Consider the following 57,671-nt stretch of genomic DNA (forward strand, 5'->3'; position numbering starts at 1 on the left):
CTCGACGGCCAGCTCATGGTCGTCCTCGACGTCGATCGCGTTCTCGAAATCGTGCCGAAAACAACCCTCGCAGCGTAACGCCGCGCGTCAAGCAAGGAGGCCAACATGAAAACCTGTCTTGTCGTCGATGATTCCAGCGTGGTGCGAAAGATCGCGCGCCGCATCCTGGAAGAAATGGATTTTCAGATCGTCGAAGCCGAGGACGGCGAGCAGGCGCTCGAAGCCTGCAAGGGCGCTATGCCCACCGCAGTCCTGCTCGACTGGAACATGCCGGTGATGGACGGCTACGAATTCCTCGGTCATCTGCGGCGCTTGCCCGGCGGCGACGTGCCCAAGGTGGTGTTCTGCACCACGGAGAACGGCATGGATCATATTTCGCGCGCGCTGCATGCCGGCGCCAACGAATACATCATGAAGCCGTTCGACAAGGACATCGTCGCCGCGAAGTTCCAGGAAGTCGGCCTGGTCGAGCTGAGCGACCAGAGCTTGATCTGAATCTTATCCGCTTGCCCTTGAGAGGCTACCCGTGACCCCGCCAGACTATGAGTATCTGCGTAAGCTCTTGAAGGATCATTCCGGTCTCGATCTGTCCGCAGACAAGCAGTATCTGATCGAAAGCCGTCTGCTTCCGCTATCGCGCAAATGCGGCGTGGCGGGCATCGGCGAACTTGTGCAGAAAATGAAGGGCGGGTCGTCATCGATCATCGCCCAGGTGGTCGAAGCCATGACCACCAACGAGACCTTCTTCTTCCGCGACAAGATTCCGTTCGAGCATTTCCGCGATACGATCGTGCCGGAGATGTTGAAGGCGCGTGCCGGCCGCAAGAGCATCCGGATATGGTGCGCCGCCGGCTCGACCGGCCAGGAGCCGTATTCGCTCGCGATGTCGCTGAAGGAAATGGGCCCGGCGCTTGCCGGCTGGCGCACCGAGATCATCGCCACCGACCTGTCGCAGGAAGTGCTGGAGAAATCGAAATCGGGAATCTACAGCCAGTTCGAGGTCCAGCGCGGTCTTCCGATTCAACTGCTCGTCAAATATTTCAAGCAGAACGGCGAATTGTGGCAGATCAGTCCGGAGCTGCGCGGCATGGTGCAGCATCGCCAGCTCAATCTGCTGCACGACTTCTCCCTGCTCGGCAATTTCGACGTCATCTTCTGCCGCAACGTGCTGATCTATTTCGATCAGGAAACCAAGATCAACATCTTCGGCCGTCTCGCCAAGGCGATGGAGCCGGACGGCTTCCTGGTGCTGGGCGCGGCGGAAACGGTCGTCGGCCTGACCGACGTGTTCAAGCCGTTCCCGGACAAGCGCGGCCTCTATCGGCCGAGCGGTGCACGGGCGGCATCCCCGCAGGCCGGCGCGTCGATGCCTAAAATCGCCGCGATGGCGGGACGGTGAGCGATGACGGAAGACGGCAAGGGCGCGGAGCGGGTCACGTTCAGCCGGGGCTATGACGTCTGCCTCATGGCGATCGACGGCACCTGGCGGCGGGACTGCCAGCTCAACGCGATCTCGGACACCGACGCCACGCTGACGGTGGAAGGCTCCATTCAAGGCCTCAATCTCAAGGAGTTCTTCCTGCTCTTGTCCTCGACCGGCCTCGCCTACCGCCGTTGCGAGCTTGTTCGCGTCAACGGCACGGAAATGGACATTCGCTTCCTGCGCGGCAAGCACGGCAAGAAGAAATCGGGTGCTTCGTCAAAGGCCGAAGCGGAAGCCTAAGGTGCGATCGGTTCCCACCGGCCGATTAGATCGGCAGCAGGCGGTTGTCCGGCCCGAACAAGCAAGGCCGTGGCTCATATTGTTGAGCGCTACGTCGAGCTTCTCCATCGTCGTGGCGGCATCCGGGTCCGAGCGCCGATGGCATGCCGGACACCAGGCAGCGATCGCAGCAGGTGGTTAATGGCGCGGGAAAGCCGGGGAGAAAATTTGCGGGAACATCCGAGGCTCCAGCAGGACGGCGCCGTGCCGTCCTTATGCCCCGACGACCGCAAGCGTCGGCAGGCTGGCGGCGTATGGATCGTCCGCGCCGGAGCCGAGCAGGGAGCGCAGGGCGATGCCAAGATTGACCTCGCAGGCCTGCACCGCGGCGGCCGCCTTCATGTAGCGAGGCGACACGTCGTCGAGGACGATGACGCCGGTGGAACTTTCCGGGCCGCCGGCTGAGGTATTCCTGGCGATCATCTCTTCAATCCGCCGCAGGCTGCTCTGGACATGCTCAATCAGGCCGGCGAGGTCCGAAACCACGGCGTGGCGGGCGTCATTCGGGTCGTGGGACGCCGGTGCGCCGCCGTCGCCAGCTGCGTTCAGCATGAGTGCACTCCTTAGTTACGTTTTTAGGCGTGCGTTGCTACTTGTGCGTTAAGCCGTGGTCCCGTACAAATACGGTCCGGTATGGTGTTGAATACCGTTATCCGAGTGTGAGTCACATTCAACCACGCATGGACGATGGAACATGGCTGAAAAGGCCCCCTCCCGCGGGGAGATCTTCGTAGTCGATGACGACCCTGCCGTTCGCGACACGCTTTCGATGGTTCTGACGGCAGGCGGTTATCAGGTCATCTGTTTTGCCGACGGCGCCGCGCTGCTGGCGATTGCACGAACGCGAACGCCAGCCTGCATCCTGCTCGATGTGCATATCCCCGGTAAGTCCGGTCTCGATATTCTGAAAGAGCTGCATGGCGAGGACTATCCTGCGCCGATCTTCATGATCTCAGGGCAGGGCGACATCGCCATGGCGGTCAGCGCCATCAAGAACGGCGCGCTGGACTTCATCGAGAAGCCGTTCCGTGGCAGCGAAATCGTGGCAAGGCTCGATGAGGCGATCGAGGCCTACGCCCGCCGGCAGGCGCAGAACGCGCCGTCGCGGATTGCGACCATGCATTTCCCGGGGCGGGAACCGCTCACGCGGCGCGAGCGCGAGGTGCTGGAGCAGTTCACCGCCGGCGCTTCCAACAAGGAAGCAGGGCGGCATCTCGGGATCAGCCCGCGCACGATCGAGGATCACCGCGCCAATATCATGAAGAAGCTCGGCGCGCGGAATGCCGCCGATCTGGTCCGCATCGTGATGACCACCCAGCGTCAGGGCCAGATCTGATCGCGGGCGCAGTGGCCTGATCGCAGACAAACCGGTGCACCCGGCGCAGATCTGCGGTGGCCGCGTTCAATCGGTGAGCGCTTTCCGGATCATGATCGCCATGTCGGATTTCCGATAGGGCTTGGCGAGCAGCATCACGCCTTCATCGAGCCGGCCGTGGTGAATGATGGCGTTCTCGGTATAGCCCGACGTGAACAGCACCTTCAACTCGGGCTTTACCTTCAATATCTCGTCGGCCAGCTGGCGGCCGTTCATGCCGGGCATGATCACGTCGGTGAACAGAAGGTCGAAGGCGTGGCCGGCGTGGACGAGCGCGAGAGCTTCGGTCGCGTTCGCCGCATCCAGCGTGACGTAACCGAGGGAGTGCAGCTGCGCCAGCACATAGTCGCGCACCAGCTTGTCGTCTTCCACCACCAGGATGGTCTCGTGGCCGCCCTCGACCGTCGGCGCCAGCGTCGCCTCGGTTGCCGGCAAGGTGCCCATGGCGGGCGGCAGGTACATCTTGATCGTCGTGCCGTGGCCCTCTTCGCTGTAGATCATGATGTGGCCCGCCGATTGCTTGACGAAGCCGTACACCATGCTGAGTCCAAGGCCGGTGCCCTTGCCCGGGCCCTTGGAGGTGAAGAACGGATTGAACACCTTGTCGAGCACCGCGGCGGGGATGCCGGTGCCGGTATCGCTCACCGCGATCATGGCGTAGCGGCCCGGCCGGACGTCGCTGTGCATCCTCGCATAATTCTCGTCGAGCACGACGAAGCCGGTTTCGATGATCAGTTTGCCGCCATCTGGCATGGCGTCGCGGGCGTTGAGGGCCAGGTTGAGGATCGCGGTGGCGAGCTGATTGGGATCGACGATCGCCGGGCACGTCTCGTCCTCGAACACGGATTCGATCTCGACATGCTCGCCGAGCGTTCGCTGCAGCAGTTTCGCGGTGTCGATGATCAGCGTGTTGACGTCGGTTACCTTCGGCTCGAGCGGCTGCTTGCGCGCGAAGGCGAGCAGGTGCTGGGTGAGATCGGCGCCGCGCGATGCCGCCTCGTCGATCATTCGCGTGATGGCGGCAAGCTGCGGCTCACCCTTGACGGCATCGGCGAGAATTTCGATCGTTCCCGTGATCACCGTCAGGATGTTGTTGAAGTCGTGCGCGATACCGCCGGTGAGCTGCCCCATCGCCTCCATCTTCTCGGCCTGCCGGATCCTGTCCTCGGCGGCGATCTTGTCGGTGAGATCGCGGACGAATGCGTTGAATACGAAGCCGCCGCGCGTCCTCAGCGCGGCGATGCTCAGCTCCACCGTGATCTCCTTCCCGTCCCTCCGCCTGATCTGAAGTTCGCGCCGGGGCTGACGGACCGCCTCGCCGCCGGAAAGCAGGAAGGCTTCCAGGGCTTTCTTGAGGGGGCCTTGCCCGTCCCGCCGGCCCATCAGGTCGAACACATTCTTCCCGAATGCTTCATCGCGCGGCCAGCCGAAGATATTTTCGGCCTGCGCATTCCAGTCCCGGATGAAGCCCTGCTCATCGACCTGGACGAAGGCGTCGAGCGCGGTGTCGACGATGCCACGGGCAAGTTGCTCGCTTTCGCGCAGCGCCTCCTGTGCCAGCCGGCTCTCGGTCATGTCGCGGCCGACGAAGAAGAAGCGCCTGACTGGCTCGGACCATGTTCCGAGCCATGACAGCCATACCTCTCGGCCGTCCTTGTGAATGCAGCGCGTGTCGGAAAGCTTCGGACGCTCGCCGCGCCGCGCCGCGCGCATTTCCCGCCGCGAGTTCTCGAGATGGTCGGGATGGATGAAGTCCTCCCCGCTGCGGCCGATCATTTCCTCCGGCCGGTAGCCCAATATCGCCTTGCAGCTCGGGCTGATCTGAACCAGGTTCCCGCGGGAATCCATCACCATGATCAGATCCTGCGAGGTCTCGAAAATGCGGCGAAGCTCTTCGGTCTGTTGCCGCAGCACCTGCCGGGTCTCGTTGGCTTCGGTGATGTCGCGCGCCACGTTCGAGATGCCGATGATCGCTCCCGAGGGCGACTTGATCGGGGAAATGCTGAGCGAAACTTCGAGCCGCCTGCCGTCCTTTCGCAGGCGCACCGTTTCGCTGTGCTCGATGCTTTCACCCCAGCTGATCCGGCGCAACGCGTCCTGCAACTCCGGCAGCCGGTCCTTGGGTACGAGCAGGGTGATGTTCTTGCCCGCGGCTTCCGCCGCGCTGTAGCCGAACAGCCGCTCCGCTGCCGAGTTCCAGCCGGTGATGGTGCCGTCGAGCGACGTCGTGATGATGGCATCGTTGGACGATTCGACCGCAGCGCTGAATAGTCGCTCGCGCTCGGCATGATGGTCGCGCGCGGCCACGGTGCGGCGATGCTCCTGCACCTCGCGTTCGAGAGCGGCGGTCTTCGCATTCACTTCGTCGATCGCCTGCGCAAACGCGCGCGCAAGTACGCCGGTCTCCCCGCGTGCTTCGACCGGAATGGAGATCCTCTTGTTACTGGCCACGCCCTGCACGGCTTCGGTCAACTGGACGATCGGGCGGGTCAGCGATCTCGCGACCAGCAGGGCCAGCACGACCGCGCCCGACATCGCGATGCCGCCGACCAGAAGGGAAGCATTTCTGATGCTCGTGGCCGGCGCCATGATGACGGAGTTGGGCGCCGTTTGAATGACGCCAGCCCATTCGACCCCCGCCAGAAGCGCGGGCGCGAAGGCTATTCCACCCGGCTGTCCGGCTTGATCGGGCACGATATCAGCGCTGGCTTGCATTGCCCCGGCCTGCGACGCCAGATGCGGGAAGTCGGCTTTCCAGTTGTTCGGCTTGCCGAGCAACGCGCCGAACTCGCGCGAGCGATCGGGATGAATGAGGTAGTCGCCGTCCTTGTTGACGACGTATATGGTCTCGCCAGGCAATACCGACGACCTGATGCGGTCGAACGCACGCCGCATGTCGAGATTGATCATGAAAAGGCCGAACCGTTTGCCGTCGTCTGCAAATATCGGCGTCGCGATGCGAAGCGTCGGCCTGTGCACCTCCTCGATCAGTCCGTTCCGGCGACCCAGATCGAGCGACGAGACGTAGATTTGTCCGGGGCTTAGCCGGATCGTTGCCGGGAAGTAGCTGCGACTGTCTCTCTTCAGCAATCCCTCTTCGGGTACAATCCGAACCGTATCATTCGGTCCCGCGCGATCGACGCGGACAAGCTCCCGGCCATTATCGTCAACGCCTATGATCCGAAGCATCGCATAGGCGGGCTTGGCTTCGAGTTCGGCTGCGAAATCCGAGGCAAGGCGGTCGCGCCAGGTCTTTTCGGAGACACCATCGACCGGATCTATACCGCCGGATCTGCGGGCGCGGATCAATCCGTGCAGCGCCGCTGCGGAACGAAAGCTCGCAACATCGCCGGTTGCGCTGGCCGCGTAGTATTCGAGGTCGGTGGCAAGTTGCCGTGATTGCGTCTCGATGCGGTCGCGGGCGCGCAGCAGGAGCGCCTGTTCCAGGTTGCGATAGCTCAGCCATCCGACCGCGGAAACCGCGATCGCGACCAACGCAATCATCGCGATGGCAAGCCTCGTTGTGAGCGTCATGTCGGTGCCCGCTCGCCCTCCCGCGCCGGCCGGCAAATCCGTCGGACTAAACCGATGCTATGGCGCATTACGGGGAGGAAGCAACACCGCTGCGCGGCGGCAAGTCACGTTCGGCGGCCTCCAGGCAGCCCGTGACGGCAGCCAGGAGGTCGGCGGGCCGGAACGGCTTCTGCAGACTGGAGACCGCGCCAAGCTTGGTCGCCATGGTCAGGAAGTCCGGGGCCGTGTCCGATTCCGAGGCGACCGGCCGGCCGGAGATGACGATGATCGGCATTTGCGGCTGGTGCTGACGAACCATCCGCATGGTTTCAAATCCGTCCATTCCCGGCATAAAAATGTCGAGGAACAGCAGATCGAAATCTCCGGTCTGACACAGGGCGAGACCTTTTCGGCCGTCATTCGCCGTGACCACGCTGTGGCCGGCACGCTCCAGCAGCAGGCGGATGGTCATCTGGACCGCCGCATCGTCATCCACGACCAATATTCGTGCCAAAGTAAAAGTTCTCCGGGCCCCGCTGGAATCAAGTGCACGGCGATCGAGTCTTGCCGAATCCCCGCATTGCTGCAACTGGTTCCCCTGCGGCGGCGTTCCGGCCGCACCGTCAGAAAGTCCCTATAAAATGCCCTTATGCGCATGATGTCAGGCAGACACAGGCCAGGCGCAGCGAGCGTGATTCGTCGGTGCGAACGACGCAGCGAGGCCGCTTGCCGTCAGTTGCTGAGATATTCCGGATAACGCGAGCGAATCTGGGCGAGTTCGCTGAGCGTGCCCGACAAGTGGGTGCGCAGATGCTTCTGCGCCTCTTCGGGTTCGCCGGCACCGATCGCCTTCGTAATCAGCTTGTGATGCCGCACGATATCCTGCGCCTTGCCGGGTGAGGGCAGGTGCATCCGGCGCAAGCGATCGATATGTCCGCTGCGGCTGCGCACCAGCGACCAGATGTCCTGCTTGTCGGTGGCGGCATAGAGCTGGGCGTGGAACTCGTTATCGGCGGCCATGAATTTTTCGAAGTCGCCGGCCTTGGCGAATTGCTGCTGGCGGGCGATCGTCGCGTTGAGTTCGGCGGCGAAAGCTTGGTCATGACGCAGCGCCAGCATGCGGACGATTTCGAGCTCGACGGCCTGGCGCAGGAAATGCGCCTGCTGCGCCAGCCGCACGTCGACCCGGCTGACCACGGTCGCATATTGCGGAAAGACGTCGACCAGTCCTTCCTCCTCGAGCTTCATCAGCGCATCCCGGATCGGCGTCGAACTGACGCCGAATTGTCCGGCCAGCGCGGCGCGCGACAACGGCGACCCCGGCGGCAATTCCAGCGAAATGATCATGCCGCGCAGGCGCTCGAACACCTGCGGCGCCGCCTGACGGTCGCGATCGAGCCGGTCGGCGGAGCGCGGGGTAACGCGGCGGGGAGCGACTTGCGGTGGTGCCATTCGAGCCGGTCGTTCCAGAAGGGGCTTGCCTCAGATACACTAATACATTAGTGCATCTCCCCCAAGAGCGTCAACGATAGACCGGAGGAGATGCACAATGAAAAACAGGGTGTGGAGCGCCTGCGCGGGCGCCGCGATGGTTCTCGCCATGGTGCTGCCGGGCGCGGCGGCGCTGGCCCAGCAGAAATCAGAGATTTCGCTGTCGCGGCAGCCGGGCATTTTCTACATGCCCTCGCACATCATGGAAAAGCACAAGCTGATCGAGAAGCACGCAGCCTCTCTCGGCGTGCCCGGCGTGACCACGAAATGGATCAACCTGAGCGGCGGCGGCGCCCAGACCGATGCGCTGCTCGCCGGCAGCGTCGATATCCTCAATACCGGAACCGGCAATCTGCTGCTGCTGTGGGACCGCACCCGCGGCGGCGTCAAGGGCATCGTCGCCACTTCGGCGCAGCCGATGACGCTGATCAGCCGCGATCCGCACATCAAGTCGATCAAGGATTTCGGCCCGAACGACAAGATCGCGGTGCCGACGGTCAAGGTCTCGACGCAGGCGATCGTGCTGCAGATCGCAGCCGCCGAAGCCTTCGGCGCCGACCAGTGGTCGAAGCTCGACGCCAATACGGTGCAGCTCGGCCATCCCGATGCCTATGTCGCCATGACCAATGCGCAGCACGAGGTCCGCAATCACTTCGCCATCCCGCCGTTCACCTTCCTCGAACTGAAGAACGTGCCCGGCGCGCATGTGGTGCTGTCCTCGCCGGACGTGATGGGCGGTCCGCTCAGCCAGGCGCAGTTCTTCACCACGACCAAATTCGCCGACGCCAATCCGAAGATCGTGCAGGCCGTGCGTGATGCCACCAAGGAAGCGCAGGATTTAATCCGCAGCGACACCAAGGCCGCGGTCGAGATCTACAAGGAGGTCACCGGCGACAAGACCAGCGCCGAGGATCTGCTGGCATGGCTGAAGGAGCCGGGCATGATGGAGTGGAACCTGCAGCCGCAGGGCACCATGAAGTTCGCCGCCCATCTGTCCAAGGTCGGGACGCTCAAGACCATGCCCAAAGCATGGACCGACTATTACCTGCCGGTCGCGCACGACCTGAAGGGCAATTGATCGCCATGACCGCGCTTCTCGATGTCAGTGACGTAACGCTGCGCTACAAGACCTCGAGCGCGGTCGTGACCGCGACCGAGCGGGTCAGCTTCACGGTCGATCGTTCCGACCGCTTCGTGCTGCTCGGCCCCTCCGGTTGCGGCAAGTCGACGCTGTTGAAGGCGGTCGGCGGCTACATGAAGCCGAGCGAAGGCAAGATGCGCATTGGCGGCCGCGAAATATCCGAGCCTGGCGCCGACCGGATGATGATCTTTCAGGAGTTCGATCAGCTATTGCCGTGGAAGACGGTGCTGGAAAACGTGATGTTTCCGCTGCTGATGACGCGCCGGCTGCCGCGCAAGGAAGCCGAGGCGCGGGCGCGCGCCTATATCGAGAAGGTCAGTTTGACCCGCGTCGTTGACTCCTATCCGCACACGCTGTCCGGCGGCATGAAGCAGCGTGTGGCAATCGCGCGCGGCATGGCGATGGAGCCGGATATTCTCTTGATGGACGAGCCGTTCGCCGCGCTTGACGCGTTGACGCGGCGCACTTGCCAGGACGAATTGCTGCAGCTCTGGGCGGAAACCAAATTCACCGTCCTGTTCGTCACCCATTCGATCGCGGAAGCAATCAAGATCGGCAATCGCATTTTGCTGCTGTCGCCGCATCCGGGCCGGGTCAAGGCCGAGGTCATCGATGTCGATCGGGTATCCAGCGAGGACGGCAGCGCCGCGCGGCTGGAAAAGCAGATCCACGATCTCTTGTTCGCCGACGCCGTGACGGCACATTGAGGGAGCACGCGATGGGTGAGGCAAAAATCCTGCTGCGCGATGCCGCTGATTTGGCGGCGGTTGTGCCGTCGGAAGTCGAGCGCAAGCTGACGGTGCTGGAGCTGTTGTGGAACGACGGCTTCGTTCGCAAATCCGTGATCATCATCTTCCTTGCCGCGGCCTGGGAGATCTACGGCATCGTCCTCGACAATCCGCTGCTGTTTCCGACCTTCCACGACACTATTCTGACGATGTTCGACAAGGTGCGCGACGGCACCATTCCCTTGCGCGCCTGGGCGTCGCTAAAAGTGCTGTTCATGGGCTATGCCGCCGGCATCATTCTCGCGGCGATCTTCACGATTCTCGCGATCTCGACCCGGATCGGCACCGACTTTCTCGAAACCATCACGGCGATGTTCAATCCCTTGCCCGCGATTGCGCTGCTGCCGCTGGCGTTGATCTGGTTCGGGCTTGGCAATGGCAGCCTGGTTTTCGTGCTGATCCACTCGGTGCTGTGGCCGGTCGCGCTCAACACCCATTCCGGCTTCAAGAGCGTGTCGAATACGCTGCGCATGGTCGGCCGCAATTACGGCCTGCGCGGCCTGCCTTATGTCGCGCGCATTCTGATCCCGGCCGCCTTCGGCTCGATCCTGACCGGCCTGAAAATTGGCTGGGCGTTCGCCTGGCGCACGCTGATCGCCGCCGAACTCGTGTTCGGCGTGTCGTCGGGACAGGGCGGTCTCGGCTGGTTCATCTTCGAGAACCGCAATCTGCTCGATATTCCCGCCGTGTTCGCTGGCCTGTTGACCGTGATCGTGATTGGTCTGATCGTGGAGAACCTGATCTTCCGCACCATCGAGCGCAACACCGTCCAGAAATGGGGCACCCAGTCATGAGCAGCAAGAAGAACCCCGCCGACCTCCGCAGCGCTCGCTGGTTTGCGCCCGACGATCTCCGCGCCTTCGGCCATCGCTCGCGCGCGATGCAAATGGGTTATGCGCCGGAAGAGTGGAAGGGGCGGCCTGTCATCGCGATCCTCAATACCTGGTCGGATGCGCAGCCCTGTCACATGCACTTCAAGAGCCGCGTCGACGACGTCAAGCGCGGCATCCTGATGGCGGGCGGCTTTCCGATGGAATTACCGGCGCTGTCGCTGTCGGAATCGTTTCTGAAGCCGACCACCATGCTCTATCGCAACATGCTGGCGATGGACGCCGAGGAATTGCTGCGCGGCCATCCCGTCGACGGCGTCGTGCTGATGGGCGGCTGCGACAAGACCACGCCAGGCCTTTTGTTGGGCGCGACCAGCATGGGGCTGCCGACGATCTATCTGCCGGCGGGGCCGATGCTGCGCGGCAACTGGAAGGGCAAGACGCTGGGCTCCGGCTCGGACGCCTGGAAATACTGGGACGAGCGGCGCGCCGGCAAGATTTCCGACAAGGACTGGGTCGATGTCGAAGCCGGCATCGCCCGCAGCTACGGCACCTGCATGACCATGGGCACGGCGTCGACCATGACGGCGATCGCGGAATCGATCGGCATGACTTTGCCCGGCGCCTCCTCGATTCCCGCCGCCGATGCCGGCCACATCCGCATGGCGTCCGAATGCGGCCGACGGATTGTCGAAATGGTGTGGGAAGACTTGACGCCGGAGAAGATCCAGACCCGCAAAGCGTTCGAGAACGCGATCACGGTCGCGATGGCGATGGGCTGCTCAACCAATGCGATCATCCATCTGATCGCGCAGGCGCGCCGCGCAGGCCAGGATATCGTGCTCGACGATTTCGAGAAGGCGAGCCGCAAGGTGCCCGTGATCGCCAATGTGCGGCCGAGCGGCGATAAATATCTGATGGAGGATTTCTTCTATGCCGGCGGCCTGCCCGGCTTGATGAGCCGCATCAGGGAGCATCTGCATCTCGACGTCATGACTGTCACCGGCCAGACGCTCGGTGACAACATCGCCCGCGCCGAGGTCTATAATGACGACGTCATCCGCACCGTGATGGATCCGATCTACAGGGAGGGCGCGCTGGCCGTACTCAAGGGCAATCTCGCGCCCGATGGCTGCGTGATCAAGCCCAGCGCCTGCGAGCCGCGCTTTCTCAAGCACACCGGGCCGGCGCTGGTGTTCGACGATTATCCCTCGATGAAGAAGGCGATCGACGATCCCAATCTGGATGTCACCGCCGATCACGTCCTGATTCTGCGCAACGCCGGCCCGCAGGGCGGCCCCGGCATGCCGGAATGGGGCATGTTGCCGATCCCGACCAAACTGGTGAAGCAGGGCGTACGCGACATGGTGCGATTGTCGGACGCGCGCATGAGCGGCACCAGCTACGGCGCCTGCATCCTGCACGTCTCGCCGGAATCCTATGTCGGCGGGCCGCTTGCGCTGGTGCGCACCGGCGACAAGATCACGCTCGACGTCAACGCGCGCACCATCAACCTCGATGTACCGGAGGCGGAGTTGGCCAAACGCCGCGCCGAATGGAAGGCGCCGGAGCCGCGCTACGAGCGCGGCTATGGCTGGATGTTCACCCGCCACATCAAGCAGGCTAACGAAGGCTGCGATTTCGATTTCCTGGAGACCGGGTTTGGAGCGCCGGTCAGCGAGCCGTCGATTTACTAACCGCCGTCATTGCGAGCGCAGCGAAGCAATCCATCTCACCGCGCAAAGAAAGAATGGATTGCTTCGTCGGTTCACTCCCTTGCACAAACATTTTACGTTTGTTGCAGGCAATGACGCGGATAGACGAAGAGCCGAGACCAAACAAAAAGCATCACAGGGGAGGACGACCAATGACCATGACTCGACGCAACCTGCTCGCTGGCGCAGGAGCCGCTGCCGCTTCCGCGCTTGTCGCGCGCACCGCCGGCGCGCAATCGTTCCCGTTCACGCCGAACCAGCGCTACCCCGATCCGGCGGTGCAGATCCTCGATCCGAGCTTTGCAAAATACCGGATCTATTCCTCGACCGTCGAGCAGGTCGCGACCGGCATGCGCTGGGCCGAAGGCCCGGCCTACTTTCCCGAGGGTGGCTATCTCCTGTTCTCCGACATTCCCAACAACCGCATCATGAAGTTCGACGAGAAGACCAACCAGACCTCGGTCTTCCGCGCCAATGCCAACTACGCCAACGGCAACGCCCGCGACCGCCAGGGCCGGCTCGTCACCTGCGAACATTCGGTCACCCGCCGCATCACCCGGACTGAAAAGGACGGCAAGATCACCGTGCTGGCCGACAAGTTCGAGGGCAAGCGGCTGAACGCGCCGAACGACATCGTGGTGAAGTCCGACGACACCATCTGGTTCACCGATCCCTTGTTCGGCATCAATGGCGAGTGGGAAGGCAAGAAGGAAAAGCCCGAGCAGGCCACCACCAACGTCTACCGCCTGACCAAGGACGGCAAGCTCGCGGCCGTCATTACCGATATCGTCAATCCCAACGGGCTGGCGTTCTCGCCCGACGAGAAGAAGCTCTATGTCGTGGAGTGGAAGGGCACGCCGAACCGCAGCATCTGGAGCTTTGACGTCAATGACGACGGCACGGTCGGCAACAAGACCAAGCTGATCGATGCCGCCGACCAGGGCGCACTCGACGGTTTCCGCGTCGACCGTGACGGCAATCTGTGGTGCGGCTGGGGCTCCAACGGCGCGCTGCAATCCGAGCCGACCGAGGCCGGCGGCCGAAAGGTGTTCCAGCTCAAGGGCAAGTCGGAAGATCTCGACGGCGTCATGGTGTTCAGTGCGGCCGGCAAGCCGCTCGCCCATATCCGCCTGCCGGAACGCTGCGCCAATCTCACCTTCGGCGGCCCGAAGAACAACCGCCTCTATATGACGAGCTGCCACTCGGTCTACGCGCTGTATGTGGAGTCGCACGGGGCGGTTTGAACAAGCAACATCGTCGTTCCGGGACGCAGCGCTTCATGCGCCTCGGAATGACGAACAACTGGGATGCATGAAATGACAAAACTGAGCGACGCCACCCGCAACAAACTCAAGACCGTCTCCACCGCCACCGTCGCCACCGCGCTGTTCAAGCGCGGCTTCCGCATCCAGATGATTCAGGACGTGCATCCGCTCGGCCCGAACCAACCGGTGCTGGTCGGCGAAGCCTTCACGCTGCGCTACATGCCGGCGCGCGAGGACCTCAACAAGATCGACGTGTTCCGCGACCGCGGCCATCCGCAGCGCAAGGCGGTTGAGGATTGCCCGCCCGGCGCGGTGCTGGTGATGGACAGCCGCAAGGACGCCCGGGCCGCATCCGCCGGTGCCATCCTGGTGACGCGGCTGATGCAGCGCGGCTGCGCCGGCGTGATCACCGATGGCGGCTTTCGCGATTCGTCTGAGATCGCCAATCTCGGCTTTCCTGCCTATCACCATCGCCCGAGCGCGCCGACCAATCTCACGCTGCATCAGGCGATCGAGATCAACGTGCCGATCGGCTGCGGCGACGCGCCGGTGTTTCCCGGCGACGTCATTCTCGGCGACAGCGATGGCGTGATCGTGATCCCCGCGCATCTGGCGGACGAGATCGCCGACGAGGCGGTCGAGATGACCGCATTCGAGGATTTTGTTACCGAGGAGGTGCGCAAGGGCCGCAGCATCTTGGGACTCTATCCCGCGACCGACGAGCAAACGCTGAAGGATTTTGCTGTTTGGCGCAAGGCCAACGGACGATAGTCTTCTATTCCGGGACGCGGTATCCAAAACGACGTAACAGTGGAGAAACCAGCCATGCTCATGTTCAACAATCTGATCGACGGCGAATGGTTGTCCGATGGTGCTCGCGCGCCGAACGTCAATCCATCCGATACCAAGGACATCGTCGGCGAAGCCGTGCGCGGCACGCGTGCGCAAGCCGAGGCTGCGATTGCGGCTGCCAAAGCGGCGTTTCCGGCATGGTCGCGATCGACGCCGCAAGCGCGCTACGACATCCTGAAAAAGGCGTCGGACGAAATCCTGGCCCGCAAGGACGAACTGGGCCGGCTGTTGTCGCGCGAGGAAGGCAAGACGCTGCCGGAAGGCGTCGGCGAAGTCGCGCGCGCCGGCCAGATCTTTGCGTTCTTTGCCGGCGAATGCCTGCGGATGGCCGGTGAGAAACTCGCCTCCGTGCGCCCCGGCATCGACATCGAGATTACGCGCGAAGCGCTGGGCGTTGTCGGCCTGATCACGCCGTGGAATTTCCCGATCGCCATTCCGGCCTGGAAGATCGCCCCGGCATTGGCCTATGGCAATACCGTGGTGATCAAGCCCGCTGATCTTGTTCCGGGCTCGACCTGGGCGCTGGTCGATATCCTGCATCGCGCGGGCCTGCCCAAGGGCGTGCTCAACCTCGTGATCGGGCGCGGCTCGGAGGTCGGCGCGGTCCTGCTGGAGCATCCCGATGTTGCCGCGATCAGCTTCACCGGCTCGGTGGCCACCGGCCAGAAGGTGGCGGCGGCCTGCATCGCCTCGCGGCCGATGAAGAAGTTTCAGCTCGAGATGGGCGGTAAGAATCCGCTGGTCGTGCTCGACGACGCGGATCTGAAGGTCGCCGTGGAATGCGCCGCCAACAGCGCGTTCTTTTCCACCGGCCAGCGCTGCACCGCCGCCTCGCGGCTGATCGTCACCGCCGGCATTCACGACAAATTCGTCGAGGCCCTAACCGAGCGGATGCGCGGCCTGAAGGTCGATGACGCGGTGAAGGCCGGTACCGATATCGGCCCCGTTGTCGATCAGAGCCAGCTCGATCAGGATCTCAAATATATCAGCATCGGCAAGGACGAAGGCGCCAAGCTCGCCTTTGGCGGCGAGCGGCTCAACCGCGAGGCGCCTGGCTTCTACCTGCAGCCGGCGTTGTTCACCGATGTGAGCAACAAGATGCGGATCGCGCGCGAGGAGATCTTTGGGCCGGTGGCCGCCGTCATCCGGGTCAAGGATTATGCCGAAGCGCTGGCGACCGCGAATGACACCGATTTCGGCCTGTCATCTGGCATCTGCACCACCAGCCTGAAGTACGCCAGCGACTACAAGCGCAATTCCGAAGCCGGCATGGTGATGGTCAATCTGCCGATCGCCGGCGTCGATTACCACGTGCCGTTCGGTGGCCGAAAAGGCTCCAGCTTCGGCGCCCGCGAGCAGGGCCGCTATGCCGCCGAATTTTATACGACGGTGAAGACGGCCTACACGATGCCGTGAGGTGATGATTCAGGTGTTGTCGCTATGGGCGCGTGGCCAGCCACGCGCCGCCATGCCTAAATGAAGTCCCGTCTGATCGTACTCAGATAATCCTCAGTCCATTGGATTCAATTCAAACCTTCGCGCTCTCCGCCAGCCCCACCGCCCACAGCGCGAACGCATAGGCGATCGCGACTTCATCGAGCCGGTTGAAGCGGCCGGATGCGCCGCCATGGCCCGCGCCCATGTTGGTGCGCAGCAGCACCGGGCCGCCGCCCGACATCGTCGGGCGCAGCCGCGCGATCCATTTCGCCGGCTCCCAATAGGTGACGCGCGGATCGGTCAGGCCGCCCATTGCCAGGATCGCCGGATAGTCCTTCGCCGCGAGATTGTCGTACGGCGAGTAGGAAAAAATGGTGCGAAAATCCTTTTCGCTCTCGATCGGGTTACCCCATTCCGGCCATTCCGGCGGCGTCAGCGGCAGCGTGTCGTCGAGCATCGTGTTCAACACGTCGACGAACGGCACCTCGGCGACGATGCCCGCGAACAGCTCGCCTGATCGGTTGGCGACCGCGCCCATCAGCATGCCGCCGGCGCTGCCGCCATGGCCGACGATGCGTTTTGCGCGCGTATACTTTGCCTCGATCAGCGCGCGCCCGGCGGCCGCGAAATCGTCGAACGAGTTCGTCTTCTTCTCGCGTTTGCCATCGAGATACCAGCCCCAGCCCTTGTCCGCGCCGCCTCTGATATGGGCGATAGCGTAGACAAAACCGCGGTCGACCAGCGACAGCCGGTTGGCCGAAAACGAAGCCGGCATCGCCATGCCGTAGGAGCCGTAGCCGTAAAGCAGGAGCGGCGCGCTGCCGTCGCGCACCAGGTCTTTCCGATGAAGGATCGAGACCGGCACCTGCGCGCCGTCATGCGAGGTGGCCATGATGCGCGTGGTGACGTAGTCGGCCGGGTTGTGGCCGGACGGAATTTCCTGCCGCTTGCGCAAGATCCGCGCCCGCGTCGCCATGTCGTAATCATAGACCTCCGCCGGCGTCGTCATCGACGAATAGGAGAACCGCAGGTTCGTGGTCTCGAACTCGTAGCTGCCCATGGTGTCCAGCGAGTAGGCGGCCTCGTCGAAAGCAATGGCGTGCTCTTCGCCGTTAGCGAGGTCACGGATGATGATCGCGGGCAGCGCGTTAGCGCGCTCCAGCCGCACCAAGTGGCCGGCATAGAGCTCGACATCGAGCACATAGACGCCCTCGCGATACGGAATCAGGTCGTGCCAGTTGGCGCGTTCGGGCGCGGCGAGCGGCGCGGCGACGACCTTGAAGTCGATGGCGTTGTCCGCATTGGTGAGAATGAACAATTCATCGCCGCGGTCGGCGATCGAATATTGCACGCCTTCCTCGCGCGCAGCGACGAGGCGCGGCGGCGCATCTGGATTGGCGAGATCGATCAGCCGTTGCTCTGATGTCTCATGGTCGCCGCCGGCGATCACGCAGAAGCGGCCGGAGGAGCTTTCATGCAGATGAGTGAACCAGCCGGAATCCTGCTCTTCATAAACAAGCGTGTCGTCAGCCTGCGTCGTGCCGAGCTTATGGCGCCACACCTGCATCGGGCGGTGGTTGTCGTCGAGCTTCACATAGAAGAAGCTCGCGCAGTCCATGCTCCAGACGATGCCGCCGTCGGTCTCCTCGACCAGGTCGTCGCGGTCGATGCCTGTGGCCCAGTCGCGCACGCGGATCGAAAAATATTCCGAGCCCTTGGTGTCGGCGCTCCATGCCTGCAATTGATGGTCATGCGAATGCCGCGCGCTGCCGAACTTGAAATATTCATGATCCTTGGCCAGCGCATCGCCGTCGAGCACGATCTGCACGTCGCCGCCATCGCGCGGCGTGCGGCCGAACAGCTCGTGCTGTCCGCCCTCGCGGAATTTTCGCAAATAGGCAAACGGGCCGTCCGGCGCCGGCACGCTGGAATCGTCTTCCTTGATCCGCCCGCGCATTTCCGCCACGAGTTTCTTCTGCAACGGTGCGGTGTGGCCGAGCAGGCTCTCCGTGTAGTCGTTTTCGGCTTCGAGGTATTTTCTGATGTCCGGATCGAGTATCGAAGGATCGCGCAGCACTTCCTGCCACCGGGCGTCTTTCAGCCAGGCGTAATCGTCCGTCACCGTGATGCCGTGCGTGGTGAAGGTGTGCGGGCGCTTCGGCGCTACGGGGGGCGACAGGGCAGGTCTTTTGGCGGCGGCTTGGGTCACGCGGTTCCTCGTGAGGCTTAATGATTGAGCCTTATATCGGGGCGAATGTGGCGGATTACCAGATGCGCCGTACGGAGACCTGTAGGGTGGGCAAAGCGACAGCGTGCCCACCATCCATCGTCGAATCGTAACGCGAATGGTGAACACGCTGCGCTTTGCCGACCCTGCGATTCGGCTGGAGCGGCTCAAGGCGCAATTCGACGCTTGAAGCGGGCGGCTGCCCTTTACGAAGACTTAACCGGTTCGTTGCCACAACCCATGGGTGCGCAAACTGCGAGCCATGCCTGTATGCGACTGTTGCTGACACCGGTGATGTGGACAGCCGCTCTGGCTGTCGTCGGCATCTTTGCCCATGGCGAACTTGTTCGCGACTGGCGTGTTCCGCGCTCGGGCCAGTCAGTCAATTCGGTCATGGCCGTCACCTACAGCATCGACATGGCCGATGTGAACAAGCTCGAAGCCGAGAGCAAGCGGAAATATGGCGAGGGTATTCGGATTTCGCTGGAAGTCGGTCGCGAAACCCTCGACGTCACGAAGGACGAAAAGGTTCTCGAAACGCACGAGCAGATCAAGTCGTTTGAGGGCGTGTATGGAATGTTTGTGGTCGGCCGAAACAATCGGGTGACCACAAGGTTTCCGTTCAGCATCGCAGTTCGGCAGGAGCCCTCGTCGCTCAATCGGTCAGTCCGCGATTGGTTCAAGAACCGTTTCAAGAGCGTGCCGCAGCGGTGGTTCGAGTTCGACGATAGCGAATGGACGATAGATCGCTGTGCTGCGTTGCCCGACGGCCTCGGCCTCGGAAAGGCCGGGCGTGCGCTGCTTCTGCGTGAGGGCACGGCCTGCGTGGTGACCTGGAAAGGACAGCAACCGGGGTCGATGCTCATCAGCGTCAGTCTGGCAAAGGGGGATCCGTGGATGCGGCCATTTACCCGTCGGCTCTGCCGCTCCATCACGGAAGCGGCGCTCGAACGATTTACGCCCGGCGAGCCAGGCAGTCCGAAATACGCGGCGTGCATCCTGGTTGACCGGCCCGCTCACGTCAGCGCCCAAAAATCGCTATCCGTCAGCGTGTACGATGTCGGGGTGGGTAACGCACTCGCGCGTATCGAGTAACGCCGGTCTGAACGCTACGCCGCGAAAAAGCATCGCTCGACGCGCGGCGACCGGCACTAGCTATTCCTTAACCTCGCACCCGCGCCGCCGCCGAACATCGGGATCCGGTTGACTGCCAGCACCACCGCAAACGTGATCACCAGCATCGCGATGCCGAGCACCGAAATCGCGGCCAGGTCGCCGCTTTCGTTGAGGTCGTAGATCAAAACCGACAGCACCTTGGTCTGCGAGGTGAACAGCACGATCGCGGCGGATAATTCCCGCATCACGCCGATGAAGATGAAGCACCAGGTCGCGATCACGCCAGTGCGCAGCAGTGGCGCGGTGATCTGGCGCAGCGCCTGCAGCCGCGTCGCGCCGAGGATGCGGCTGGCGTCTTCCAGCTCGGGATGAATGGTCGCGAACGCTGCCTGCAATTGCTGATAGGCGGACGGGAGGTTGATAGTGAGGAACGCCAGCAGCAGGATCCATAGCGTGCCGTAGAGCACGAAGGGCGGCCGCGTGTAGCTCAGGAATAATCCGACGCCGAGGACGATGCCGGGCACGGCGACCGGGGCGGTTGCTAGAAAGCCGAGCAGGCGATGGCTCGCGATCACGCGGCGGGTCGTGACATAGGCGACCACGAGCGCGAGGATCGTGCCGACGGTCGCCGTCGATGCGCCGAGGATCACCGTGTTCTTGAGCGCGAGCTGGGTCGACGACAATTCGGTGAACACGAAGACGATGTTGTGCAGGGTGGCCGTCGATGGCGTCACCAGCGTGGTCGCGTTCGGCGAGAACGCGGCGTTGAGCAACGCGAAATAGGGCAGGAACACCGGGTTCAGCAGCACGAGGAGGCAGAACGCCAGCGCCGCCCAGCGCCATCCTCCCATCTCGATCGGACGCGGCGCGCCGTATTTGCCGCCGACCACGGAAAAGCCGCGGCGGCCGAGCAGGAATTTTTGGCCCTGCAGCAGCAACATCGTCAGCAGCAACAGCGGCACGGCGGCTGCTGCTGCCAGTTCGAGCTTTGGCGGGTACTGGAACAGGCTCCAGATTTTCGTCGTCATGGTGTGGAAGCCGGCCGGAAGCGCCAGGATCGCGGGCGAGCCGAACAGCGTCATCGCCTGCAGGAAGGCGATCAGCGCGCCGGCGACCAGCGCGGGCAGGGCGAGCGGAATCGTGACGCGCCGCGCCGTGGTCCACGCCTTGCCGCCGAGAATGGCGGAGGCGTCTTCCAGTTCGCCCGGCATGTTGTCGAGCGCGTTGGCGACCAGCACGAACACGAACGGAAAGGTGTAGCAGGAGATCACGAAGATCAGGCCGGTCAGCGAGTAGATGTCGAACAGGGGATCTTCGGCGCCGGTGAGGTAGCGGTAGAGCTGGTTCAGCATGCCGCTGTTCGGCGCCGCCAACAGTTCCCAGGCGACCGCGCCGAGAAACGGCGGCGTCACGAAGGAAGCCGTCAGCAGTGCGCGGATGGTCTGCCGCCCCGGCATGTCGGTGCGCGACACCAGCCAGCCGATCGGGGCGGCGACGAGGCAGCAGATCACCGCCGAGGTGGTGGCGATGATCGCGGTCGTCAGCAGCGGATCGAGGAAGGCGGGATCGGTGAACAGCGTGACGAAATTCTGCAGCGTCGGCCGCCGCGCCTTGTCGGTGAAGGCGAACACGACGAGCCACGACAGCGGCAGCACAATCAGCACGATCATGAAGGCCGCGAACAGCCACAGCACAGGCCGCGTGACGTCGATGCGGCGTTTGGGGGTGTCGGTGGTGGTGATGGTCATATGATCCACGAGTCAGATGTTTCCCTCATCCTGAGGAGCCGCGCAGCGGCATCTCGAAGGATGAATGGCACCAGCGGGGCCTCATGGTTCGAGACGGCGCTCCGCGCCTCCTCACCATGAGGAGATAGGTCAAACCCTGAACAGCCGCGCATAACGCGTCTTGATTTCCTCAGCCATCTTCTCCACGCCCTCCGCATCCTCCTTCATCAGCTTGATGTCGGAGATCTTCCGCCGTCCCGGCTTCGACTGCACCTGCGCGTGGACCGAATATTGCGCGGTGAAGTCGACGAAGAATTGCTGCGTCTCGCGCGTATGCAGCCAGGCCTGGAACAGTTTTGCGGCATTGGGATGCGGCGCGGTCTTGAAGATGCCGGTCGGCCCGGAAATCGTCGGCGTGCCCTCGGTCGGATATACCGGCTCGACCGGCTGGCCGGCTTCCTTCAAAAGCACGATGCCGTATTCGTTGCCGTCGGCCATCACCGCGCGCTCGCCGAGTGACAGCTTCTTCGGCGGATCGGTCGACGACTGCACCTGCATCACGCGTTGCCTGGCCAGCTTCTCCATGTATTCCCAGCCGAGCTCGCGCACCATCTGGAAGGTCGCGGTCATGATGGTGCCGCTATAGGCCGGGTGTCCCTTCACCATCTTGCCCGCCCATTTGGGGTCGAGCAGATCGGCAAAGCTCTTCGGCGCGTCCTCGGGCTTCACAAGGTTGGTGTTGTAGGCGATCGACGACAGCCACACGCGTGAGGTCGCGAACATGCCGTCGGGATCGCGATAGCTTTCCGGAAAATGTTTTGCGACATCCTCTGGCACGAGCGGCATCAGCCAGCCGTTCTTCTTCCAGCTGATGAAGTGCGAGGCGTCGGAAGAGTTGACGATATCGGCGGCGCGAATGTTGCTGGCAAATTCCTGGTCGATCCGCTGAAACAGCCGCTCCGAGCCCGAACGCTCGATCTGAATGGTGATGCCGGGAAAGGCGGCCTCGAATGCCTTGCCGAGCTTTTCGCCGACCGGCAGGTCCATCGAGGAATAATAGATCAGCTTGCCTTCCTTCTTCGCCGCTTCCACCAGCGCCGGTGTGACCGCGACCGGCTCCGGCGCCTGCGCGCGGGCGGGGGAGGCGAACACGGTTCCTGCGGCAAGCGCGACTGAGCCTTGCAGGACGTCGCGTCTGGAAAGTCTCCGTCCCTTCATCGCGTCTTCCCCTGTCGTTTCTTGTTATCGGCTGAGCGCCCGGCAGCGCTCGGGTGGGAGTGTCAGCCAGATCTCGCTGCCTTTGGGCACATTGGTTTCGGTCGGCGCGGTAGCGCGCAAACTTGTGCCGTCGGCAACTTCCAGCATGTAGTCGCGCGCCACGCCGAGGTAGACTTGCCGCGTGACGACCGCCTTGATCGCATTCTCCGGTGACGCCGGTGCCTGCGTCGCCAGACCGATATCGTGCTGCCGGATCGCGACCACTGCGCCCTGTCCCGGCGTCAGCGGCGCGCCGACGACCTTCAAGGTCGCGCCCGCGAAGGCGACATGGTTGGCGTCGCGCGCGGTGCCCTTGATGACGTTGCTGGCGCCGATGAAGCGCGCGACGAATTCGGATTCTGGCCGCGCGTAAATGTCTTCGGGCGTGCCGAGCTGATCGATCCGGCCGCCGTTCATGACAGCGATCATGTCAGCCGTGGTCATGGCCTCGGACTGGTCGTGGGTGACATAGACGGTGGTGTAGCGATATTCGTCATGCAGGCGGCGAATTTCGAACCGCATCTCCTCGCGCAGATTGGCGTCGAGATTGGAGAGCGGCTCGTCGAGCAACAGCGTCTCCGGCTCGACGATCAGCGCGCGCGCCAGCGCCACGCGCTGCTGCTGCCCGCCGGAGAGTTCGCCGGGATAGCGCTGCGCCAGCGCCTCGAGTTTTGTCGTAGCCAGGATCGCCGCAAGCTTCTTGGCAATGGTGTCGCGGTCGAGTTTGCGCAGGCGCAGGCCATAGACGATGTTCTCCGTCACCGTCATGTGCGGCCACAGCGCGTAGCTCTGAAAGATCATTGACATGTTGCGCTGTTCGGGCGGCAGCGTGCGCGTTTTCGACGACACCAGCCGTTCCCCGACATGGATCTCGCCGTCGGAAGGCTCCAGAAAACCCGCGATCAGCCGCAGCGTCGTGGTCTTGCCGCAGCCGGACGGGCCGAGCAGGCAGACCAGTTGCCCGTGATCGATTTTCAGCGAGACGTTATCGACCACCGCAAGCGAACCAAATCGCTTGGTCAGGCCGCGCAAATCAACGGACGCCAATCGCCTCACTCCCACTCTTCGTTCGTGCACGGATCAGCGCCCGGCTTGTATGCCAGTATACGCACTAATGCGTGTCGGGAAAGAGCAGGATGGGCGGAGCGAAGCGATACCCATCATTTAGATGCGGCTGAGCGGCACGCGAGACGCGGCCTCTCTCACCATGTGAAATGCTGGCGACGAGTCCCGTGGTCGAAGGGAATGTCGACGCTTACGCCCCGACGTTCTCGCCGAGATATTCGATCGCGGCTTCGGTTCCGCCCCTGCCGTGGGGAATGCCGAGCGCGGTGAGGCCGACTTCGACCACGCCGAGCGTGCCCAAAATCATCGGCGCATTCACATGGCCCATATGGGCGATGCGAAAAGCCTGGCCCGACAATTCGCCGATCCCGGTGCCGAGCACCACGCCGCATTTCTCCTTGCAGTAGCGCTGCAGCGCGGCGGGATCGTGCCCGTTCATGGTCACCGTCGTCACCGTGTTCGAGCGCTCATTGGCCTCCGCGATGTTGAAGCCGAGCACCTGGCCCTCGCTCCACACCGCCACCGCGCGGCGCACCGCCTCGGCGAGCAGACGATGGCGCTCAAACGCGTTTTCGAGTCCTTCCGTCTGCAGCATGTCGATCGCCTTGCGCAGCGCGAACAGCAAATGCACCGGGGCGGTGCCGGCATATTTGCGGTAATGCTCGCTGCCTTCGCGCTCGGTCCAGTCCCAATAGGGCGTTCGCAGATTGGCCTTCTTGTGCACCTCCCAGGCGCGCCCGTTGGCGGCGACGAAGCCGAGGCCGGGCGGCGTCATCAGGCCCTTCTGCGAGCCGGACATCGCGACATCGACGCCCCATTTGTCCATCTCGAACGGCATGCAGCCGAGCGAGGCCACCGTGTCGACCATGAACAGCGCAGGATGTCCCGTCGACTTGATCGCCTTGCCGATCGCCTCGATATCGTTATAGGCGCCCGACGCCGTATCGACCTGCACGGCGACGATCGCCTTGATGGTGTGGTCCTTGTCCTGCCTCAACCGCGCCTCGACTTCGTCCGCACGGACCGCGCGGCGCCAGTCGCCCTTGAGCACCTCGACCTCGGCGCCCATCGCGGCCGCGGCCTGGCCCCAACCGATCGCAAAGCGTCCGCTCTCCAGCACCAGCAGCTTGTCGCCGCGCGACAGCACGTTGGAAAGCGTGGCCTCCCAGGCGCCATGGCCGTTGGCGATGTAGATGTAGGATTTGCCCTTGGTGGCGAACAGTTTTGAGAGATCGGCGAGCAGGCTTTCGGTCAGTTCCACCATCTGGCTGGAGTAAATGTCGAGCGCCGGGCGATGCATCGCCTGCAGCACCTCGTCGGGCATGGTGGTGGGTCCCGGAATGGCCAGAAACTCCCGGCCCGCGCGAACGGTCATTGTTGGTTTTCCTTATGGGTAAGCACGCGGAATCGAGGCGTGAGGTTTGGCTGAGATAATATTCGATCGGAACCGTCATTGCGAGCGCAGCGAAGCAATCCAGAGTAGCAAAAAAGATCAAATTGCTCTGATTGCTCCGCGCCCCGCGATGGCCACGCCGGCTATTTCCCTACCGCATCCGCGACCGCGCGCCAGATCTGGTCCTTCAATGCGGTCGCCGGCGGGCTTGGGATCGTCACCGCGGGTCCCTCGCGCTTCTTGCAGGCTTCCACCAGCCGCAGCACCCAGATTTCGCCGTCGGTGTAATAGAGGTCGCCGCCGCCATTGCGCCCTGCGAGTGTCGGCCCGATGCCGGTGACCTGGTATTTCGCCTCCACCATGCCGGCGTTTTCCAGGTCAACCGCGAGCAATGCGCGCTCGGCGTCGAGATCGGGGCTGATGTGATGCGTGACCGCGCCGGTATATCGGCTGACGCCGACGCCGCGATCTTCCGTCGCCGCGCCGAGCCAGACCGGACGCTTCTCCTCGCCGCTCTCCAGCACCTTCCAGTAGCGCACATGATTGCGGCGATCGGCGCTGGTCCCGATCGGCTTTTCAAAGGCGAGATCTTCGCGGCGGCCGAGGTAATAGAGATTGCTCACCGGCGCCTCCTTGTAGGGACGGTCGAGCAGCACGCTGCCGATGATCTCGATCGAGGATTTCAGCGTGATCTGGTCGGCCGGATACCAGCCGGCCGCATGCATCGCGCAGACGACGTCGCCGAGGTCGCCGATCATGCCGACATTCATGGGATCGCCGGGAATGCCCTGCGCCGTGCGCGTCACCATCGGCATCTCGGCGAGCCCGCGCTGATGCTCGTAATGCGTCCAGAAACCCGGCAGCACCAGATAGGCGAGCAGGCCGTAGCCGCCGAGGATGACGGCCGCGAGCATCAAGGCGCGACGCCATCCGCCGCGCCGTTGCCGCCGCAATCGCTTTTCGATGCGTTGATCAGGCACCGTGGCTGCGCCTCCCTCTCTTCGCTCTTCGCGGGGCCGCGACGAGCGAAGCTCGCGCTGAGAGCGTTGGGGTGAGGGGCTCTCTCCGCGCGTTCGATGTCAATTGATGGACCTGCATCCCCGCACCCGGATCGCGCCGGACGATGCTTCGCATCGCTCGTGGCGATCCGACCTCTCCCCGCAAGCGGGGCGAGGTTGAAGAACGTCGCTACCGTCGCGTCTCTCTGCAGCCCGCAGCTTCGGCCTCCTCGACCGAGCAGAACCAGCGCGTGCCTTTTGAGATCTTCATCTCGATCTTCGCATACCAGCGGCTGGTCGGCTGATGATAGATGCACTCGCCGGAGCGGTTGACGTTGCCCTTGATGGTGCAATCGGGCGAGGGCGCGACCGGGCCGGACGCCGAAGCCAGCAGAACCGCCCTGGCATTTTCCGGCGGGGTGACGGCGCCGAGAATGGCGGTCTTCTTGTTGCGGATGCGCCAGTCCCACGGTGCGATGAACGCGCCCTGCCACATCCCGACCTTGGCTTCGCGCGCGGCCTTTTCGTCCGGCTCGTAATCGCGCGAGATCCGCGTCAGCGCCAGCGCCCAGCCGTTCGACACCAGCCATTTCTGGATGTCCTCGCCGTCGGCCTGGCAGCGCGCCACGGTGCGGCCGCGGCGATCGACGGCACCCCTGGTCTGGCAGGTCCAGCTCTTGTTGCCGAAGTGCTTTATCAACTCGTCGCGGGCGGCGACGCCGCAGGTCCAGCGCTCGGCCTTGGTATTGAGACAGAGCTGATCGACGGCCGGCGCGTCGATACCGCCGAGGCGGATGCGGTGGTTGCCGATCTGGAGCTGATCGCCTTCGCGGATCTTCGGCACGCCGATGATGTCGGCCGCCTGCGCGACGGCGGGGAGCGACAGCAGCAGGACGGCGGCAAGCAATGTCCGTAGTTTCATCGGCAATCCCGGCAAAGCAATGATGCGGATTGTGCGGAGATCGGAGCGGTCTTGCCAGAGCACGGACGTCGCACCGCTTTCAACTTCCCGTCATTGCGAACTCGTAGCCCGGATTTCGCTTCGCTCCATCCGGGCTACGTTTTTTTCATCACCCGTCGCGCCAGCGCCAGGCCCATCAACACGAACGCCGACGTCACTTCGGGGCCGCCGACCAGAATCCGCGTCGGCGTCTTCATCTTGTTCCATTCATACGCCCGATACGGCCCGTGACGACCGCCTTCGCCGAACTGGGCGACGATGCAGTTGAGCGCCGGCGCAAACGTCGAGACGTCGGCGCCGAGATGCGCCAGCGCCATCAGCGCCAGCGCGGCGTCGAACGGGTTCATCTCGCGGGTGATCAATTCGCCCTCGACATAGTCGAGCACCTTGCCCCGGATGAATTCGAACGCGCCGTCCGGATCGATCGCCCGCCGCGCCGCGTCGGGCAACGCCATGAACGCGGCATGGCAGCGGCCGAAATAGGCGGAGTACAGTTCGGGCAAGTAATAGATATGCGAGCGCGGATCGGCGAAGGCGCCGCTTTCGGCGAGCCGCCGCTGGAAGCCGATGATGCGGTGCACGGTCTCCAGCCGCTGCGGCGTCTCCAGGATCTTCCAGCGCTTGAGGTTGCGGAATGAGACCTCGAGAATGTCGAGATTGAGGGTGGGATCGAGGTCGTTGCCGTAGGGGCGCTCGCCCTTGATATTGTCGATCCAGGTGACGACGCCGCCCTCGTAATCGATATTGTCGTTCAGTGGCACGGTGACGCGCGGCTCGTTGGCGCCCTCGCGCACCTGATAGCCGCGGTAAAAATCCAAAAGCGGCTGGTCGAGGATCGGATCGGTCGAGCCGGCCTGTGTCGCGGCGGAGAATGAACAGGCTGTGGTATCGCAGTCCGGCACGTAGATGCCAAAACCCAAATCCTGCTTGATCTGGGCGAAGAAGCGCGAGAAGCGCGGATGCGGCAGCGGCGCCAGTGCGGTGATCACCCGCACCGTCGAGCCGTCATGCGAGGGCACTTCCTCGGCCGAGGTCTTCAGGCAGAAATCCACCATTTCGTCGATCGCGCGCCGCGATACCGCGGTCTCTTCCTTCGACGCCAGCCCGGTCTCGAGGTAGCTCAGCAGCGCCTCGGTGAAGAAGGCGTCGTAATAGGCTGAGCGGTGGCGGATCTGCACCGGCTCCCACATCGGCTCGGCAATCCCTTGCCAGGGCGGGTTGATCAGCGCGCGCGCCGGCGAATGCGCGATGAAGATCCGCGCCAGGCTGAACAAGAGCGTCGAGTTCTTGTAGCCGCGCGAGTTCAGCCCGGTCAGCGCCATCAGCATCTCGCGCCCGCCCATGTCGGCATCGCCGATCAGGTTGAAGGCGGCGTAGGTCGGCAGGAAGCCGTTTTTCGAAAACGAGCCCAGCAAATGCGCGCCGCAGCGGCGGATCACCCGGTCGATCTCGGCGGCAGCGGGCGCCTGCGGCGGCGCCTTCACGTGGGGCGGGGAGGGATGGCGGACGTCGATGTCGGCCATCAACTCGGCTATCGGCTGGCCGACCGCGGCCCAGTCCGGCTCGGCATCGTCGCGCGCCCGGACCAGCGCCTCGCGCAAGGCGCCGAGCCGCTTCTCGTCCCGCAGGGCCGGATGCCCGGTCCGCCGCAGCAGCGGCCGCAGCGCCGGGTTGCCCAGCGCGGTACGATAGAACTTCCCCAGATGGGGATCGCCGCCGCGGTATTTCAGCAGCACGGGGTCGCAGACGTCGTATAGCGACGGGCCGTCTTTCCGCGCGGTCAGCGCCCGAAAAGCGGCGCCGGCAATCATAGAAAAGCCCATGCAGTCTCTTTCCGCCGGAACGGTGAAGGGAGGGCTGCGTTGAGCACGGTCCGTAAAACCCCGGAAAGTCCCGGGGTTTCGGAACGGGCTCGATGGGGAGTCCACGCAGCCACCGCCGGCCGGATCGGGCCCGCAAGCCTTTGAAAACTATACAAATCCACTGAAAAATACAAATGTGATGTAGATCACTTAGGGAAGGATTAACCTTCGGCCAGTATCGGCGACAACTGGGACTATGCACCAAATGAGGTTGTTCGGGAGGGGCTGACAGGCTAAAAGCCGGGTTGTTGCGGTGCCGCAAATTGCGCGCAATTGGACGGCACACACCTTGCAACCCCTTCAAACCTGAATGCTGCTCACGCGACTAACTGGCGCGGTCTTGCTTGGCGCCTTCAGACAAAACTTGGGAATGGTAACGCGATGAACCTCGGTCAGCTCCACATTTCCCGCCGCAGCATCACCATGGCCGTTGCGTTTGTCGGCCTGGTGTCGCTGGCGATCGGCGCTCATGCTGCGCTGAACAAGCGTTCGCTCGACGCCGCCAAGGCGATCGGCACCGAGCAGACCGGCTCGATCGGGGCTTCCGGCAACCGCGTTGCGCTGGTGATCGGCAACGGCCATTATCCGGATGCGTCAGCGCCGCTGTCCCAGCCCATCAACGACGCCCGCGGTCTCACCGCTGCGCTGCGCGCCAAGGGTTTTGACGTCGACGTGGTCGAGGACGCCACCAAGGACGATATGGCCCGCGCCGTCGCCCGCCTGAAGGACAAGATCAAGCCGGACACCGTCGCGATGCTGTTCTTCGGCGGCTATGGCGTTCAGGTCGGCCGCGAAAGCTTCATGATCCCGGTCGATGCCGCGATCTGGAAGGAAGGCGACGTCCGCCGCGACGGCGTCTCGATCGAGCAGGTGCTGGACGCGATGACCGAGAAGGGCGCCAAGGCCAAGCTCGTCGTCGTCGACGCCTCCCGCCGCAACCCCTATGAGCGCCGCTTCCGCTCCTACTCCCACGGCCTCGCGCCGATCTCGGCGCCGGAGAACGCGCTGATCCTGACCTCGGCGACGCCGGGCAAGGTCGCCGACGACGGCAAGGGCCAGTACAGCGTGCTCGTCACCGAGCTGCTGAACAATCTTTCCTCGCAATCCGGCGCCGCCAGCGCCTTCAACAAGACCCGCATCTCCGTCTCCCGCGCCTCCGATGGCGAGCAGGTGCCGCAGGTCTCCTCGTCCCTGATGGAAGACGTCCGCATCGGCGGGTAAGGGCGCGCGCCTCTCTTTGTCGTCCCTGCGAAAGCAGGGACCCATACGCCGCGGCCTTCGGAAGTGGCACGCGGGGAGACGGCTTTGCTTTAAGCAGCTGAATTCGGTGGTTATGGGGTCCCTGTGTTCGCAGGGACCACGGATAGTTACCTCGCGATCGCGAGGTCCTCTTCAAATTCGCAAGTCTTCCGGGATTTGGCCGATCGCGCTGCCCTGCGAACGACCCGCGGCGGCCTCTGAAGCTACAAATCCCGCATATCTTACGGCTTGTTTCGTAAAAACCACAATATAAGCGATAAATCAGGAAAATACCGTAACCATTACAATGCGGAACTTGGCCGGGCCGCAATTCCCGCTAGAGTGCACAGCGTCGCGATTGTTGCGCCGTTGTCCATCTGGTCATTGGAATTGAAATGAAAAAGCTCGTTCTCGCCGCCTCCGTGCTTGCCGCCAGTGCGGCCACGGCCCCCGCCGCTGATCTGCCTGTGAAAGCCAAGCCAATCGTTGCCGCGGGCCTCGACTGGAGCGGCGTCTATATCGGCGCCCATGCCGGCTATGGCGGCGGCATGATGGACTGGATGTCGATCCAGCCTGGAGCGGACTTCGTGGCGCGCGGTCCGCTGGCCGGTGGCCAGGTCGGCATCAACAAGCAGCTCGGCAGCTTTGTGTTCGGCCTCGAGCTCGATGGTTCCTGGGCCGACATCAAGGGGACCGGCGTCGTCAGCTTCAGCGGTCCGGTCTTCGGGGGCAGCTTCGACGCCCGCTCGACGTCCAAGATCGATGGTCTCGTGACTTTCGCAGGGCGCGCCGGCATCGCTGCCGATCGCTGGTTTGTCTTTGCCAAGGGCGGCATATCAGCAGCGCACGAGAGGCACGATTTCGGCGGCACCTCAAGTACGCTCGTCGGCGGCGTCGTCGTGACCCAAACGGCCAGCATGAGTGGCTCGGAAATCCGCTACGCACCGATGCTGGGCTTTGGCGCCGAATATGCGCTCGCGGGTTCGTGGTCGGTGCTTGCTGAATACAACTACCATCATTTCGGCAACGCCGCGGCGCGGCTCACGGGAACGATTGCCGGCAACAACCGCGTTGATGAGGCGATCCATGTAGCCAAGCTCGGCGTCAATTATCGCTTCGGCGGCATTGCCGTCGATCCGTCCATCGCTCCGGTGCCGGCAGTGCCCGCTACCCTCTGGACCGGCGCCTATATCGGCGCGCAGGGCGGTTATGGCTGGGGCCAGACCCGATCGCCCGATGTCCTCAATGTATTGCCGGCGAACGACCAGCCGCACTTTGACACCTCGGGCTGGATCGCGGGCGGCACCATCGGCGTCAACGCCCAATCCGGCCGCTTCGTCATCGGTGTCGAAGGCGAAATCCTCGCCACCGGCATCAAGGGCAATTATGACCGGTCGCTGGCTGCCGGCCCCGCCGTCATCAACGCGACCTACACCAGCAGGATCGACTGGCTCGCGCTCGCCACCGCCCGCGCCGGCTTTGTCGTCGGCGACCAATGGATGCTGTACGGCAAAGGCGGCCTTGCGATCGCCGAGGAGCAGCACTCGGCCGCGGCGCTGCAGAGCGTCCCCGGCATCTCGGTTGCGATCGATTTCGCGGGCAAGGCCGTTCACACCGGCGCGGTGATCGGCGCCGGCGCCGAATATGCCTTCGCGCCGAACTGGTCGGTGAAGGCCGAATACGACTACATCAAGATGTTCGCGCAACAGGTCCAGCTCAGCGGCACGGCTTCCGGTGGGCCGTTCGGCGCCGCCAGCCAGTTCGGCGTAACGGCCAGCAAGATCAACCAGGACCTGCACCTCGTGAAATTCGGCGTGAACTACCACTTCAATTCGCAGCCGGTGGTGGCCGCGCGATACTGAGCGGCGCGGGGACGCTACGAAGCGAACCGCCGCCGCTACGGCAGCGCGCTCCCTCTCCCGCCTGCGGGGGAGGGCCGGGGTGGGGGTGCCACCGCATCGGTGCTCGTAGTTACTTTACTACTTCGCGTCGGCGCTCGCCGTCACCGCCCGCACCGGATCGCCCTCGCGCAGCAGCGCGCCGGCGCGCGCCACCACGATGTCGCCTTCCTGCAGGCCCGAGGTGATCTCGACCTGCCCGGCCGCCATCAGTCCGGTTTCCACCCGCCGCGTTTCGACGCGGGCGCGCCGCACCACCTGCACCACGGTGCCGGCGGTGCCGTAGAGGATCGCGGTCAGCGGCACCGCGACGCCGCAGCTCTGCCCGGTCTTGATCTGCGCGCGGCCGCTTGAATTCACCAGCAGGCGGCGGTTGGTGGTGACGCCGACGAACACCTGCGCGAGCTGGCTGTTCGGCTCCACGGTGGTCGAGAGACGCCGCACCTTGCCGTCGACCTCGCCGGCGCCGATCACCTTGATCCGCGCGGTCTGGTTCACCTGCAGCTTCTGGATATCGCGCGTCGGCACCATGCCGACCAAGTCGAACTCGCCGCGTGCGATGATCGAGAACAGCGCCTCGCCCTTGCCCGACGCCATCGCGCCGACCGACGCGGTGGAAGCCGAGACCACCCCCGCCACCGGCGCCTGCACCGTGACCGATCCGCCTTCGGGCAAATTCAGCTTCGCCATCACCTGGCCCGCGGTGACGCTGTCGCCCGCATCCACCATCACCTCGGCCACCTTCAGCCCCATCCGCTCGGGCCGCACCTGCGTCTCCTCGCGCGGAATGATGGTGCCGGACACCTCGACGATATTGGCGAAACAGGATTTCGCGGCTTTCAGGACGGTGACGGCGGCGCCCTTGGGGGCGGCGTCCTCGTCGGCGGCGAGGGAAGGTGAAATCGAAAGACAGAGCGCGCTTGCGACGATCACGGCGGTGAGCTTTGGTGTGAGATCGCGCGCAGCAAGAACGGGCATCGGCAATTCCTTCTCAAATTCAGGGCCTTGGATACCAGAAAGGGCACGTTGGCGCCAAGCGGGATTGATGGCTATCGCCGGCGGCGATTTCTGCCGGCACCACATTCCCGCGCTCACTGATTTTGTTTTGGCACGTGGAGAAACGTTCAACTCGTCGTGTTTCGAGACGCGTGTTCCGTGCTCACTCGGAACAAGCGCAAGCGCCTTATTCCTGAGATGAGGCAGTTTGAAATCAACGGCGGATTCTAGGGGTGAGCAACGCGACTTGTCCCGTCGTAGCTCGCCAGAGCGAAGGCGGAAGCGGGCCCGCCATATCTCCCCGGCGCGACGCTGCTGACACCATGCTGGCAGCAGGCCTTCGATAGAAAGGAAGGACAGGCAGGGGCCACCGGGTTCCGGCTTTGGAGAACATAGCCATGACGATGCTGTCCAGCATGCAGAGTTCCGCCACCAGGCCATTTGCGTTGCGAGCTGCGGTTCGGCTGGCGCACCTGCGCCGGTTCATCAACCGCTTCTTCGCGGGCGTGATCGCGCGCCACGAGGCTCACGCCGTGCGCGCCGCCCTCTACCAGCTCAATGACCGCGACCTCAAGGATATCGGCATATGCCGCGGGCAGATCGAGAGCAGCCTTGAAGACATGGCGCAAACCCGCGCGCGACTGCAGCAGCCGGGGTGGCAGTGAGGGGATGGGGTCTTCACCCTCCCCTGGAGGGGGAGGGTCGGCGAGCATGGAGCGCAGCGTAATGCTCGACGGGGCGGGGTGATCTCTCAACTCGGGCAATGTTGGATGTGGCGAGACCGTCACCCCACACGGCCGCCTCGCGTCGACCCTCCCCCTCCAGGGGAGGGTAAGCAAGCCGCGCGTTACTGCTTCTTCTTCAACCGTGCCGCGGCTGACGCTGCATCCACCACATTGTCCACCGCCTCGCGCCAGCTCACGATCTCCGCCGCCAGAATCGGATGATTGAATCCCTTCAAATTCAAATCGTCGATCGGCCGACCCTCGACCCACGGCTCCACCATGCCGTAGACGCGCCGGCTCACCACGATCTGGTTCGCCTTCGCTTCATCGCACAAGCGCGACGCCAGATTGGTCACGCTGCCGATCGCCGCATATTCAAGCCGCTGCTCGAAGCCGATCTGGCCGAGGGTGGCATAACCCAGCGCGATGCCGATGCCGAAGCCGAGATTGTGGCCGCGGTTGCGCCATTTCTCGGTCAGGCCGCCGACGGTGTCGCGCATTTCCACCGCCATCCGCACCGCGCGCGCGGTGTGGTCGTCGAACTGGATCGGCGCGTTGAACAGGATCATCACGCCGTCGCCGGCATAGCGGTCGAGCGTGCCCTCATATTTGAAAATCAGCTCGCCGAGCGCTGCGTGGTATTCGCGCAGCACGTTCATCGCCTCTTCCGGCTCGGTGGTCTCGGTGAACGCCGTGAATCCGCGCAGATCGCAGAATACGACAGTAACCTCGCGGCGGTGGCTGTCGAGCAGGCCCTCATGGCCGTCGGAGGAGGCGATCAGTTGCGCCACCTGCGGCGCGAGGAATCGTTCGAGACGCCGGATGCGCTCGATCTCGCCGAGCTGCGTCTCGACGCGCTCCTCCAGCGATCTGTTCCAGTCGCGAAGCTGGTCGGTCTGCTCCTGAAGCTTGCTTGCCTGTTGGCTGACGATGCTGTTGGCATCCTGCAGCTCGCGGCTCTTGTGGTCGACCTCGGTGAACAGCCGTGCATTGCGCATCGCCAGCACCGCCTGGTGCGCAAAGGTCTTCATCAGCCCGATCAGATTGGCGGAGAAGTCGCCCTCGTTCCGCCGCAGCACCACCAGCGATCCCAGAATGCCGGTCTGGTCCACCAGCGGCACCACCAGCACCGAGTGGAAGCCGGCTTCGATCGCGACATCGCGCAGCGGATGTTCCGATATCGCGCTGAGCTGCGGGATCGCGATCGGCTCGCCGCTGGTTGCGGCCTCGCCGAGCGGCGAGTGGTCAGCGTCGATGGCGCGGTGGCGGCCCTCGGCTGATTTGTCGATGCCGATCGCCTCGGTCAGGTTGAACTGATGATTGCCGGCGTCATAGCCGTAGATCAGCACGGCGTCGGCGTGGGTGATTTCGAGCGCGCGCGCGGCGACCGTCGGCAGCACGGCGTTGAGGTCGAGCGAGGAGGCGACGGCGCGGCCGACCTCTTCGAGCACCTTGAGCTCGTTGATCGATTGCGCCAGATCCCGCGTCCGCTCGTTGACCTTGGTTTCGAGATTCGAATAGGTCTCGGCGAGCTGCCCGGCCATGCCGTTGAACTGGTTGGCGAGCTCCTCCAGCTCGTCCGCCGTCTTCACCTCGATGCGATGGCCGAAATCGCCGGCGCCGAGCCGCCGCGCGCCGGCCTGCAGCGCCGTGATCGGCACCAGCATACGCCGCGCCATGATGGTGCCGGCGATGATCGCGACCACGAGGCCGAGCCCGATCAGCAGCGCGATCCGCACCAGCTGGTCGCGGATCGGCGTCAGCGCCTGCGCCGTCGGCTGTTCGAAGAACACGCGCCAGCCGAGTTTCGGCACCACGCTCGACGTCGTCAGCACCGCGTCGCCCCTGATATCGGTACCCGACGCCGGCGCGACGCCGCCCGGCTTGCTGACGGCCTGTACCTGCGGCAGCTTCGATAGATTCTTGCCGACCTCGGGCCCGGTCGAGGACGTCGCCAGCACGTCGCCTTTGGCGTCCGTGACATAGGCATACGCCACCCTGCCGATCTGGGCGTCGATCAGGAATTCGGACAGGAAATCGAGATCGATCTCGGCGACGGTCATGCCGCCATCGGCATGCGACAACACGATCGACATGAACGGCCGTTCGCCGCGGAAGTAGGCCGGGGCAAAACTGGTGCCGCGCGCGGCGGTCTCGGTCAGCCTGACATCGCGGGAGAAGTCGGCGTTGCTGCCGGGCGTGACGATCTGGCGCGTCATGCGGAGCTGCTCGCGCCCCTGGGCATTGAGCAGCGAGAGCTGGCTGACCGAGGTAACCTGCCGCAGCAACTGGGCGTAGTCGGCGCGGCGCAGCTCCAGCGTCGCGGCTTCGCTGTCCTTGGTGGCGCTGGCGCGCGTCACCCAGGAGATCTGCCGCTCGAGGTCGGACAGCGATTGCTGGATGCGCTTGGCGGTCGCCTCCGCCTTGTCAGACATGGCGTCGTGGAGCGAGCTCTTGATGCCGCGATAGGTGATCCAGATTTCCATCGCGCCGTTGACGGCCAGCACGAACACGACGAGCCCGACCAGCGCGACGACGTATTTGGCGAACAGCCCCTCGCGCAGAAACCAGACCCTGTCCTTGCCCTCGCTCATCCGGACCCTCGTGCGCCACGCTCAAGAATAGCGCGCGCATCCGTTCGTCGCTTGTGGGGCATGCCACAATTGGCGCCCCGAAATGAGGGCCTGTTTAGCATGAATTGAGCGGGCCGGCGGACCGTTCGCCGGCATGGTTAGCCCCGATTTTAGGCAGGAATCACACCATATTCGGAAGCCTCACCGATTGAACAACTGCCTCAACACCTCGTTCATCGGCTGGCTGTCCTGCTGCGCGGTCGTATCGCTGGGCGGTGCGGGAGCGGCAGGTTCAGCCGGCGTTGGCGTAGCCTGGGTCGGCGCCTCGGCGGGCGAGGTCGGCGTCAGGCTGCGTTGACCGCCCGGCCGCGCGCCGCCCTGGCCTTGCCCCTGGCCCAATCCGCTCAGGCCCTGCTGAATCAGATTGCCGATGGTCTCGCCGAGCTGGCCGCCGAGCGGCTCGTTCGGCTTGCCGGTGCCGGGCGCATTGCCCTGTCCGCCAGCCGTCCCCGGCTGTCCGCCGAGCAGGTTGCCGATCGCAGCGCCAAGCCCGGCGCCGTTCGGGCCGAACAGGCCCTTGCCCATTTCTTTCAGCTTGGCATAGCCCGCTTCCGGATTGTCGAGGATGCCCTGCAATTCCGGATAAATCCGTGGGCTCCCCCACGGTCCCTCGATCATCACGGGAATGCCGAACCCGACCGGATCGCCGGCGCGGCCCTGGCCTTCGGTGGTCATCACGAGTTTCGGCTCGACGCGGAAGCCGATCTGCTTGGTGCCGAGATCGATGGTGCCGACGCCGGTCATCTTCACCAGCGGGCCGACGAGGTTTAAGTCGGTGGTCTGCGCCTGGCCCTTGTCGATCTTGAACGACGCCGACAATTGCGACAGATCGGTCGCCTTATCCGCGCTCTCCTGCCAGCCCGACAAGGTACTCGCCGTCAGCGAGCGGATCATCTGCGCAACATTGAGCCCCTTGATCGCGCCGTCCTGGAACACGACGAAGGCGGTGCCGGCCATGTTCGACATGATCGCACGCTGGCTGGTGCCGGAGGAGCGCACGTTGATCTTCGCCTGCATCTTGCCGTCGAGCTTGTCGAAATCGGCAAGGCCGCTCAGCAGCGGCAGCGCCCGCACGCCGGTGAGGTCGGCGCGCATCGCATAAGTGGGATTGGCGGTGGAGACGTCGGCGGTCAGATCGCCGCTGGCGGTGCCCTCATAGGCGCCGAGGTTGGACACCTGCGCCTTCAAGATACCGCTGGTGAGGTTGGCGTCGATTGCGGCAGGGGTGAAGCGCGCGTCGCCGATCCTCAGTTCGGCCGCGGAAATGCGCGCCTGCAGGTCGACGTAATTGAGGCCGTTGACGTCGATCGTCGCACTGCTCCAGGGCTGTGCCGAGGAGGAATCGGTGCTCCGCGACATCGCGACCGTGAGCCGCTGGAAATCGAGATCGAGCTTGACCAGCGGCTTGCTCGACAGATCGACCGAGGCCCAGCCGTTGAATGCGCCGTCGCCGAGCGCGCCGGTAACGCTGTTGATCATCACGACCGAGCCGTTGAGCCGGGCTTCGGCCTTGGCCGTGAGCTGCGCGGGCAAGAGGTCGGGTGCGTCGATCTTGATCTCGGCCGGGATGTTCTGTCGCTCGACCAGGCTTGCAGGCAGCGCCGCCTTCACCTCGAATTTCAGCGGAGAGCTGCTGCTGCGTCCGCTGCCGGTCACCACGACCTTGCGGTCGGCATCGATGGTGATATCGGCGTTGACGGTCTCGATCCTTCGCTCGACGCGGTCGCGCACGTTGGAAAGCACGATGGTGCCGCCGGTGACGCTGACATGCTCGATCGAAAAAGCGTCAGCGGACTTGCCGCTCGCGGGCTTCGCGGCAGGAGTGGCATCCCTGGCGCGCTCGCGTTGCAGCGGCAGATTCACCACGGGGCGGATGATCACGAGGTCGGTGATCTCTGGCTTGCCGGCCCACAGGCTCGCAAGCGTTACGTCAGCCTCGATGACCGAGGCCGCGAAGCGGCGGTTGATGTCGCGTTCCCTGGGATTCTCCAGCGTGACGTCGTACAGCCGGATGTTAAGCTGCGGCCACAGGCCGACCTTGGCGCCGCCATTGATGGCGAGCTTGTAGCCGGTCTCGCGCTCGACCCGCTCCTGGATCTGCGCCGTCACGAAGCCCGAGGGGATGCCGATCACCAGCAGCAGCGCGATGACGACGATCACGGCGACGATGGCGGCGCCGGCAATTTTCAGTGCTTTCATATCGATATTCCAGACCGCGCAAACGGCTCTTATTTCGGTGGCTCGACACGCCGTCGCAACCGGTCAGGCGAGCTTATCCCGGAAAGGGGATAGCGCCCAAAGCAGCCAAAAATAATCCGCGGATACTGCAAAGTTATGTGACTTATGACACACTTGCCGACAGGAGAATCCTGCTAACGGCGTTCGGGGGCGGCAAAGCGATCTGGAAGGCAATACAATGAGCAAACAGGCCGAATTTGCGGTCATTTTGAAAATGAACCCGATGTTCGCCGATTTGGGCGCTGACGAATTGCAGCGCATTTCCGGCCTTTGCCACACCCAGCAGCTCGGCATCGGCGAAATGCTGTTTCAAAAGGGCGATCCCGGCGACGCCCTGTACGGGGTCCGCCGCGGCCAGATCCGGATCGAGACCGGCGCCTCCGACGGTAGCCGCCTGACGCTGAATTTCATGGGTCCCGGGGATCTCTTTGGCGAGGTCGCCGTGCTCGACGGCCAGAGCCGTACCGCCGACGCCACGGCCGGCGAGCCGTCGGAACTGTTCGTGCTGCGGCGCGAGGATTTCCTCGCCTTCCTGGAGCGCGAGCCCAAGGTCGCGATCAAGATCATCATGCTGTTGTGCCAGCGCATCCGCTGGCAGAGCGAGCGGATGGAAGAATCCGTGCTGCAGCCGCTGCCGGTGAGGTTGGCGCGGCGCCTCTGCGCACTCGCTTCCGATTTCGGCTCCGAAGTGCACATCTCGCAGGAGCAACTCGGCGTCTTCGTCGGCGCCGCCCGCGAAAGCGTCAACCGTCAACTGCAGCTCTGGCGCAAGGACGGCATCCTGGACCTGCAGCGCGGGCGGATCCTGCTGCAGAACATGAACAAGCTGACCGCGGTGGCGAGGAACGAGTAAGGCGCAACAGTCATGTAGCCCGGATGAGCGAAGCGATATCCGGGACTGACTTTGCACATTCCCGGATGTCGCGTTGCTCATCCGGGCTACGATTGCGCGATCTTCCGTGGTGGCGGACGAACCAATTCATTCGTCGTACCCCAGCTCGCAACCCATGCGCCCCTACTTCGCCGCAGGCCACATCGCCGGCGGCGGGGACGGCGGGCCCTTGGCTGGCGGCTCGCCATGATGATCCGTCGCGTGACCGGCGGGCTCGCTCTCGCCGCTGGAGACGAGCAGTTTCTGGCCGAAGCGCCAGCACAGGGCGCCGATATCGTCCATCACCATGAACATCGCCGGCACGAACACCAGCGACAGGATGGTGGAGAAGAGCAGGCCACCGATCACCGCGAGCGCCATCGGCGAGCGGAATTCGCCGCCGGCGCCGAACGCCAGTGCTGACGGCATCATGCCGGCGGCCATCGCGATCGTCGTCATGACGATCGGGCGGGCGCGCTTCATGCCGGCGTCGATAATCGCCTCGTCGCGCTTCTTGCCCTCGCGGATCGCCTCGACCGCGAATTCGACCAGCATGATGGCGTTCTTGGTGACGATGCCCATCAGCATCAGGATGCCGATCCACACCGGCGTAGTGAGCTGTTTTCCTGTGAGCAGCAGCGCAATGATCGCGCCGCCGATCGAGAGCGGCAGCGAGAACAGGATGGTGATCGGCTGCAGGAAGGTGCCGAACAGCAACACCAGCACCGCATAGACCATCATCAGGCCGGCGGTGATGGCGGTGGCAAAACCTTCCGACAATTCGTTGAGGCTTTCGGCGTCGCCCGACGGACTGACCCTCACGCCCTTCGGCAGGCTCTTCATGACCGGCAGGTCGTAGATCAACTTGGTCGCGTCGCCGAGCGCTGCGTTGCCCACGAGGTCGGCGGCCACCGTCGCCTGTCGTTCGCGGTCGTAACGGTTGATACTGGTCGGACCCTGATCGAGCTGAATGTCGGCGACCACAGACAGCGGCACGCCGCCGCGTTCGCCGCGCTGGCCGAGCGGTACCCGCAACTGCTGCAGCATCTGCAGGTCGCTGCGCGCGCTGTCCTCGAGCTGGACGCGGATCGGCACCTGACGGTCGCCGGCGTCGAATTTTGCCAGCGCCGGACCGACGTCGCCGATGGTGGCGACGCGGATCGTCTGCGACAGGCTTTCGGTGGAGACGCCAAGCCGCGCAGCCAGTTCGGCGCGTGGCCGGATCCGAAGCTCGGGTCGGTCGAGCGAGGTTTCCGAGATCACGTTGGCGATGATCGGAATCCGCTTCATCTGCGTCGCCAGTTCGCTGGCGACGTTGTTGACGATGTTGCTGTCAACGCCGGTCACGACAAGCGAAATCGCGCGCAGGCCGTTTTCGTCGAGGAACCAGAAACGGATATCGGGAACGTTTTCGAGTTCCTGGCCGATCTCGAGCTCGAGCTGCCGCTGGGTAATCTTGCGATCGGCCTTCGGCGTATAGTTGATGATCAGTGCGGCGCGGCGAACTTCCTGCGTTCCCGGCGGCACCCGGCCGCCATCGACGAAGATGCTCTTCACCTCGGGTCGCTTGCGCAAGCGCGCGACGATTTCTTCCGTTACCTTTTCGGTGTAGGCGAGCTGTGAGCCGGGCGGCAATTCCATTGCCAGGAGCGAGCGCGCGGTGTCCTGCGCCGGCAGGAAGCCTTGCGGCAGCAGCGTAATGCTCCAGATCGACGCCGCGAACACGCCAAATCCGATCAACACCGTGATAAAGTAGTGCCTCACCGACCAGGTGACGAGTTTGGTGTAGGTCTGCAGGATGCGCCCGGGCGGCGGGTCCTCATGCGGGTGATCTTTCAGGAAGTAGGCGGCCAGCACCGGCGTGACGAAGCGCGCGGCGAGCAGCGAGAAGAACACCTGCACCGAGACGGTGATGCCGAACTGCTTGAAGAATTGCCCGGCGATGCCGGACATGAAGCTGGCGGGCGCAAAGATCGCGATGATGGTCAGCGAGATCGCGATCACGGCAAGGCCGATTTCGTCGGCGGCTTCGAGCGCCGCGCGATAGGGCGATTTGCCCATGCGCATGTGGCGCACGATGTTCTCGATCTCGACGATGGCGTCGTCGACCAGAATGCCCGTCGACAGCGTGATGGCGAGGAACGAGACCAGGTTCAGCGAGAAGCCGAGCAGGTCCATCGCCCAGAACGCAGGGAAGATCGACAGCGGCAGCGAGATCGCGGCGATGATGGTGGCGCGGATATCGCGCAGGAACAGCAGCACGATGATGACGGCGAGAATCGCGCCCTCGAACAGCGTCGAGATCGCCGCTTCATAATTGCCCTTGGTGAATTCGACCGAGGTGTCGATCAGCTTGAGGTCGACATCGGGATAGGCGACCTTCAGCGCATCGATGCGCTTCTGCACGGCCGCCGCCACCACCACGTCGCTGGCGCCCTTGGAGCGCTTGATGCCGAGCGCCACCACGGGCTCGCCGTTGAAGCGGGCAAAGGTCCGCCGGTCGGCGATGGTATCTGTGACGGTGCCGAGATCGTCGAGTCTAACTTCGCCGCCGCCGAACAGCGGGATCATGGTGCCGGCGAGTTCGTTCAGCGTCTTGGCGCCGGCGAGCGTGCGGATCGCCTGGTCGTTCTTGCCGATTTCGGCGCGGCCACCGGCGAGGTCGACATTGGTGCCGCGCAGGATCTGGCTGACATTGACGGCCGTCAAGCCGGCCGCCTGCAGGCGGTCGGGATCGAGCGAAACAAGAATTTCGCGCTCGACACCGCCGATACGCTCGACTTGCGCCACGCCGCGCACGCCCTGCAGCGCGCGCTTGACGACGTCGTCGACGAAATAGGAAAGTTGCTCCGGTGTCTTGCCCGGCGAGATCGCGGCATAGGTCACGATCGGCAGGCCGATCACGTCGACGCGCTGGATCAGCGGCTCGTTGACGTTTTGCGGCAGGTTGGCGCGAACGCGGGTGACCGCGTCCTTGACGTCATTGAGCGCGCGATCGGTGTTGGTCTCCAGCGCGAACTGGATCGTGGTCACCGACAGGCCGTCGGTGATTGACGACGAAATATGCCGCACGCCCTCGACGCCGGATACGCCGTCCTCGATGGTCTTGGTGACCTGCGATTCAAGCTCGGCGGGAGCGGCGCCGAATTGCGCGACGGCGACCGAAATCACCGGGATGTCGGCGCTTGGCAGTCGCGTCACCGCGAGCTTGGTGAAACTGACCCAGCCCAAGACCAGGAGAATGATGGAGAAGACGATCGATGGAAGCGGGTTCCGGATCGACCAAGCCGAGATGTTCAAAGCCATTAGCGTGCCCGCGTGCGCTCGAGTTCGTCGGCGAACATGGTCTTGATCTGGTCGCCGTCATGCAGCGAGGTACCAGCATCGGCCACGACGATTTCGCCGACGTCGAGGCCTTCAAGAATTTCAGTTGAGGTTTCGGAGGTGAGGCCGACCCGCACCTTTCGCGTTTCGATCGTGTTGCCCTTGACCACCTGCAGGGTCAGGCGGTCGATGGCGGTGCGCGGTACGGCGACGCCGCAGGAACGCTTGGCGTCGATATTGGCGCGGGCAAACATGCCGACCTTGAGTGAGGGATTGTTGTTCAGTGAAATCCGCACCTTGCCGAGCTGGGTGGTGCGGTCGATCTGCGGCGAGATCTGCCGGACCTTGCCGACGACATCGGGCGCATCGTCGCGGCTGATGCGCACCGTAGCACCGGGATTGAGCTTGAGCAGATGAACGCTCGGCACTTCGGCCTCGAGCTCGATTTCATTGTTCACGGAAATACGGAACATCGGGCCCGCCTGGGGCGAAGCCGGCGCGCCGATCGCGGTCCGGGCCTCGGTAACAAGGCCCGCTGCCGGCGCGCGAAGCGAGATCGGTCCGGGCCGGCCGGCGGGGGCGCCCGGCATTTGCGGTGGCGCAGTGAGGCGCGCCATTTCCTGATTCTCGGTAACCGTATCGCCTTCCTTGACGAACAGGTCGGTGACCCTCGAGCCTTCCTGATCGACGCCGACCTGCGCCTCGCGCCGCGGCACGATGAAGCCGGTAACGCGGACCATGTCGGAGAAGCAGGCATTGGTGGATTTGGTCACGATCACCAGCGCCTGGCCCGGCGTATCCTTTGGTTCGGGGCGCGGACGGTGCTCGAACCAGTAATAACCAGCGGCGACAACGGCAACGAAGGCCGTTCCGAGCGCAGGTTTGAGGTATTCGGAGAATTTCATCGCCGCATCAATCCAGACTGAAAGTCAAATTAGACAGGCACATCGAGCCGGCCGAAGGCCCGCAATGAAGCCCAAAACGAATACGTCCCGCACGGGTGTTGCGGGACGTATTGTAGCCGGAAACGGACGCTCTGCGCCACGCCCTTACTTGGCCGACGCCGTCGCCTTGTTTTCCATGTTCACGACCTGGACGCGGCGGTTCACTTCCGCCATCGGCTGGCTCGGATCCTTGAGCTTGCTCTTGCCGTATCCGACGGTGACGAGATCCGTGCCGTTGATGCCATATTTGTCGACGAGATAGCGCTTGATCGCATCGGCCCGGCGCTCGCTGAGGTCCTGGTTGTAGGCATCCCCGCCGGCCGCATCGGTATGGCCCGCGACCACGAAGGTCGAGCCCTTGAGGTCATTGTTGGTGAGCGCGCGGCCGAGCGCCTGAACTGATGGCAGCGACTTTGCGCTGATATCGGCCGAGTTGTAGTCGAAATTGATCTCCAGATCGATCTTCGGCTTGTCCTTGACGATCGCGGCGATCTCTTCACGTTCGGCGCTCGAGAGCGACCGCGTGGAGCGACCGCGAAACTTCTGGACGAATTTGCTTTCGGCGGCGGTTACGGTCGGATCGACAGTCGTTTGCGGTCCAACCGAAAGGCCGCGGGTGAGCGGCTTCTTTTCGGGCGACAGCGCGCGGACGATCTGATCCTCGGTCACGTTCTTGTCCTGGGCCAGGGCGGTTCCCGCACTCAAGCAAACGGCGGTGCCGAGCGCCGCAACCGAGACGATTGCGGTTAGGGTTTTCGTTACCGAGAAATTCGCCATTGCTGTCCCCTTCTGCGGGCTTCCCACGCGGTTCCAATATCATCCAAATGAGCAGCCAGGCCTGATGGCGGCCGGCTGCTATGCTTTAGTCTATGGGCCGGGCCACAGGGTTCGAGTGGCCGTCAGCCTTCGCTTAAAAAAATCGTCACTGCACCCCGTAATCAGCGAATTCCTTGACGATATTGGGGTCCATCGCCTTCGCATTGTTGATGTCGAGATCGCCTTCCGGGATCGAGCCGTTGCGCTTCTTGGCAAGGCCGCGGCCGTACAGCGACGAGGTCAATCTCGGGTTGATCTTGAGGGCAGCGTCGAAATCAGCGATTGCATTCTTGTTCTGGCCGCTCTTCAGGTTGACCAGACCGCGGCTGTCGAGCGCGTCGACGAAATTCGGCCGCAGCCGCAGCGCCTCGTTGCAATCCTTCAGGGCCGCCTGCAGGTCGCCGATCACCGTGCGCGCCCAGCAGCGGTTGTTGTAGGCTTCCACATCCTTCGGGTTCAGCCGCAGCGAATTGTTGAAGTCCTTGATGGCGAGTTCGTAGGCGCCCTTGCTGGCATAGACCTGCCCGCGCCGGTACAGCGCGGCAGCGTCGTCGGGATTGTCGTTGAGCTTGGTCGTCAGGCTCTTGATGGTCGGGTCGTCGGCCAACGCGAGCACGGTCGGGCTGGGACTCTCGATCGGCTTGGCCGGCGCTGCAGGCGGCGGAATCGAGGCTTCAGCCGGTTTCTGCGGCGCCACAGGAGGTGGTGCAGGCGCAGGTGGCGGCGCAGGCGCGGCCACCTGGGGCGTGGCCGGTGCAGGAGCCGGCGGAGGAGGAGCGGGGGCCGGTGCGGGAGGTGGAGGTGGCGCTGCGGCCACCGGGCCTGGCGGCGGGCTCGCCGGCCGCGGACCGGCGCCGCTCGGGATAAAGGAGAAATCCTCCGCCAGCGACGACGAGATCCACGGCACCTGCTCCTGGCGCGAGGCGCGGGTGACGCCGACGCGGGTGCGGTTCAGCGTTTCTTCCGCCATCAGATCGGGCGTGCGGATTTCCTTCAGCAGCTCTTTCACAAACAGGCTGCGGTCGCTGCCACTGTCGGAAACGACCGACGAGAGCGCCGCCGAATACATCACCAGCGTGCCGTTCGGCGCGATCACCGGCGCAAGGCCGGCGGAAAAGCTGCGAAACCGGCGCTCGAACGGATTGCGCCTGGAGGCGTCGATCAGCGCGATCTTGACCCCGGCGCCGCGGCTGTTGATCTCGCCGAGCACGGTCTCAAGGCTGAAGCCGTCGCGGCCAACGTCGCGCTCGGTCCAGATCTGCGCATCGACCGGGATCATGTAGCTCTGGCGGCCCGACTGCACACCAAAGCCCGAGAAGAAGATCAGTGCGACCGACCCCGGCTTGATCTTGCCATAAAGGCGCTCGAAGGCGCGGCGCATCTGCTCGCCGGTCAGGTTCTCTCCGATATCGACATTGAAGCCGTCGCGCTTGAGCTCTTCGGCGATGTCGCGTGCATCGTTGATCGGCTCCTTCAGCGGCGCCTCGGCGTCCGGATATTTCGCGTTGCCGATCACCAGCGCATAACGTTCGCCGGCTGCGAACGACGGGACGACCGACGTCACTGCAAAAAACAGGGAGAGAAGCAATACAAGGCGGGTTTTCATATTGACGGCAATCCAGCCAAAATGGCGCCGATACCAGCTTGCGCCGCGGCGACCATACTCTACGCTCCCTGCATTATCAAACCGCGCGCATTGCGCGTCAACCGCTTGCGATCTCTTCACTAATTGCGACAAATAACCGCGACCGCACGTCGCGAATGAAGTGGAGTTAACAATCGAGTTAACAATGTGGACCGGCGGCAACACCTAAGGCGTGATGAGGTCCGTGCAACTGGTTCCCGATCCGCTTGACCATGCTTTCGTCCATCGCCAGCCGCGTCCGAATGTGACGGTCGGCTCTGCGAAGGCGGGGTGTCCGATACGCCGCCTGTCGAGTTGATCGCTGCTGCTCTGGAATTGCGGATCGTCCCCAGTGGCAACCGCCGATGGTATTGTGATCCCTCTCACATAGCTCTGCAATTGTTAGGCGGTCGTCATTCGCGCGCCGCGTTTGACCTTTGCGGATGACAATGGCTTGCTGCCGCATCGGCCAGGTTCACAACAAAAGAAAAGCGGCACCGATGGGAAATGCCTACGAAATCTACGCGCTGCGCTATGCGACGATGTCGCCGCGCACCCCCCATTTGAATTTTCTGCTCCCCGATCCGCACGAGACCACGGCGCAGGATCTCGATTATTTCGTCTGGCTCGTCCGAGGGGGCGGCCGCGACATCCTGGTCGATACCGGCTTCAATGCCGAAGAGGCGAAGGCGCGTGCGCGCAAGCTGACGCTTAACCCGGTCGATGCGCTGGCGGGCTTTGGCGTCGCCGCCGACGCGATCCGCGACGTGATCGTCACCCATTTGCACTATGACCACGCCGGCAATCTCGATCGCTTCCCGAACGCGCGGTTTCATCTGCAGGAGCGCGAGATGAGCTATGCGACCGGACGCTGCATGTGCAACGGCATGCTGCGACATCCGTTTTCGGTCGAGCACGTCACGACCATGGTGCGTCATGTCTATGGCGACCGCGTCACCTTTCATTCCGGCGACGGCGAGATCGCGCCCGGCGTCACGGTGCATCGCGTTGGCGGCCATTCCGACGGCTTGCAGGTGGTGCGGGTGGAAACCGCGCGCGGGCCCGTGGTGCTGGCGTCGGATGCGGCGCATTACTACGCCAATCTGCACAAGCGCAGCCCATTTCCGATCGTCTACAATGTCGGCGACATGGCGCAGGGCTGGGAGACCGTCGAGCGGCTGGCCGGCCATCCCGACCGTTTCATTCCCGGCCACGATCCGATCGTGAGCGAGATCTATCCGCGCGCCAGCGACAAGGTCGATGCGTTCGCACTGCATCTCGCTCCGTCGCGTTCGTTCGCGAAATAACGGATGGTCGCGATGTCGGCGTACAAGACGGTCGGCTTCATCGGTCTCGGCGTGATGGGCGAGCCGATTTGCCGCAACCTCGTAAAGAAGAGCGGCAGGCGCGTCCTTGCCTTTGATCTGTCGCCGGAGCCATTGGCGCGGTTGCGGGAAGAGGGCGCCGAGATTGCGGGCTCCGTTGCGGATGTCATCACGCAAAGTGATTTACTGTTCCTGTGCCTGCCGAGCGCCAAGCATGTGCGCGCGGTGTTCGAGGGCGACGGCATTCTCAAGAATGTTCGCAGCGGTCAGGTCGTGGTCGATCTCGGCACCTCCTCGGTCAGCCAGACTCGCGACTTTGCCAAACAGTTGCAGGCTAGTGGCGCGTCCTGGGCCGACGCGCCGATCGCGCGCACGCGCCAGGCGGCGCAGGATGGCACGCTCAGCGTCATGGTTGGAACGACGCCTTCGCTTTATGCCGATATCGAGCCGCTGATCCGCTGCTTCGCCACCGACGTCACCCATTGTGGCGATGTCGGCGCGGGACAGGTGACAAAAATCCTCAACAACATGGTGCTGTTCGAAACCGTCAACGCGCTCGCCGAAGCGGTGGCGGTCGCCAGGCACAATGGCGTCGATCCGAAGCTGCTGCTGGACACGCTGTCCAAAGGTTCGGCCGACAGCTTTGCGCTCCGCAATCACGGCATGAAAGCGATCGTGCCGGGCAATTTCCCGGAACGCGCCTTCTCGACCGAATATGCGCTGAAGGATTTGTCCTACGCGCTGGAGCTTGCGTCCGACGCCGGATTGCGGATTCGCGGCGCGGAGTTGATCGGTACCGTGTTGCAGGAAGCGATCGATGCGGGATCAGGGGATAATTATTTCCCGGTCATCGCGAAACATATTGCCCACCGCTAACCGGAGACGATCATGATCCAACGCTTTGCAGGGCTCACACCCACCCGCAGCCGTGCCGTCGCGCACGACGATCTGGTTTTCACGGTGGCGGTCGCGCCCGATCCGGTCAGTCCGTCGATGTACGAGCAGAGCGTCAAGGCGCTCGCCCGGATCGACGAAAGCCTCGCGCTGTGCGGAACGGACAAGAGCAAGATCCTGTCGGCGATCGTCTACATCGCCGACATCAAGCAGAAGGCCGAGATGAACCGTGCCTGGGACGAATGGGTCGATCGCAAGAATCCGCCGATGCGCGCCTGTCTCGGCGTCGATCTCGAACCGCCGCATATCGTGGAGATCGTGGTGACGGCGGTGAAGTAGTCTCAGCTGTCCCAGCCGTCATTGCGAGCGCAGCGAAGCAATCCATCTTTCCGCTTGCGGAGACATGGATTGCTTCGTCGCGGAGCCTGTCATCGGGCGCGCATTCGCGCGACCCNCTTGCACAAACGCTTCGCGTTTGTCGCAGGCAATGACGAGGAGAGAGTGTACTTCAGTAAGCTTCTTTCGCGTCCGCCTCTTCGCTGGTCTGCACCAGTTCGAGGCTCGTCTCGATCTTGCCGAGCAGCCGCGCGAAATCGCGTCGCTCCTGCGCGGAGAGGCAGGAGAGAATCTCCTGCTCCTTGCGCAACAGGCGCGGGATCAGTTCCTCGTAGAGCTGCGCGCCCTTGCGCGTCAGGCGCAGGCGGAATTCGCGGCGATCATCCTCGTTCTCGACGCGCTCGATGATCTGCCGCTTCATCAGCGACGTGACCGCGCGGCTGATGGTGGATTTGTGGGTGCGGGTGCAGTGGGCGATGTATTGCGCGCTGCAGGCATCGTGGCGGAAGCCGAGCGTCGCCAGCACGCGCCATTCCGGAATATCGAGGCCGTAGCGGGCCGCATACTCGACCGAGAGCGCGGAGCTGACTTCCGCCGCCAGCCTGTTGAGCTGGAACGGCACGAATTTGAAGAGGTCCAGCCGCGCTGCCTTTCTCGGCGCGCTCTCTTCCTGCGGACCGGCCGCTATTTCGCCTGACATCGCTTTTGGCAAGAATTGCCTCGATTTGGGTTGACGCCGGACCCGGCCCGGGGTTTAGATAGTTGCAGGTGAGACTAATTTAGCAGGGGCGCCGCCCCTTGGCTAGTCACGGGGTTGATCCCGCATGGCGCTGACTAAAACCCAGTTCGGCTATCGTCGCCACCCCGATCAGGATCGGGCGGGCGCTGATATCGCCGAGCATGCCGTGGTCGTGGTCGGCGCGGGGCCGATCGGGCTGTCACTGGCGATCGATCTGGCGCAGCGCGGGCAATCGGTCGTGCTGCTCGACGACGCCGACCGGATCGGCGAGGGGTCGCGGGCGATCTGCTTCTCCAAACGCTCGCTCGAATTCTGGGACCGGCTCGGCATCGGCCAGCGCATGGTCGACAAGGGCGTGGTGTGGAGCGTCGGCAAGATCTTCCACGGCGAGTCCCAGCTCTATCAATTCAACCTGCTGCCGGAGGAAGGCCACAAGCGGCCGGCCTTCATCAACCTGCAGCAATTCTATGCGGAGGCCTACCTGGTCGACCGCGTCGAGGAGCTGCCGGCCATCGACCTGCGCTGGCGCAACAAGGTGACGGGACTCGAGCCGCGCAACGACGGCGTGGTGCTGACGATCCAGACGCCGGACAGTGCCTATCGGCTGGCGGCGCAATATGTCGTCGCCTGCGACGGCGCGCGGTCCTCGCTGCGGCAGATGGTGGGCGCGGAATTTGCCGGCCAGGTGTTCGAGGACCAGTTCCTGATCGCCGACGTCAAGATGACCGCGGCATTCCCGACCGAGCGCTGGTTCTGGTTCGATCCGCCGTTCCATGCCGGCCGTTCCGCGCTGCTGCACAAACAGCCGGACGACATCTGGCGGATCGACCTGCAGCTCAATCGTTTTTCCGATCCCGCCGTCGAAAAGCTGCCGGAAAACGTGCGGCCGCGCATCGCCCGCATGCTTGGCCACGATAAGTTCGAATTCGAATGGATCTCGCTGTACAAATTCCAGTGCCGGCGAATGGGCAAGTTCATCCACGGTCGGGTGATCTTTGCCGGCGATGCGGCGCATCAGGTGTCGCCGTTCGGCGCCCGCGGCGCCAATTCCGGGCTGGAGGATGCCGAAAATCTGGCGTGGAAGCTCGATCGCGTGCTGCGGGGAACCTCGCCCGAGCCGCTGCTCGACAGCTACCACATCGAGCGAAGTGCTGCGGCGGACGAGAACATCCGCGAATCCACCCGCTCGACCGACTTCATGGCGCCGAACTCCCACCAGGAGGCGCGGCTGCGCAAGGCGGTGCTGTCGCTCGCCAAGGAAACCGAGTTCGGCAAGCGCATGGTGAACGGCGGGCGCCTCTCGACGCCGTCGATCTACGAGACGCCGCTCTCGACCGCCGATGGCGATTCCTGGGATGGCGGTCCGCGTCCTGGCGCCTCGATGCCGGACGCGCCGGTTGCCGGGCAGGGCGGCGAGCCGATCTATCTCACGGACGCCTTCATCGCGGCCGGAACAGGGTTCACGCTGCTGGAGTTTAGCAATGGCGCCGCGGCGGAACGGCCCGACGGATTGGGCACGATCCGGATTGGCGGTCAGGGCGGCCTGTCCGATGCTGCGGGGCTTGCCGCCAGACGTTACGACGCCGAGCCCGGCACCGCCTATCTGCTGCGCCCCGACGGCTACGTCGCGGCGCGCTTCCGCCACCCGACGCGGGCGGCGCTGGATGCCGCGCTGGCGCGTGCCGCAGGCCATATTTGAGGTTTCGTCATGGCGCTATCGACCCGTTCGAACTTTGCCAAGCCCGATGATGCGTTCCGCGCCATCGTCGAGGCGCATCATGGGCTCAACGACGAGCAAAGCGCCGATCTCGATGCGGCGCTGGTTCTCATTCTCGCCAATCACATCGGCGACCTCGATGTGCTGAAGGAAGCCATCGCGCTCGCCGCCCAGCGCATGCTCAGTGCGAGCCAGCAGCAACAGCAACAGCAGCAATAGTTCACGTCCCGAACGAAGTCAGGAATCGAATTGATGGCCAAAGGTTTCGCGTCCACCACGGATCTCGCGGAGAAGAAGATCACCTTCTCCGAAATCGGCACGGATCTCTACGCGTTCACCGCCGAAGGCGATCCGAACTCCGCGATCATTGTCGGTGACGACGGCTGCCTGGTATTCGACGCGCAGTCGACACCGGCGATGGCGAATAAAGTGATCGAGCGGGTGCGCACGGTTACCGACAAGCCGATCAAATATGTCGTGCTGTCGCATTATCATGCCGTGCGCGTGCTGGGGGCTTCCGCCTACAAGGCGCAGGCCATCGTGGCCTCGGCCGAAACCTACCGGCTGATCGAGGAACGCGGCCAGCAGGATTGGGATTCCGAATATGGCCGTTTTCCCCGCTTGTTCCAGGATGCCCAGAGCATTCCCGGTCTGACCTGGCCGACGCTGACTTTCGAAGGTGAGATGTCGATCTATCTCGGCAAGCGCGAGGTGCGGCTGATGCAGCTCGGTGCCGGGCACACGTCGGGCGATATCGTCGCCTGGGTGCCGGATGCCGAAGTGATGTTCTCCGGCGATCTCATCGAATATCACTCGGCCTGCTATTGCGGCGATGCGCATTTGCGCGAATGGCCTTCCACGCTGAACGAAATCCGCGCCTTCAATCCGAAGGCGATCGCGCCGGGCCGCGGCGATGCGCTGAAGGGATTGTCGACCGGGCGCGATGCGATCGCGATGACGCGCGACTTCGTCACCTCGCTCTATGGCGCGGCGGAGACTTCGGTCGCCAGGGGCCGCACGCTGAAAGAGACGTTTGCGGCAACGCGCGAGGTGATGGACCCGAAGTTTTCCAGCTTTGCCATTTACGAGCACTGCCTGCCGTTCAACGTCTCGCGCGCGTTCGACGAAGCGTCGGGAATCGACGATCCCGTGATCTGGACCGACAAGCGCGACCAGGAAATGTGGGCCGCCCTGCAAGGAGGAGGATGACCATGAATATCAATACCTCGCCTGATCAGATCGTTCGCAGCAGCGCGCAACTGACGCCCGGATACATGTCCGGCTTCGGCAACAGCTTTGAGACCGAGGCCTTGCCCGGCGCGCTGCCGATGGGGCGCAATTCGCCGCAGCGCTGCGCCTACGGGCTCTACGCCGAGCAATTGTCCGGCTCGCCCTTCACCGCGCCGCGCGGCACCAATGAACGCTCATGGCTCTATCGTATTCGCCCGTCGGTGAAGCATTCCGGCCGCTTTGAAAAAGCCGATGCCGGGCTGTGGCGCACCGCGCCGTGCCACGAATACGAATTGCCGATCGCGCAGCTACGCTGGGATCCGGCGCCGATCCCGAAGGAGGACACGACCTTCCTGCAGGGCGTGCAGACCATGACGACAGCCGGCGATGCCAATACGCAAGCCGGCATGGCCGCACATGTCTACCTCATCACCAAGTCGATGGTGGATCAGCATTTCTATAATGCCGACGGCGAGATGATGTTCGTGGCTCAGCAGGGCAACCTGCGCCTCGTTACCGAGTTCGGCCGTATCGACATCCAGCCGGGCGAGATCGCGGTGATCCCGCGCGGCGTGAAATTTCGGGCCGAGATTCCGAACGGACCTGCGCGCGGCTATCTCTGCGAAAACTATGGCGGCGCCTTCACACTGCCGGAGCGCGGGCCGATCGGCGCCAACTGTCTGGCCAATTCGCGCGACTTCCTGACGCCAGTGGCGTCGTACGAGGACAAGGACACGCCGACCGAGCTCTACGTGAAATGGGGCGGCTCGCTGTTCAAGACCACACTGCCGCATTCGCCGATCGATGTCGTCGCCTGGCACGGCAATTACGCGCCCTACAAATACGATTTGCGCACCTTCTCTCCGGTCGGTGCCATCGGCTTCGACCACCCCGATCCCTCGATCTTCACGGTGCTGACGTCGCCGTCGGAGACCGCCGGCACTGCGAATATCGACTTCGTGATTTTCCCGGAGCGCTGGATGGTGGCGGAGAACACCTTCCGTCCGCCCTGGTATCACATGAACATCATGAGCGAGTTCATGGGCCTGATCTACGGCGTCTACGACGCCAAGCCCCAGGGTTTTGTCCCCGGCGGCATCTCGCTGCATAACTGCATGCTGCCGCACGGCCCCGACCGCGAGGCTTTTGACCACGCCAGCAACAGCGAATTGAAGCCGGTAAAGCTGACCGGCACCATGGCCTTCATGTTCGAAACGCGCTTTCCGCAGCGGGTGACCCAGCATGCGGCAACGTCGGCGACGCTGCAGGACGACTACGCCGATTGCTGGAAGGGCTTGGAGAAGCGGTTCGACCCGAACAAGCCGTGACCTTTCTTCCCCTCTCCCCTTGTGGGAGAGGGTGGATCAATCGCGCGTCGCGCGATTGAGACGGGTGAGGGGTCTGTCTCCGCGGAGAGAACACCTCATCCGGCGCAATCTCCCTCCGGTCGATTTCGCCACCTTCTCCCACAAGGGGAGAAGGAAGAAAGGACGAGCCCCAAATATGCCCCACCCCAACGATCCTAAACTCCGCTCCTTCATCGACGTCGCGCCCGATTCGCATTTCCCGATCCAGAATCTCCCCTACGGGGTGTTCTCCGCCAAGGACGGGCTCGCCCCGCGCATCGGCGTCGCGATCGGCGATTACGTGCTCGATCTCTGGCAGCTCGCGCAGGATTGTCGCTTCGACCTCGTCGAGCCCGCGGTGTTCGCAGCATCCCAGCTCAATCCATTCATGGCGCTGGGGCCAAAGGTGTGGTCGAGCACGCGGGCGCGGATCAGCGAGCTGCTGCGTCATGATAATCCCGAGCTGCGCGACAACGAAAAACTTCGTAAGCGCGCGCTGGTGCCGATAGCGGATGTGACGCTGCACCTGCCGTTCGCGGTTTCCGGTTACACCGACTTCTACTCGTCCAAGGAGCACGCCACCAATGTCGGCGTCATGTTCCGCGGCAAGGACAACGCGTTGCAGCCGAACTGGCTGCACATGCCGATCGGCTATAACGGCCGCGCCTCGACGGTGGTCGTCAGCGGTACGCAGGTGCGCCGGCCGCGTGGGCAATTGAAGCCGCCAACGGCCGAGGTGCCGAGCTTCGGTCCGTGCAAGCGGCTCGATTTCGAGCTCGAAATGGGCGTGGTGGTCGGCCAGCCGTCGGTGATGGGCGAGATGCTCACCGAGAAACAGGCCGAAGAAATGATCTTCGGCTTCGTGATCCTCAACGACTGGAGCGCGCGTGACATCCAGCAATGGGAATATGTGCCGCTGGGGCCGTTCCAGGCAAAAGTGTTCGCGACCTCGATCAGCCCATGGGTGGTGACGCGCGAGGCGCTGGAGCCGTTCCGGCTTCATGGTCCGGCGCAGGAGCCGAAGCCGCTGCCCTATCTGCAGCAGGCCCAGCCGAACAATTACGACATGGCGCTTGAGGTGGGCTTGCGCGCGGCGCCGATGAACGCGCCAAAAAATATCAGCCGCACCAATTTCAAATACATGTACTGGTCGTCGGTGCAGCAGCTCGTGCACCACGCGGCCTGCGGCTGCGCCATGAATGTCGGCGATCTCTTAGGCAGCGGCACCATCTCCGGCCCGGAGAAGGACCAGCGCGGCAGCCTTTTGGAGATAAGCTGGAACGGCACCGAGCCGGTCGAACTGGCCGAAGGCGTGAAGCGGACCTTCCTTGAGGATGGCGACTCGCTCGTGATGCGCGGCTGGTGCCAGGGCGACGGCTATCGCGTTGGCTTTGGCGAGGTCGAGGGGACGATTCTGGCTGCGGGATGATGATCCGTCCGGCATTGCAGGATTCGTAGGGTGGGCAAAGACGCGCAAGCGCCGTGCCACCATCTTCATTCCGACAAGCCCGCAGAATGGTGGGCACGCTTCGCTTTGCCCACCCTACGCAAGTTCGCAATGACGATGCGTCACCGCTCCTGCGGTGGAATATCCTGCAACCGCGCACAATGCGCGGCAACGTCCTCGACGCTGTATTTCAAATGCACCCGCTTGTCCGACGGCAACTGCTTGGTGACGCACACGCCCGGCCGCCGCTCGGTGGCGGGCCGGATCGGTCGCCGCTCAAACCCGCCGCCGCAGTTCGGGCAGACATTGTGCAGCTTGTTCTCCACGCAGTCCGTGCAGAACGTGCATTCATAGGAACAGATCCACGCGTCGGTCGCGCTTGGCGGCAGGTCCTTGTCGCAATATTCGCAGTTGGGGCGGAGTTGCAGCGCCATCGTCGCCTCGTGAGGTGATTCCCCGGGATCATTGCAAATCGCACCGAAAACGCGAATGACGAATTTCCCTCGATTTGGGTCATGCTTTGGCGGCAAAGGGGCTTTCATCCTTCGAGGCGCATCGCTTTGCGATGCTCCTCAGGATGAGGTCTGAGACCCTCATGGTGAGGAGCGCGGTGAAGTCGCGCGTCTCGAACCATGTGGCCCGGATGCTAAGTTCGTAACGGCAGCCTCGAACTCTCCTTCAGCCGATCCAGCACGATCGAGGAGCGCACATGCGCCACGCTCTGATGCGGCATCAGCACGTTGTTCACGAGATCGGAGAGGTCCTTCAGGTCGCGCAGCACGACCTTGAGCACGTAGTCGGCATCGCCCGTCAGCGAATAGGCCTCCTGGATGTCGTCGACGCGGTTGACCAGCGCGCGGAATTTCTTGGCATTGTCCGGCGAGTGTGTCGCCAGCGTGATGTGCACGAAGGCGATCAGGTTGAAGCCGAGCGCCTCGCCGGCGAGGTCGGCGTGATAGCCGGCGATCACCTTTTCCTCCTCCAGCCGCATCCGCCGCCGCGAGCACTGCGAGGCGGAGAGGCCGACGAGGTCGGCCAGTTGCTGGTTGGTCAGCCGGCCGTCGTCCTGCAGCGCGGCCAGCATTTTGAGGTCGAAGGCGTCCACGGAGATCATGTGCAAATGACTCGTTTGATGCACGGATTGTGCGTCATGATAGCCGAACGCGCCCTCGTTTGCATGCACTTTGCGTCCATTTCGCCCGATATTGATCCAGATCAATTTTCGGGAGATTTCGCCATGGGTCCGTTTCCGCATGACGCGCCGGCCGCCACCATCACATCAGACAATCCGATGGGCACCGACGGCTTCGAATTCGTCGAATATGCGCACCCGAAGCCTGAGGAACTGCACGCGCTGTTCCGCCTGATGGGCTATGTGCCGGTCGCCCGCCACAAAAGCAAGAAGATCACGGTCTACCGCCAGGGTGACATCAACTATCTCGTCAACGAGGAGCCCGGCAGCCATGGCCATGGCTTCGTCGCCGCGCACGGGCCTTGTGCGCCGTCGATGGCGTTTCGCGTCGTCGATGCGAAGCGGGCCTATGAGCGGGCGCTGTCGCTCGGCGCGGAAGCCGCCGATATCACATCTGCGCAGAAGACGCTCGACGTTCCCGCCATCAAGGGCATCGGCGGCAGCATGCTCTATTTCGTCGACCGCTACGGCGCCAAGGGATCGGCCTATGACCTCGAGTTCGATTGGCTTGGTGCGCGCGACCCGCGCCCCGCCGGCGCCGGGCTCTATTACATCGATCACCTCACCCATAACGTCCATCGCGGCCGCATGGATGTGTGGACCGGCTTCTACGAAAAACTGTTCAACTTCCGCCAGATCCGTTTCTTCGACATCGAGGGCCGCGCGTCGGGCCTGTTCTCCCGCGCGCTGACCAGCCCGGACGGCAAGATCCGGATTCCGATCAACGAGGACGCCGGCGATTCCGGACAGATCGAGGAATATCTCAACATCTATCGCGGCGAGGGCATCCAGCACATCGCCTGCGGCGCGCGCGACATTCACCGCACCGTCGAGACCTTGCGCGCCTCCGGCCTTCCGTTCATGCCGTCGCCGCCGGATACCTATTTCGAGAAGATCGACACGCGCCTGCCGCAGCATGGCGAGGACGTCGCCCGCCTGCAGAACAACGGCATTCTCATTGACGGCGAGGGCGTGGTCGACGGCGGCCAAACCAAGGTGCTGCTGCAGATCTTCTCCGCGAACGCGATCGGGCCGATCTTCTTCGAATTCATCCAGCGCAAGGGCGATGACGGATTCGGCGAGGGCAATTTCAAGGCGCTGTTCGAATCGATCGAGGAGGATCAGATTCGCCGCGGCGTGCTGAAGGTGGGGAACGCGGCGTAGCCGTCGCCCCGGCGAAGGCCGGGGCCGATAGCCACTGAAGTCGATTGGTGCGGCAGGCTGAGGCTACAGCCGGTTCTAACCACAGCTACCTGTGGGTATGGGTCCCGGCCTTCGCCGGGACGTCAGCGGTTACCGCTTCCAAGCACTCGTCAGTTCCGCAATCTCCGCCTTCTCCGCATCCCGGATTGCCGACGGCGT

The 57,671-nt window shown here is 63.6% G+C and carries 48 protein-coding genes (1 of these 48 running past the window's edge); 25 read left to right on the forward strand and 23 right to left on the reverse strand.

Features of this window, described 5'->3' with window-relative positions; all coding sequences use genetic code 11:
- Positions 1 to 105 precede the first annotated feature (105 nt).
- From CQ14_RS23995 to CQ14_RS24005, 3 genes are read left to right on the forward strand one after another with little or no spacing between them, the layout of a single operon-like run.
- The gene (locus CQ14_RS23995) at positions 106 to 495 is read left to right on the forward strand and encodes a response regulator (RefSeq protein WP_057860315.1); all 390 of its coding nucleotides are present in this window, start codon (positions 106 to 108) and stop codon (positions 493 to 495) included.
- A 31-nt stretch (positions 496 to 526) separates the two neighbouring features.
- Entirely contained in the window at positions 527 to 1,399 is an 873-nt protein-coding gene (locus CQ14_RS24000; protein ID WP_057860316.1) for a CheR family methyltransferase, read from the forward strand.
- 3 nt (positions 1,400 to 1,402) lie between these two features.
- Complete coding sequence (locus CQ14_RS24005) at positions 1,403 to 1,723, forward strand: hypothetical protein (protein WP_057860317.1); 321 nt, start codon at positions 1,403 to 1,405, stop codon at positions 1,721 to 1,723.
- A 252-nt stretch (positions 1,724 to 1,975) separates the two neighbouring features.
- On the opposite strand, the gene CQ14_RS24010 is transcribed toward CQ14_RS24005, so the two are convergent.
- The gene (locus CQ14_RS24010; protein WP_057860318.1) at positions 1,976 to 2,314 is read right to left on the reverse strand and encodes a hypothetical protein; all 339 of its coding nucleotides are present in this window, start codon (positions 2,312 to 2,314) and stop codon (positions 1,976 to 1,978) included.
- Positions 2,315 to 2,456: 142 nt separating this feature from the next.
- On the opposite strand from CQ14_RS24010, the gene CQ14_RS24015 reads away from it, so the two are divergent.
- Positions 2,457 to 3,098 carry a response regulator transcription factor gene (locus tag CQ14_RS24015; RefSeq protein ID WP_057860319.1) on the forward strand — a complete coding sequence of 214 codons (642 nt, stop codon included), beginning with the start codon at positions 2,457 to 2,459 and terminating at the stop codon, positions 3,096 to 3,098.
- Between the two features lie 66 nt (positions 3,099 to 3,164).
- On the opposite strand, the gene CQ14_RS24020 is transcribed toward CQ14_RS24015, so the two are convergent.
- The 3 genes from CQ14_RS24020 to CQ14_RS24030 all read right to left on the reverse strand — a co-directional run bounded on the left by CQ14_RS24020 (position 3,165) and on the right by CQ14_RS24030 (position 8,102).
- The gene (locus CQ14_RS24020; RefSeq protein WP_057860320.1) at positions 3,165 to 6,671 is read right to left on the reverse strand and encodes a PAS domain S-box protein; all 3,507 of its coding nucleotides are present in this window, start codon (positions 6,669 to 6,671) and stop codon (positions 3,165 to 3,167) included.
- 67 nt (positions 6,672 to 6,738) lie between these two features.
- Positions 6,739 to 7,164, reverse strand: a complete 426-nt coding sequence (locus CQ14_RS24025; RefSeq protein ID WP_057860321.1) for a response regulator — start codon at positions 7,162 to 7,164, stop codon at positions 6,739 to 6,741.
- Between the two features lie 218 nt (positions 7,165 to 7,382).
- Positions 7,383 to 8,102: a GntR family transcriptional regulator gene (locus CQ14_RS24030; RefSeq protein WP_057860322.1), complete on the reverse strand. Its 720-nt coding sequence runs from the start codon at positions 8,100 to 8,102 to the stop codon at positions 7,383 to 7,385.
- 136 nt (positions 8,103 to 8,238) lie between these two features.
- Between CQ14_RS24030 and CQ14_RS24035 the strand changes: the two genes are divergently transcribed.
- The 7 genes from CQ14_RS24035 (at position 8,239) to CQ14_RS24065 (ending at position 16,148) form a co-directional block, all read left to right on the forward strand.
- Positions 8,239 to 9,219: an ABC transporter substrate-binding protein gene (locus CQ14_RS24035; protein WP_245320487.1), complete on the forward strand. Its 981-nt coding sequence runs from the start codon at positions 8,239 to 8,241 to the stop codon at positions 9,217 to 9,219.
- A gap of 5 nt (positions 9,220 to 9,224) precedes the next feature.
- A complete protein-coding gene (locus CQ14_RS24040) occupies positions 9,225 to 9,989 on the forward strand; it encodes an ABC transporter ATP-binding protein (protein ID WP_057860324.1) in 765 nt (254 codons plus the stop codon).
- A gap of 11 nt (positions 9,990 to 10,000) precedes the next feature.
- Positions 10,001 to 10,864 carry an ABC transporter permease gene (locus CQ14_RS24045; RefSeq protein ID WP_057860325.1) on the forward strand — a complete coding sequence of 288 codons (864 nt, stop codon included), beginning with the start codon at positions 10,001 to 10,003 and terminating at the stop codon, positions 10,862 to 10,864.
- Positions 10,861 to 12,597: an L-arabinonate dehydratase gene (araD, locus tag CQ14_RS24050; protein WP_057860326.1), complete on the forward strand. Its 1,737-nt coding sequence runs from the start codon at positions 10,861 to 10,863 to the stop codon at positions 12,595 to 12,597. Before CQ14_RS24045 ends, araD begins: the two co-directional genes overlap by 4 nt.
- A gap of 170 nt (positions 12,598 to 12,767) precedes the next feature.
- Positions 12,768 to 13,859: an SMP-30/gluconolactonase/LRE family protein gene (locus tag CQ14_RS24055; RefSeq protein WP_057860327.1), complete on the forward strand. Its 1,092-nt coding sequence runs from the start codon at positions 12,768 to 12,770 to the stop codon at positions 13,857 to 13,859.
- Positions 13,860 to 13,931: 72 nt separating this feature from the next.
- The gene (locus tag CQ14_RS24060; RefSeq protein WP_057860525.1) at positions 13,932 to 14,651 is read left to right on the forward strand and encodes a ribonuclease activity regulator RraA; all 720 of its coding nucleotides are present in this window, start codon (positions 13,932 to 13,934) and stop codon (positions 14,649 to 14,651) included.
- Positions 14,652 to 14,705: 54 nt separating this feature from the next.
- Positions 14,706 to 16,148, forward strand: coding sequence for an aldehyde dehydrogenase family protein (locus tag CQ14_RS24065; protein WP_057860328.1), 1,443 nt, complete (start codon positions 14,706 to 14,708; stop codon positions 16,146 to 16,148).
- A 112-nt stretch (positions 16,149 to 16,260) separates the two neighbouring features.
- Here CQ14_RS24065 and CQ14_RS24070 read toward each other — a convergent pair whose 3' ends face one another.
- The gene (locus CQ14_RS24070) at positions 16,261 to 18,378 is read right to left on the reverse strand and encodes a S9 family peptidase (protein WP_057860329.1); all 2,118 of its coding nucleotides are present in this window, start codon (positions 18,376 to 18,378) and stop codon (positions 16,261 to 16,263) included.
- A gap of 204 nt (positions 18,379 to 18,582) precedes the next feature.
- On the opposite strand from CQ14_RS24070, the gene CQ14_RS24075 reads away from it, so the two are divergent.
- Positions 18,583 to 19,491 (forward strand): hypothetical protein, encoded by a 909-nt coding sequence (locus CQ14_RS24075; RefSeq protein WP_156435355.1) that lies wholly within the window; start codon positions 18,583 to 18,585, stop codon positions 19,489 to 19,491.
- Between the two features lie 56 nt (positions 19,492 to 19,547).
- Here the strand turns inward: CQ14_RS24075 and CQ14_RS24080 are convergent, their stop codons facing one another.
- The 7 genes from CQ14_RS24080 to CQ14_RS24110 all read right to left on the reverse strand — a co-directional run bounded on the left by CQ14_RS24080 (position 19,548) and on the right by CQ14_RS24110 (position 28,736).
- Positions 19,548 to 21,260, reverse strand: a complete 1,713-nt coding sequence (locus CQ14_RS24080; RefSeq protein WP_057860331.1) for an ABC transporter permease — start codon at positions 21,258 to 21,260, stop codon at positions 19,548 to 19,550.
- Between the two features lie 129 nt (positions 21,261 to 21,389).
- The gene (locus CQ14_RS24085) at positions 21,390 to 22,457 is read right to left on the reverse strand and encodes an ABC transporter substrate-binding protein (protein ID WP_057860332.1); all 1,068 of its coding nucleotides are present in this window, start codon (positions 22,455 to 22,457) and stop codon (positions 21,390 to 21,392) included.
- A gap of 24 nt (positions 22,458 to 22,481) precedes the next feature.
- Positions 22,482 to 23,543: an ABC transporter ATP-binding protein gene (locus CQ14_RS24090; protein WP_057860333.1), complete on the reverse strand. Its 1,062-nt coding sequence runs from the start codon at positions 23,541 to 23,543 to the stop codon at positions 22,482 to 22,484.
- A 208-nt stretch (positions 23,544 to 23,751) separates the two neighbouring features.
- Complete coding sequence (locus CQ14_RS24095; protein ID WP_057860334.1) at positions 23,752 to 24,936, reverse strand: pyridoxal-phosphate-dependent aminotransferase family protein; 1,185 nt, start codon at positions 24,934 to 24,936, stop codon at positions 23,752 to 23,754.
- Between the two features lie 161 nt (positions 24,937 to 25,097).
- Positions 25,098 to 25,868, reverse strand: a complete 771-nt coding sequence (locus CQ14_RS24100) for an LssY C-terminal domain-containing protein (protein WP_082650016.1) — start codon at positions 25,866 to 25,868, stop codon at positions 25,098 to 25,100.
- Between the two features lie 274 nt (positions 25,869 to 26,142).
- On the reverse strand, positions 26,143 to 26,874 hold the full coding sequence (locus CQ14_RS24105; RefSeq protein ID WP_057860526.1) for a thermonuclease family protein: 732 nt from the start codon (positions 26,872 to 26,874) through the stop codon (positions 26,143 to 26,145).
- A 134-nt stretch (positions 26,875 to 27,008) separates the two neighbouring features.
- Positions 27,009 to 28,736 (reverse strand): hypothetical protein, encoded by a 1,728-nt coding sequence (locus CQ14_RS24110; RefSeq protein WP_057860336.1) that lies wholly within the window; start codon positions 28,734 to 28,736, stop codon positions 27,009 to 27,011.
- Positions 28,737 to 29,156: 420 nt separating this feature from the next.
- Here CQ14_RS24110 and CQ14_RS24115 point away from each other — a divergent pair, with 420 nt between their 5' ends.
- Positions 29,157 to 29,996 (forward strand): caspase family protein, encoded by an 840-nt coding sequence (locus CQ14_RS24115; protein ID WP_057860337.1) that lies wholly within the window; start codon positions 29,157 to 29,159, stop codon positions 29,994 to 29,996.
- A 413-nt stretch (positions 29,997 to 30,409) separates the two neighbouring features.
- Positions 30,410 to 31,876 (forward strand): outer membrane protein, encoded by a 1,467-nt coding sequence (locus CQ14_RS24120; RefSeq protein ID WP_057860338.1) that lies wholly within the window; start codon positions 30,410 to 30,412, stop codon positions 31,874 to 31,876.
- A 117-nt stretch (positions 31,877 to 31,993) separates the two neighbouring features.
- Here CQ14_RS24120 and CQ14_RS24125 read toward each other — a convergent pair whose 3' ends face one another.
- Entirely contained in the window at positions 31,994 to 32,890 is an 897-nt protein-coding gene (locus CQ14_RS24125) for an efflux RND transporter periplasmic adaptor subunit (protein ID WP_057860339.1), read from the reverse strand.
- A 416-nt stretch (positions 32,891 to 33,306) separates the two neighbouring features.
- Here CQ14_RS24125 and CQ14_RS24130 point away from each other — a divergent pair, with 416 nt between their 5' ends.
- Complete coding sequence (locus tag CQ14_RS24130; protein ID WP_057860340.1) at positions 33,307 to 33,573, forward strand: DUF1127 domain-containing protein; 267 nt, start codon at positions 33,307 to 33,309, stop codon at positions 33,571 to 33,573.
- A 182-nt stretch (positions 33,574 to 33,755) separates the two neighbouring features.
- Here CQ14_RS24130 and CQ14_RS24135 read toward each other — a convergent pair whose 3' ends face one another.
- Positions 33,756 to 36,227 carry an adenylate/guanylate cyclase domain-containing protein gene (locus tag CQ14_RS24135; protein ID WP_057860341.1) on the reverse strand — a complete coding sequence of 824 codons (2,472 nt, stop codon included), beginning with the start codon at positions 36,225 to 36,227 and terminating at the stop codon, positions 33,756 to 33,758.
- Between the two features lie 180 nt (positions 36,228 to 36,407).
- On the reverse strand, positions 36,408 to 38,465 hold the full coding sequence (locus tag CQ14_RS24140) for an AsmA family protein (protein ID WP_057860342.1): 2,058 nt from the start codon (positions 38,463 to 38,465) through the stop codon (positions 36,408 to 36,410).
- 217 nt (positions 38,466 to 38,682) lie between these two features.
- On the opposite strand from CQ14_RS24140, the gene CQ14_RS24145 reads away from it, so the two are divergent.
- On the forward strand, positions 38,683 to 39,357 hold the full coding sequence (locus CQ14_RS24145) for a Crp/Fnr family transcriptional regulator (RefSeq protein WP_057860343.1): 675 nt from the start codon (positions 38,683 to 38,685) through the stop codon (positions 39,355 to 39,357).
- 162 nt (positions 39,358 to 39,519) lie between these two features.
- On the opposite strand, the gene CQ14_RS24150 is transcribed toward CQ14_RS24145, so the two are convergent.
- From CQ14_RS24150 to CQ14_RS24165, 4 genes are all read right to left on the reverse strand, one after another.
- Positions 39,520 to 42,681 carry an efflux RND transporter permease subunit gene (locus CQ14_RS24150; protein ID WP_057860344.1) on the reverse strand — a complete coding sequence of 1,054 codons (3,162 nt, stop codon included), beginning with the start codon at positions 42,679 to 42,681 and terminating at the stop codon, positions 39,520 to 39,522.
- Entirely contained in the window at positions 42,681 to 43,604 is a 924-nt protein-coding gene (locus tag CQ14_RS24155) for an efflux RND transporter periplasmic adaptor subunit (protein ID WP_057860345.1), read from the reverse strand. Before CQ14_RS24155 ends, CQ14_RS24150 begins: the two co-directional genes overlap by 1 nt.
- Positions 43,605 to 43,748: 144 nt before the next feature.
- Positions 43,749 to 44,420, reverse strand: a complete 672-nt coding sequence (locus CQ14_RS24160; RefSeq protein WP_057860346.1) for an OmpA family protein — start codon at positions 44,418 to 44,420, stop codon at positions 43,749 to 43,751.
- Between the two features lie 145 nt (positions 44,421 to 44,565).
- The gene (locus tag CQ14_RS24165) at positions 44,566 to 46,065 is read right to left on the reverse strand and encodes a caspase family protein (protein WP_057860347.1); all 1,500 of its coding nucleotides are present in this window, start codon (positions 46,063 to 46,065) and stop codon (positions 44,566 to 44,568) included.
- Positions 46,066 to 46,583: 518 nt separating this feature from the next.
- Here CQ14_RS24165 and CQ14_RS24170 point away from each other — a divergent pair.
- Genes CQ14_RS24170 through CQ14_RS24180 form a run of 3 tightly spaced genes read left to right on the forward strand, consistent with a single transcriptional unit; the run spans position 46,584 to position 48,641 of the window.
- Complete coding sequence (locus CQ14_RS24170; protein WP_057860348.1) at positions 46,584 to 47,390, forward strand: N-acyl homoserine lactonase family protein; 807 nt, start codon at positions 46,584 to 46,586, stop codon at positions 47,388 to 47,390.
- A gap of 12 nt (positions 47,391 to 47,402) precedes the next feature.
- A complete protein-coding gene (locus CQ14_RS24175; RefSeq protein ID WP_057860527.1) occupies positions 47,403 to 48,284 on the forward strand; it encodes an NAD(P)-dependent oxidoreductase in 882 nt (293 codons plus the stop codon).
- A 12-nt stretch (positions 48,285 to 48,296) separates the two neighbouring features.
- A complete protein-coding gene (locus CQ14_RS24180) occupies positions 48,297 to 48,641 on the forward strand; it encodes a RidA family protein (protein ID WP_057860349.1) in 345 nt (114 codons plus the stop codon).
- A gap of 169 nt (positions 48,642 to 48,810) precedes the next feature.
- On the opposite strand, the gene CQ14_RS24185 is transcribed toward CQ14_RS24180, so the two are convergent.
- The gene (locus CQ14_RS24185) at positions 48,811 to 49,338 is read right to left on the reverse strand and encodes a MarR family winged helix-turn-helix transcriptional regulator (protein ID WP_057860350.1); all 528 of its coding nucleotides are present in this window, start codon (positions 49,336 to 49,338) and stop codon (positions 48,811 to 48,813) included.
- A 124-nt stretch (positions 49,339 to 49,462) separates the two neighbouring features.
- Between CQ14_RS24185 and CQ14_RS24190 the strand changes: the two genes are divergently transcribed.
- From CQ14_RS24190 to fahA, 5 genes are all read left to right on the forward strand, one after another.
- Complete coding sequence (locus CQ14_RS24190; RefSeq protein ID WP_057860351.1) at positions 49,463 to 51,076, forward strand: FAD-dependent oxidoreductase; 1,614 nt, start codon at positions 49,463 to 49,465, stop codon at positions 51,074 to 51,076.
- A gap of 9 nt (positions 51,077 to 51,085) precedes the next feature.
- Positions 51,086 to 51,313 carry a DUF2783 domain-containing protein gene (locus tag CQ14_RS24195; protein ID WP_057860352.1) on the forward strand — a complete coding sequence of 76 codons (228 nt, stop codon included), beginning with the start codon at positions 51,086 to 51,088 and terminating at the stop codon, positions 51,311 to 51,313.
- 33 nt (positions 51,314 to 51,346) lie between these two features.
- Complete coding sequence (locus CQ14_RS24200) at positions 51,347 to 52,303, forward strand: MBL fold metallo-hydrolase (protein WP_057860353.1); 957 nt, start codon at positions 51,347 to 51,349, stop codon at positions 52,301 to 52,303.
- 2 nt (positions 52,304 to 52,305) lie between these two features.
- Positions 52,306 to 53,652 (forward strand): homogentisate 1,2-dioxygenase, encoded by a 1,347-nt coding sequence (gene hmgA / locus CQ14_RS24205; protein WP_057860528.1) that lies wholly within the window; start codon positions 52,306 to 52,308, stop codon positions 53,650 to 53,652.
- A 175-nt stretch (positions 53,653 to 53,827) separates the two neighbouring features.
- Positions 53,828 to 55,099, forward strand: a complete 1,272-nt coding sequence (gene fahA / locus CQ14_RS24210; RefSeq protein WP_057860354.1) for a fumarylacetoacetase — start codon at positions 53,828 to 53,830, stop codon at positions 55,097 to 55,099.
- A gap of 140 nt (positions 55,100 to 55,239) precedes the next feature.
- Here fahA and CQ14_RS24215 read toward each other — a convergent pair whose 3' ends face one another.
- Positions 55,240 to 55,551 (reverse strand): DUF1272 domain-containing protein, encoded by a 312-nt coding sequence (locus tag CQ14_RS24215; RefSeq protein ID WP_057860355.1) that lies wholly within the window; start codon positions 55,549 to 55,551, stop codon positions 55,240 to 55,242.
- A 212-nt stretch (positions 55,552 to 55,763) separates the two neighbouring features.
- The gene (locus tag CQ14_RS24220; RefSeq protein WP_057860529.1) at positions 55,764 to 56,231 is read right to left on the reverse strand and encodes an Lrp/AsnC family transcriptional regulator; all 468 of its coding nucleotides are present in this window, start codon (positions 56,229 to 56,231) and stop codon (positions 55,764 to 55,766) included.
- A 123-nt stretch (positions 56,232 to 56,354) separates the two neighbouring features.
- On the opposite strand from CQ14_RS24220, the gene hppD reads away from it, so the two are divergent.
- On the forward strand, positions 56,355 to 57,473 hold the full coding sequence (gene hppD, locus CQ14_RS24225) for a 4-hydroxyphenylpyruvate dioxygenase (RefSeq protein ID WP_057860356.1): 1,119 nt from the start codon (positions 56,355 to 56,357) through the stop codon (positions 57,471 to 57,473).
- 129 nt (positions 57,474 to 57,602) lie between these two features.
- Here hppD and CQ14_RS24230 read toward each other — a convergent pair whose 3' ends face one another.
- Positions 57,603 to 57,671, reverse strand: partial view of a CaiB/BaiF CoA transferase family protein gene (locus CQ14_RS24230; protein ID WP_057860357.1) — the end only. 1,038 nt of this gene lie beyond the right edge of the window; the window shows 69 of its 1,107 coding nt (coding positions 1,039–1,107); the start codon falls outside the window, past its right edge; the stop codon is at positions 57,603 to 57,605.

The organism is Bradyrhizobium lablabi (assembly GCF_001440475.1).
Taxonomy (GTDB): Bacteria; Pseudomonadota; Alphaproteobacteria; order Rhizobiales; family Xanthobacteraceae; genus Bradyrhizobium; species Bradyrhizobium lablabi.

Coding starts and splice junctions, on each gene's coding strand:
- CQ14_RS23995 (WP_057860315.1), top strand. CDS start 106: ATGAAAACCTGTCTTGTCGTCGATGATTCCAGCGTGGTGCGAAAGATC.
- CQ14_RS24005 (WP_057860317.1), top strand. CDS start 1,403: ATGACGGAAGACGGCAAGGGCGCGGAGCGGGTCACGTTCAGCCGGGGC.
- CQ14_RS24010 (WP_057860318.1), bottom strand. CDS start 2,314: ATGCTGAACGCAGCTGGCGACGGCGGCGCACCGGCGTCCCACGACCCG.
- CQ14_RS24015 (WP_057860319.1), top strand. CDS start 2,457: ATGGCTGAAAAGGCCCCCTCCCGCGGGGAGATCTTCGTAGTCGATGAC.
- CQ14_RS24020 (WP_057860320.1), bottom strand. CDS start 6,671: ATGACGCTCACAACGAGGCTTGCCATCGCGATGATTGCGTTGGTCGCG.
- CQ14_RS24030 (WP_057860322.1), bottom strand. CDS start 8,102: ATGGCACCACCGCAAGTCGCTCCCCGCCGCGTTACCCCGCGCTCCGCC.
- CQ14_RS24035 (WP_245320487.1), top strand. CDS start 8,239: ATGGTTCTCGCCATGGTGCTGCCGGGCGCGGCGGCGCTGGCCCAGCAG.
- CQ14_RS24040 (WP_057860324.1), top strand. CDS start 9,225: ATGACCGCGCTTCTCGATGTCAGTGACGTAACGCTGCGCTACAAGACC.
- CQ14_RS24045 (WP_057860325.1), top strand. CDS start 10,001: ATGGGTGAGGCAAAAATCCTGCTGCGCGATGCCGCTGATTTGGCGGCG.
- araD (WP_057860326.1), top strand. CDS start 10,861: ATGAGCAGCAAGAAGAACCCCGCCGACCTCCGCAGCGCTCGCTGGTTT.
- CQ14_RS24055 (WP_057860327.1), top strand. CDS start 12,768: ATGACCATGACTCGACGCAACCTGCTCGCTGGCGCAGGAGCCGCTGCC.
- CQ14_RS24060 (WP_057860525.1), top strand. CDS start 13,932: ATGACAAAACTGAGCGACGCCACCCGCAACAAACTCAAGACCGTCTCC.
- CQ14_RS24065 (WP_057860328.1), top strand. CDS start 14,706: ATGCTCATGTTCAACAATCTGATCGACGGCGAATGGTTGTCCGATGGT.
- CQ14_RS24080 (WP_057860331.1), bottom strand. CDS start 21,260: ATGACCATCACCACCACCGACACCCCCAAACGCCGCATCGACGTCACG.
- CQ14_RS24085 (WP_057860332.1), bottom strand. CDS start 22,457: ATGAAGGGACGGAGACTTTCCAGACGCGACGTCCTGCAAGGCTCAGTC.
- CQ14_RS24095 (WP_057860334.1), bottom strand. CDS start 24,936: ATGACCGTTCGCGCGGGCCGGGAGTTTCTGGCCATTCCGGGACCCACC.
- CQ14_RS24100 (WP_082650016.1), bottom strand. CDS start 25,868: ATGCTCGCGGCCGTCATCCTCGGCGGCTACGGCCTGCTCGCCTATCTG.
- CQ14_RS24105 (WP_057860526.1), bottom strand. CDS start 26,874: ATGAAACTACGGACATTGCTTGCCGCCGTCCTGCTGCTGTCGCTCCCC.
- CQ14_RS24110 (WP_057860336.1), bottom strand. CDS start 28,736: ATGGGCTTTTCTATGATTGCCGGCGCCGCTTTTCGGGCGCTGACCGCG.
- CQ14_RS24115 (WP_057860337.1), top strand. CDS start 29,157: ATGAACCTCGGTCAGCTCCACATTTCCCGCCGCAGCATCACCATGGCC.
- CQ14_RS24120 (WP_057860338.1), top strand. CDS start 30,410: ATGAAAAAGCTCGTTCTCGCCGCCTCCGTGCTTGCCGCCAGTGCGGCC.
- CQ14_RS24125 (WP_057860339.1), bottom strand. CDS start 32,890: ATGCCCGTTCTTGCTGCGCGCGATCTCACACCAAAGCTCACCGCCGTG.
- CQ14_RS24130 (WP_057860340.1), top strand. CDS start 33,307: ATGACGATGCTGTCCAGCATGCAGAGTTCCGCCACCAGGCCATTTGCG.
- CQ14_RS24135 (WP_057860341.1), bottom strand. CDS start 36,227: ATGAGCGAGGGCAAGGACAGGGTCTGGTTTCTGCGCGAGGGGCTGTTC.
- CQ14_RS24140 (WP_057860342.1), bottom strand. CDS start 38,465: ATGAAAGCACTGAAAATTGCCGGCGCCGCCATCGTCGCCGTGATCGTC.
- CQ14_RS24145 (WP_057860343.1), top strand. CDS start 38,683: ATGAGCAAACAGGCCGAATTTGCGGTCATTTTGAAAATGAACCCGATG.
- CQ14_RS24150 (WP_057860344.1), bottom strand. CDS start 42,681: ATGGCTTTGAACATCTCGGCTTGGTCGATCCGGAACCCGCTTCCATCG.
- CQ14_RS24155 (WP_057860345.1), bottom strand. CDS start 43,604: ATGAAATTCTCCGAATACCTCAAACCTGCGCTCGGAACGGCCTTCGTT.
- CQ14_RS24160 (WP_057860346.1), bottom strand. CDS start 44,420: ATGGCGAATTTCTCGGTAACGAAAACCCTAACCGCAATCGTCTCGGTT.
- CQ14_RS24165 (WP_057860347.1), bottom strand. CDS start 46,065: ATGAAAACCCGCCTTGTATTGCTTCTCTCCCTGTTTTTTGCAGTGACG.
- CQ14_RS24170 (WP_057860348.1), top strand. CDS start 46,584: ATGGGAAATGCCTACGAAATCTACGCGCTGCGCTATGCGACGATGTCG.
- CQ14_RS24175 (WP_057860527.1), top strand. CDS start 47,403: ATGTCGGCGTACAAGACGGTCGGCTTCATCGGTCTCGGCGTGATGGGC.
- CQ14_RS24180 (WP_057860349.1), top strand. CDS start 48,297: ATGATCCAACGCTTTGCAGGGCTCACACCCACCCGCAGCCGTGCCGTC.
- CQ14_RS24185 (WP_057860350.1), bottom strand. CDS start 49,338: ATGTCAGGCGAAATAGCGGCCGGTCCGCAGGAAGAGAGCGCGCCGAGA.
- CQ14_RS24190 (WP_057860351.1), top strand. CDS start 49,463: ATGGCGCTGACTAAAACCCAGTTCGGCTATCGTCGCCACCCCGATCAG.
- CQ14_RS24195 (WP_057860352.1), top strand. CDS start 51,086: ATGGCGCTATCGACCCGTTCGAACTTTGCCAAGCCCGATGATGCGTTC.
- CQ14_RS24200 (WP_057860353.1), top strand. CDS start 51,347: ATGGCCAAAGGTTTCGCGTCCACCACGGATCTCGCGGAGAAGAAGATC.
- hmgA (WP_057860528.1), top strand. CDS start 52,306: ATGAATATCAATACCTCGCCTGATCAGATCGTTCGCAGCAGCGCGCAA.
- fahA (WP_057860354.1), top strand. CDS start 53,828: ATGCCCCACCCCAACGATCCTAAACTCCGCTCCTTCATCGACGTCGCG.
- CQ14_RS24215 (WP_057860355.1), bottom strand. CDS start 55,551: ATGGCGCTGCAACTCCGCCCCAACTGCGAATATTGCGACAAGGACCTG.
- CQ14_RS24220 (WP_057860529.1), bottom strand. CDS start 56,231: ATGATCTCCGTGGACGCCTTCGACCTCAAAATGCTGGCCGCGCTGCAG.
- hppD (WP_057860356.1), top strand. CDS start 56,355: ATGGGTCCGTTTCCGCATGACGCGCCGGCCGCCACCATCACATCAGAC.